The organism is Alteromonas sp. ABH4_452 (genome assembly GCF_056311825.1).
Genome location: NZ_CM149973.1, coordinates 1494044 through 1551714 on the forward strand (window position 1 = coordinate 1494044; position 57671 = coordinate 1551714).

General features: G+C 44.3%; 49 protein-coding genes (2 of these 49 running past the window's edge). 25 read left to right on the forward strand and 24 right to left on the reverse strand.

Annotated elements, in window-relative coordinates:
• Positions 1-159: the 3' portion of a uracil-DNA glycosylase gene (gene ung, locus ACYX4N_RS06395; RefSeq protein WP_474805302.1), read on the forward strand. 513 nt of this gene lie to the left of the window's left edge; the window shows 159 of its 672 coding nt (coding positions 514-672); its start codon lies off the left edge, out of view; the stop codon is at positions 157-159.
• Between the two features lie 76 nt (positions 160-235).
• On the opposite strand, the gene ACYX4N_RS06400 is transcribed toward ung, so the two are convergent.
• From ACYX4N_RS06400 to tal, 3 genes are all read right to left on the reverse strand, one after another.
• The gene (locus ACYX4N_RS06400) at positions 236-412 is read right to left on the reverse strand and encodes a DUF3545 family protein (RefSeq protein WP_081765847.1); all 177 of its coding nucleotides are present in this window, start codon (positions 410-412) and stop codon (positions 236-238) included.
• Positions 413-774: 362 nt separating this feature from the next.
• Positions 775-2424: a glucose-6-phosphate isomerase gene (gene pgi, locus ACYX4N_RS06405; protein ID WP_476055973.1), complete on the reverse strand. Its 1650-nt coding sequence runs from the start codon at positions 2422-2424 to the stop codon at positions 775-777.
• 15 nt (positions 2425-2439) lie between these two features.
• Complete coding sequence (gene tal / locus ACYX4N_RS06410) at positions 2440-3399, reverse strand: transaldolase (protein ID WP_474854903.1); 960 nt, start codon at positions 3397-3399, stop codon at positions 2440-2442.
• Positions 3400-3785: 386 nt separating this feature from the next.
• On the opposite strand from tal, the gene yaaA reads away from it, so the two are divergent.
• Both yaaA and ACYX4N_RS06420 read left to right on the forward strand, forming a co-directional pair.
• Positions 3786-4562 carry a peroxide stress protein YaaA gene (yaaA, locus tag ACYX4N_RS06415; protein ID WP_476055974.1) on the forward strand — a complete coding sequence of 259 codons (777 nt, stop codon included), beginning with the start codon at positions 3786-3788 and terminating at the stop codon, positions 4560-4562.
• 279 nt (positions 4563-4841) lie between these two features.
• A complete protein-coding gene (locus ACYX4N_RS06420) occupies positions 4842-5192 on the forward strand; it encodes an RNA recognition motif domain-containing protein (RefSeq protein WP_476055975.1) in 351 nt (116 codons plus the stop codon).
• 103 nt (positions 5193-5295) lie between these two features.
• Here ACYX4N_RS06420 and ACYX4N_RS06425 read toward each other — a convergent pair whose 3' ends face one another.
• Positions 5296-6555 (reverse strand): MFS transporter, encoded by a 1260-nt coding sequence (locus ACYX4N_RS06425; protein WP_476055976.1) that lies wholly within the window; start codon positions 6553-6555, stop codon positions 5296-5298.
• Between the two features lie 540 nt (positions 6556-7095).
• Between ACYX4N_RS06425 and ACYX4N_RS06430 the strand changes: the two genes are divergently transcribed.
• The 3 genes from ACYX4N_RS06430 to ACYX4N_RS06440 are packed head-to-tail and all read left to right on the forward strand — an operon-like array spanning position 7096 to position 8679.
• The gene (locus ACYX4N_RS06430) at positions 7096-7623 is read left to right on the forward strand and encodes a helix-turn-helix domain-containing protein (protein ID WP_476055977.1); all 528 of its coding nucleotides are present in this window, start codon (positions 7096-7098) and stop codon (positions 7621-7623) included.
• Complete coding sequence (locus ACYX4N_RS06435; RefSeq protein ID WP_476055978.1) at positions 7620-8342, forward strand: AzlC family ABC transporter permease; 723 nt, start codon at positions 7620-7622, stop codon at positions 8340-8342. Before ACYX4N_RS06430 ends, ACYX4N_RS06435 begins: the two co-directional genes overlap by 4 nt.
• Complete coding sequence (locus ACYX4N_RS06440; RefSeq protein ID WP_476055979.1) at positions 8332-8679, forward strand: AzlD domain-containing protein; 348 nt, start codon at positions 8332-8334, stop codon at positions 8677-8679. Before ACYX4N_RS06435 ends, ACYX4N_RS06440 begins: the two co-directional genes overlap by 11 nt.
• Before the next feature lie 36 nt (positions 8680-8715).
• Here the strand turns inward: ACYX4N_RS06440 and msrA are convergent, their stop codons facing one another.
• Complete coding sequence (gene msrA / locus ACYX4N_RS06445; protein ID WP_476055980.1) at positions 8716-9318, reverse strand: peptide-methionine (S)-S-oxide reductase MsrA; 603 nt, start codon at positions 9316-9318, stop codon at positions 8716-8718.
• 572 nt (positions 9319-9890) lie between these two features.
• Between msrA and ACYX4N_RS06450 the strand changes: the two genes are divergently transcribed.
• On the forward strand, positions 9891-10325 hold the full coding sequence (locus ACYX4N_RS06450) for an OsmC family protein (protein ID WP_476055981.1): 435 nt from the start codon (positions 9891-9893) through the stop codon (positions 10323-10325).
• A gap of 119 nt (positions 10326-10444) precedes the next feature.
• Here ACYX4N_RS06450 and sodC read toward each other — a convergent pair whose 3' ends face one another.
• Positions 10445-10987 (reverse strand): superoxide dismutase [Cu-Zn] SodC, encoded by a 543-nt coding sequence (gene sodC / locus ACYX4N_RS06455; RefSeq protein ID WP_476055982.1) that lies wholly within the window; start codon positions 10985-10987, stop codon positions 10445-10447.
• A gap of 354 nt (positions 10988-11341) precedes the next feature.
• Between sodC and ACYX4N_RS06460 the strand changes: the two genes are divergently transcribed.
• From ACYX4N_RS06460 to ACYX4N_RS06475, 4 genes are all read left to right on the forward strand, one after another.
• Entirely contained in the window at positions 11342-11983 is a 642-nt protein-coding gene (locus tag ACYX4N_RS06460; RefSeq protein WP_476055983.1) for a glutathione S-transferase family protein, read from the forward strand.
• 88 nt (positions 11984-12071) lie between these two features.
• Positions 12072-13916: a DUF885 domain-containing protein gene (locus ACYX4N_RS06465; RefSeq protein WP_476055984.1), complete on the forward strand. Its 1845-nt coding sequence runs from the start codon at positions 12072-12074 to the stop codon at positions 13914-13916.
• Between the two features lie 164 nt (positions 13917-14080).
• Positions 14081-14416, forward strand: a complete 336-nt coding sequence (locus tag ACYX4N_RS06470; protein WP_476055985.1) for a VOC family protein — start codon at positions 14081-14083, stop codon at positions 14414-14416.
• Between the two features lie 93 nt (positions 14417-14509).
• Entirely contained in the window at positions 14510-15667 is a 1158-nt protein-coding gene (locus ACYX4N_RS06475; RefSeq protein ID WP_476055986.1) for a tetratricopeptide repeat protein, read from the forward strand.
• Between the two features lie 29 nt (positions 15668-15696).
• Here ACYX4N_RS06475 and ACYX4N_RS06480 read toward each other — a convergent pair whose 3' ends face one another.
• The 5 genes from ACYX4N_RS06480 to ACYX4N_RS06500 all read right to left on the reverse strand — a co-directional run bounded on the left by ACYX4N_RS06480 (position 15697) and on the right by ACYX4N_RS06500 (position 20834).
• Positions 15697-17787 (reverse strand): oxidoreductase, encoded by a 2091-nt coding sequence (locus ACYX4N_RS06480; RefSeq protein WP_476055987.1) that lies wholly within the window; start codon positions 17785-17787, stop codon positions 15697-15699.
• Between the two features lie 344 nt (positions 17788-18131).
• Positions 18132-18581, reverse strand: a complete 450-nt coding sequence (locus ACYX4N_RS06485; RefSeq protein WP_476055988.1) for a DUF4426 domain-containing protein — start codon at positions 18579-18581, stop codon at positions 18132-18134.
• 111 nt (positions 18582-18692) lie between these two features.
• The gene (locus ACYX4N_RS06490) at positions 18693-19229 is read right to left on the reverse strand and encodes a YggT family protein (RefSeq protein ID WP_269916797.1); all 537 of its coding nucleotides are present in this window, start codon (positions 19227-19229) and stop codon (positions 18693-18695) included.
• A 20-nt stretch (positions 19230-19249) separates the two neighbouring features.
• On the reverse strand, positions 19250-20071 hold the full coding sequence (gene proC / locus ACYX4N_RS06495) for a pyrroline-5-carboxylate reductase (protein ID WP_476055989.1): 822 nt from the start codon (positions 20069-20071) through the stop codon (positions 19250-19252).
• A 76-nt stretch (positions 20072-20147) separates the two neighbouring features.
• Positions 20148-20834: a YggS family pyridoxal phosphate-dependent enzyme gene (locus ACYX4N_RS06500; RefSeq protein ID WP_476055990.1), complete on the reverse strand. Its 687-nt coding sequence runs from the start codon at positions 20832-20834 to the stop codon at positions 20148-20150.
• 27 nt (positions 20835-20861) lie between these two features.
• On the opposite strand from ACYX4N_RS06500, the gene ACYX4N_RS06505 reads away from it, so the two are divergent.
• The 3 genes from ACYX4N_RS06505 (at position 20862) to ACYX4N_RS06515 (ending at position 23503) form a co-directional block, all read left to right on the forward strand.
• On the forward strand, positions 20862-21905 hold the full coding sequence (locus ACYX4N_RS06505) for a type IV pilus twitching motility protein PilT (RefSeq protein WP_179984303.1): 1044 nt from the start codon (positions 20862-20864) through the stop codon (positions 21903-21905).
• Positions 21906-21913: 8 nt separating this feature from the next.
• A complete protein-coding gene (locus ACYX4N_RS06510) occupies positions 21914-23026 on the forward strand; it encodes a PilT/PilU family type 4a pilus ATPase (RefSeq protein ID WP_474805322.1) in 1113 nt (370 codons plus the stop codon).
• A gap of 159 nt (positions 23027-23185) precedes the next feature.
• On the forward strand, positions 23186-23503 hold the full coding sequence (locus ACYX4N_RS06515; RefSeq protein WP_476055991.1) for a putative signal transducing protein: 318 nt from the start codon (positions 23186-23188) through the stop codon (positions 23501-23503).
• 46 nt (positions 23504-23549) lie between these two features.
• On the opposite strand, the gene ruvX is transcribed toward ACYX4N_RS06515, so the two are convergent.
• The 4 genes from ruvX to ACYX4N_RS06535 form a co-directional block, all read right to left on the reverse strand.
• Positions 23550-23981 (reverse strand): Holliday junction resolvase RuvX, encoded by a 432-nt coding sequence (gene ruvX, locus ACYX4N_RS06520; RefSeq protein ID WP_179984300.1) that lies wholly within the window; start codon positions 23979-23981, stop codon positions 23550-23552.
• Positions 23974-24540 carry a YqgE/AlgH family protein gene (locus tag ACYX4N_RS06525; RefSeq protein ID WP_179984299.1) on the reverse strand — a complete coding sequence of 189 codons (567 nt, stop codon included), beginning with the start codon at positions 24538-24540 and terminating at the stop codon, positions 23974-23976. Before ACYX4N_RS06525 ends, ruvX begins: the two co-directional genes overlap by 8 nt.
• Before the next feature lie 139 nt (positions 24541-24679).
• The gene (gene gshB, locus ACYX4N_RS06530) at positions 24680-25633 is read right to left on the reverse strand and encodes a glutathione synthase (protein WP_474805324.1); all 954 of its coding nucleotides are present in this window, start codon (positions 25631-25633) and stop codon (positions 24680-24682) included.
• A gap of 137 nt (positions 25634-25770) precedes the next feature.
• Positions 25771-26499, reverse strand: coding sequence for a 16S rRNA (uracil(1498)-N(3))-methyltransferase (locus tag ACYX4N_RS06535; RefSeq protein ID WP_476055992.1), 729 nt, complete (start codon positions 26497-26499; stop codon positions 25771-25773).
• Between the two features lie 792 nt (positions 26500-27291).
• Between ACYX4N_RS06535 and ACYX4N_RS06540 the strand changes: the two genes are divergently transcribed.
• Positions 27292-28134 carry a mechanosensitive ion channel family protein gene (locus ACYX4N_RS06540; RefSeq protein WP_474805326.1) on the forward strand — a complete coding sequence of 281 codons (843 nt, stop codon included), beginning with the start codon at positions 27292-27294 and terminating at the stop codon, positions 28132-28134.
• Positions 28135-28243: 109 nt separating this feature from the next.
• On the opposite strand, the gene ACYX4N_RS06545 is transcribed toward ACYX4N_RS06540, so the two are convergent.
• The gene (locus ACYX4N_RS06545; RefSeq protein WP_476055993.1) at positions 28244-29041 is read right to left on the reverse strand and encodes a M48 family metallopeptidase; all 798 of its coding nucleotides are present in this window, start codon (positions 29039-29041) and stop codon (positions 28244-28246) included.
• 407 nt (positions 29042-29448) lie between these two features.
• On the opposite strand from ACYX4N_RS06545, the gene ACYX4N_RS06550 reads away from it, so the two are divergent.
• Entirely contained in the window at positions 29449-31251 is a 1803-nt protein-coding gene (locus ACYX4N_RS06550) for a choice-of-anchor I family protein (protein WP_476055994.1), read from the forward strand.
• 147 nt (positions 31252-31398) lie between these two features.
• Here ACYX4N_RS06550 and ACYX4N_RS06555 read toward each other — a convergent pair whose 3' ends face one another.
• The 4 genes from ACYX4N_RS06555 to ACYX4N_RS06570 all read right to left on the reverse strand — a co-directional run bounded on the left by ACYX4N_RS06555 (position 31399) and on the right by ACYX4N_RS06570 (position 39848).
• Positions 31399-34425 carry a TonB-dependent receptor gene (locus ACYX4N_RS06555; RefSeq protein ID WP_476055995.1) on the reverse strand — a complete coding sequence of 1009 codons (3027 nt, stop codon included), beginning with the start codon at positions 34423-34425 and terminating at the stop codon, positions 31399-31401.
• 84 nt (positions 34426-34509) lie between these two features.
• Positions 34510-37224, reverse strand: coding sequence for a poly(beta-D-mannuronate) lyase (locus ACYX4N_RS06560; protein WP_476055996.1), 2715 nt, complete (start codon positions 37222-37224; stop codon positions 34510-34512).
• Between the two features lie 380 nt (positions 37225-37604).
• Positions 37605-38918 carry an MFS transporter gene (locus ACYX4N_RS06565; protein ID WP_474854968.1) on the reverse strand — a complete coding sequence of 438 codons (1314 nt, stop codon included), beginning with the start codon at positions 38916-38918 and terminating at the stop codon, positions 37605-37607.
• 51 nt (positions 38919-38969) lie between these two features.
• Complete coding sequence (locus tag ACYX4N_RS06570) at positions 38970-39848, reverse strand: NAD(P)-dependent oxidoreductase (protein ID WP_476055997.1); 879 nt, start codon at positions 39846-39848, stop codon at positions 38970-38972.
• Positions 39849-40473: 625 nt separating this feature from the next.
• On the opposite strand from ACYX4N_RS06570, the gene ACYX4N_RS06575 reads away from it, so the two are divergent.
• From ACYX4N_RS06575 to prsR, 3 genes are all read left to right on the forward strand, one after another.
• The gene (locus ACYX4N_RS06575; RefSeq protein ID WP_476055998.1) at positions 40474-41598 is read left to right on the forward strand and encodes a beta-ketoacyl-ACP synthase III; all 1125 of its coding nucleotides are present in this window, start codon (positions 40474-40476) and stop codon (positions 41596-41598) included.
• Positions 41599-41895: 297 nt separating this feature from the next.
• Complete coding sequence (gene prsK / locus ACYX4N_RS06580) at positions 41896-43941, forward strand: XrtA/PEP-CTERM system histidine kinase PrsK (protein ID WP_474805334.1); 2046 nt, start codon at positions 41896-41898, stop codon at positions 43939-43941.
• 81 nt (positions 43942-44022) lie between these two features.
• A complete protein-coding gene (gene prsR, locus ACYX4N_RS06585) occupies positions 44023-45384 on the forward strand; it encodes a PEP-CTERM-box response regulator transcription factor (RefSeq protein ID WP_179984289.1) in 1362 nt (453 codons plus the stop codon).
• Positions 45385-45532: 148 nt separating this feature from the next.
• On the opposite strand, the gene ACYX4N_RS06590 is transcribed toward prsR, so the two are convergent.
• From ACYX4N_RS06590 to ACYX4N_RS06605, 4 genes are all read right to left on the reverse strand, one after another.
• Positions 45533-45850 (reverse strand): GFA family protein, encoded by a 318-nt coding sequence (locus tag ACYX4N_RS06590; protein ID WP_476055999.1) that lies wholly within the window; start codon positions 45848-45850, stop codon positions 45533-45535.
• Positions 45851-45868: 18 nt separating this feature from the next.
• A complete protein-coding gene (locus ACYX4N_RS06595; protein WP_476056000.1) occupies positions 45869-48001 on the reverse strand; it encodes a tetratricopeptide repeat-containing diguanylate cyclase in 2133 nt (710 codons plus the stop codon).
• 129 nt (positions 48002-48130) lie between these two features.
• On the reverse strand, positions 48131-48454 hold the full coding sequence (locus tag ACYX4N_RS06600; protein WP_476056001.1) for a replication protein RepA: 324 nt from the start codon (positions 48452-48454) through the stop codon (positions 48131-48133).
• Positions 48414-49109, reverse strand: coding sequence for an AAA family ATPase (locus ACYX4N_RS06605; RefSeq protein ID WP_474854982.1), 696 nt, complete (start codon positions 49107-49109; stop codon positions 48414-48416). Before ACYX4N_RS06605 ends, ACYX4N_RS06600 begins: the two co-directional genes overlap by 41 nt.
• A 236-nt stretch (positions 49110-49345) precedes the next feature.
• Here ACYX4N_RS06605 and ACYX4N_RS06610 point away from each other — a divergent pair, with 236 nt between their 5' ends.
• The 6 genes from ACYX4N_RS06610 to ACYX4N_RS06635 form a co-directional block, all read left to right on the forward strand.
• On the forward strand, positions 49346-50086 hold the full coding sequence (locus tag ACYX4N_RS06610) for a glutathione peroxidase (RefSeq protein ID WP_474805338.1): 741 nt from the start codon (positions 49346-49348) through the stop codon (positions 50084-50086).
• A gap of 84 nt (positions 50087-50170) precedes the next feature.
• Positions 50171-51259: an alpha/beta hydrolase gene (locus ACYX4N_RS06615; protein WP_476056002.1), complete on the forward strand. Its 1089-nt coding sequence runs from the start codon at positions 50171-50173 to the stop codon at positions 51257-51259.
• A gap of 232 nt (positions 51260-51491) precedes the next feature.
• On the forward strand, positions 51492-51962 hold the full coding sequence (locus ACYX4N_RS06620) for a hypothetical protein (protein ID WP_476056424.1): 471 nt from the start codon (positions 51492-51494) through the stop codon (positions 51960-51962).
• 314 nt (positions 51963-52276) lie between these two features.
• Positions 52277-53593, forward strand: a complete 1317-nt coding sequence (locus tag ACYX4N_RS06625; RefSeq protein WP_476056003.1) for a TolC family protein — start codon at positions 52277-52279, stop codon at positions 53591-53593.
• A 2-nt stretch (positions 53594-53595) separates the two neighbouring features.
• Positions 53596-55368, forward strand: coding sequence for an efflux RND transporter periplasmic adaptor subunit (locus tag ACYX4N_RS06630; RefSeq protein ID WP_476056004.1), 1773 nt, complete (start codon positions 53596-53598; stop codon positions 55366-55368).
• Positions 55361-57671: the 5' portion of an efflux RND transporter permease subunit gene (locus ACYX4N_RS06635; protein WP_476056005.1), read on the forward strand. 965 nt of this gene lie beyond the right edge of the window; only the first 2311 of its 3276 coding nucleotides appear in the window; the start codon lies at positions 55361-55363; its stop codon lies off the right edge, out of view. The genes ACYX4N_RS06630 and ACYX4N_RS06635 overlap by 8 nt, the downstream gene beginning before the upstream one ends.

Sequence of the window (57671 nt, forward strand, 5' to 3'; positions counted from 1 at the left end):
AAAGGTAAGCACATAGACCGTGAAAAACACCACGTCTTACATGCACCTCATCCATCTCCGCTTTCAGCGCACAGAGGCTTTTTAGGTTGTAAACACTTCAGCCAAACCAACCAATATTTGGTCGACAAAGGTAAAACGCCGATCACCTGGCAGGTATAGCGTTAGCTTTTACGCTAAGTATTTACACCATGCTAGAAAGTAAAAAGGCCGCCTGTATTACAGGCGGCCTTTTTATTTATCTTTCCAGTGTCTCTAGCTCGTACTCGAAACCACAATCGAGTTCGGCGAGTTCTTTTTCTAAAGCGTACCTATCGCGTAGTGCCTCGATTTCTCTCCACTTCCTTTTTTTGCTTTTGGTTTTTGCTGGGCTTGCTTCGATGTCTAACATGGCAAATAGATCTGATTTATCCACTGGGATCTCCTTTTTATACCACTACAACTAATACAGAGTTTTTGTTTTTAATTCCCTCTGTACGATTTTGTATCACAGCCGCCACTAAAATAAAATAGTTTAATTTACCTTTTATTAACAAATTGTGACGATATGATGACAAGGGTTAGGAAATGTCCAGTGTGTTTAAAGCGTGAACAATAACTGTATGTAATTGATCCTATTTGGTTTCTTAGTAATCAACTGTACAGTGTTACGGGCATCAAAAATGTCTGTCGTGTGCTTGATAAATACCGCAACAAAAAACGGCTAGCTTCCGAAAAAGCTAGCCGTTCAGTTTGTTATTTGCACCAAGTGGGTGACTTTAAATCACCTCGCATTCCTTATTTTGGTGCATTCGCTGCTCTGAATTTGGCAATCAATTGTTGTGTTGAAGCGTCGAAATTATCTTTGTCTGCCTCGCCTTGAATGCCAGCAAGTACTTGGTTTCCTAGTACTTTACCTAACTCAACGCCCCATTGGTCGAATGAGTTAAGGTTCCAGATAACACCCTGAACGAATACCTTATGCTCATACATTGCAACCAGCGCGCCAAGTGTTTTAGGCGTAAGGCTATCAAACAAGAAAGTATTGCTAGGCTTGTTGCCAGGCATGGTTTTATGAGCCGCCAAGCGTTTGCGTTCAGCGTCGTCTAGGCCTTTACCGTCAAGGTCTGCATAACACTCTTCAAAGGTTTTACCCTGCATCAGCGCTTGGGTTTGACCAAAGCAATTAGACGCAAGCATAGCGTGATGCGTGTCGTCTTGGTTAGGTACGTTAAGCGGCAGCATAAAGTCTGCAGGTATAACGCCAGAACCTTGGTGAATAAGCTGGTGGAAGCTATGCTGGCCGTTTGTACCTTCACTACCCCAAATAATTGGGCCAGTAGGGTAGTCCACGTTCTCGCCTTCTTGCGTCACTTCCTTACCGTTACTTTCCATATCTAACTGCTGTACGTAAGCTGGTAAGCCACGAAGATAGTGGTAATAAGGCAATAGAACATGCGACTGTGCATCGAAAAAGTTTCTGTACCAAACGCCTAACAACGCAAGCAATACAGGCATGTTTTCTTCAAGTGGCGCAGTGGTGAAATGGGTATCCATTTCAAACGCACCGTCAAGCAAGCCTTTAAAGTTTTCAAACCCAAGGGCTAGCGAGATAGGCAGGCCAATGGCTGACCACAGTGAGTAACGACCGCCTACCCAATCCCACATAGGGAAAATATTGTCGGCGCTAATACCAAACTCGGTGGCTGCTTTAACGTTTGAAGATACAGCTACAAAGTGCTTAGCGATATCTTCTTGTGTACCGCCAGACTTTAAGAACCAGTCTTTAGCCGTTAGCGTGTTCTGCAGCGTCTCTTGGGTTGAAAATGACTTCGATGACATAACCACAAGGGTTTCTTCAAAATCAACGCTAGATAGCACGTCGTGAATGTGGCAACCGTCAACGTTGGCAACGAAGTGAACCTTAACCGCCTCAACCGTATGAGGTTTTAACGCCTCGGTCATGATTTTAGGGCCAAGGAACGAACCACCAATACCAATCGCTACAATGTGCTTAATAGGTTTGCCAGTATAGCCCTTGTGTTCACCACTGTGGATTGAGGCAGTAAACGCTTCAATTTTTTCAAGGGTGGCGTGCACCTCAGGCATGACGTCTTCACCGTCTACCAATACTTTGCGGTCAGATAAGTTACGAAGCGCGGTATGCAGCACTGCGCGACCTTCTGTTGAGTTAATCTGCTCACCAGAAAACATAGCGTCACGAAGGGGTTCTAGTTTACATGCGCGTGCAAGGTCAAAAAGCCCTTTAAGTGCGTCATCATTTACACGGTTTTTCGAGTAATCAAGAAAAATGCCGCAGGCTTCAAGCTGCATATTATCTGCACGGCTTGGATCTTGTGCAAACCAGTCGCGCATATGGGCATCTTTTACCGATGAAGCGAGTTCAGATAGCTTTTTCCATTCCGGAAGAGAAGTTAAAACACTCATTGTCTAGTCAGTTCCTTATGCACTTAGTTTTTCGCGAAGTAAAGTCTCAAGCTTTTCTTGGTCAGCTGCGAAGTTGCGAATGCCTTCAGATAGTTTTTCCGTTGCCATCGCATCTTCGTTCATTGCCCAGCGGAACTCACTTTCTGTTAAACGGTCGCCTGGCGTTTTTGTCGCACCATTGTCTTTAAGCTTAACTTCTAGTTCACCCGGCTCATTTGCCAGTTCTTCAAGTAGTGCAGGGCTAATAGTTAGACGGTCGCAGCCGGCCAGTGCTTGAATTTCGCCAATGTTGCGGAAGCTCGCGCCCATTACAACTGTGTTGTAGCCGTGCTCTTTGTAGTAGTTGTAAATTTTGGTCACTGACACTACGCCTGGGTCTTCATCTGCTGCGTAAGATTCAGTGCCAGTCGCCTTTTTGTACCAGTCTAGAATACGGCCTACAAATGGAGAGATAAGGTAAACGCCTGCTTCTGCACATGCTTGCGCTTGGGCGAAACTGAATAGCAGAGTTAGGTTGCACTGAATACCTTTTTTCTCAAGTGCTTCAGCAGCTTGAATACCTTCCCACGTAGACGCAATTTTAATAAGAATGCGTGACTTATCGATACCGGCATCTTCGTATAACTGTACTAAGCGCTCTGCTTTTTCAATAGTAGCAGCAGTATCAAACGATAGGCGGGCATCAACTTCTGTTGAAATACGGCCAGGGATGGTTGCAGAAATTTCTTTACCAATGGCTACTGCTAACTTGTCAGAGGCATCAGTTAATTGCTGGTCAGCATCGTTTGACTGAAGTTTTGCCCACGCTACAGCGTCATCGATTAAGCTTGCATACTGAGGAAGACCTGCTGCTTTTAGCAGTAACGACGGGTTGGTAGTAGCGTCAACCGGCTGATATTTTTTGATGGCATCGATGTCGCCGGTATCGGCAACTACGGTAGTGATATCACGTAATGAAGCTAACTGATTGCTCATAATTCTCTCTGTACTTTATCAATAATAAATTTGGACAACTCGCTAGAAAAGCCAGTTGAATAAAACGATACGCTTGCGCGTTTTTGTAGGATATTGCGCTTGCGTTTTCTCTTTGTTTACTTAGCTTTTAAAAAACAAACTAAGCTAAGTCGAAAATAGCGCTTTGGTTTTCAAGAAGCACTCATAAGCAGTGCATCAAGGTTATTGTTTGAATATTTTTTGTAATGCTATTTATATCAAACCCGTGTGACAATTCATACATTGAATAATGACAAATTCGCTAATCGGATTTCTCTGTTAAGCCAATTTGTGTCTTTCTTATGCCATTTTGCTTTTTACTGCGTATCAGGTGGTACAATAAGTGCGTAAAAATTTAAGGAGTCGAAATGTTAGTTGTAGTATCCCCAGCAAAAAATTTAGATTTTGAAAGCGAAGTTCCTGTAAGTCAGTTTACACAACCTGACATGCTTGAAGACACTGAACGTTTGATGGAAGTGTGCCGCACTTTGTCTCCGGCTGACTTATCATCGCTAATGAAAATAAGCGATAAACTGGCAACCTTAAATGCTAACCGTTTTGCTGAGTTTTCTACACCGTTCACACCAGAGAATGCGCGTCAGGCAATGTATGCATTTAACGGTGATGTCTATACTGGGCTTGATGCTTACTCGCTAGACAGCGACAGTGTAGAATACGCACAAAAACATCTTCGTATTTTGTCTGGTCTGTATGGGCTGCTAAGACCGCTAGATTTAATGCAGGCCTATCGTCTAGAAATGGGCACTAAACTCGCGAATCCTGAAGGTAAAGACCTGTATGCGTTTTGGGATGACCGCATTACCTACGCCTTAAACAAGGCGTTAGAGGCGCAGGGTGATAATGTGTTAATTAATCTTGCGTCGAATGAATACTTTAAAGCAGTAAAGAAAAAGTCTTTAGACGGCATGATCATTACGCCCACCTTCAAAGATTACAAAAACGGTCAGTATAAAATTATCAGCTTTTTCGCGAAGAAAGCCCGCGGCTTAATGGCGCGCTACATTCTTGAAAATCGTGTTGAAGATGTAGAAGGCTTGAAAAACTTCGACGTAGACGGCTATCAATTTAGCGAAGAGCAAAGCTCATCAACAGAATTGGTATTTCTGCGTAACCAAGAAAGTTAATAGCTTTTTTGAGTAATAATGACTGATAGGTGAGCCGGGCTCAGCAGCTTCGCTCTGGATTAGCTAAAGAAACTTCGCCTTTGATACATAGCCATCGCATTTGCGCGATGGCTATTCTATATCGAGGCCCAATCACACGCTTACAATAGCTGAAGTCAAATCTTTTCCCTTCTTTGTAATAAAAGCGAATCGCCGTACTACGATAAGATTAGCTATCATACTAACTGCTGCATGCTACAATATGCATAGTACTTTTCAGCCACAAAGTAAGGCACAAACTTGAGCATATTAGTTCGTAATTTACCCAAATCATTTACTCATGAAAATCTTGAAGATTTGTTTTTTGAGTTTGGCACTATAGCGTCATGCGACCTAGTGATGGATGAGGCCTCGGGTTTATCTAAAGGCTTCGGCTTCGTTGAAATGAGTACCCAAGAAGAAACCGATAAAGCGATTAAATCGCTTAACGCCAAAGTTATCGAAGGTAAAAAGATTCGAGTTAAATGGTCAAATCAAGAGAAGAAGCAAGCAGCAATAGACGATGCTCCCGCGCCTAAAAGAGACATCCCAGAAGATGTATGGGGAAGTGTTTCTCGCAATAATTCCGAACTCGAAAACGACGACCGTTAACAGTTGAGTTAACTAAATAGCAAAACTTTGTCTTATTTTTAAACTTTTGTTTTGAAAATTAGAGCAGTGCTGACAACCTTTGTTGTCAGCACTAACAGGTAACTCAGCTAGATAATGCTGCTGCTCGCTCTCGGGTATTGCGAGCAGTCATAACAATGGCTAGCCATATTAACACGCCACCACCGGCAAGTGCTAGGCCTACCCAACCCGTTGATGTATAGCCGTAACCCGCTGACAGCGTCATTCCAGCCAACCAAGGCCCAAGTGCATTAGCGGTATTAAATGCTGCATGGTTCATGGCGCCTGCCAAAGTTTGCGCTTCGCCAGCTACGTCCATCAAGCGTGTTTGCAGTGGCACGACCATACCGCCGCCGATGCCAATAAAAAACAGTGAGGCCGCCATCAGGTATGGGTTGCCCATAGACGCGGCGTATGCGGCTGCAGATAAGCCCAATAGAACTTGAAAAACGATAGCTGATGTCAGTAATCTGCCTTCAGAATATCTACCCGCAATAATGTTGCCGAGGGTTACGCCAATGCCATAGATAAGCAAGGTTGCAGAGATTCCCCATTCAGGTGCTGAGGTCGTGTTTAAGTATGAGGCACTGAAATAAGAATACACAGAGAACATGCCCCCAAAGCCAATTGCGCCCATAAGTAGAACCAGCAGCACATCTTTATTTTTTAGCGCTTTAAGCTCAGTTAACGGGTTGGCATCCGGGTTTGGTCCGCGGTATGGTGCAGTTTTCCACACCATTAATGCGGTGACTAAGGCAAAGGCTGAAATCATAAAGAAACCGGTTCTCCACCCGAACATTTGCCCGATGCCGCTAATTGATGGAACACCTATTATATTTGCTATAGCTAAGCCTAAAATAATGTTGCTGACTGCTTGTGCACGCTTGTTCTTACCAGCAATGTCAGCGGCAAAAAGCATGGCAATACCGAAATAAGCGCCGTGTGGAAGGCCAGCAATAAAGCGAGCTATATTCATTGTCCATTCTGACCATGCTAGTGCTGTTAGCAAGTTTCCGGCAGCATAAAAGACCATCATTGAAATAAGCATGGTACGTCGGGCAAGGCGAGAAAAGAAAATAGTGATAAGCGGTGCGCCTACGACAACGCCAATGGCATAGGCACTAATCGCATGGCCCGCAACGTTTTCCGTGATACCAAAATCGTCAGCAAAGTAAGGCAGTAAACCCATTGCCGCAAATTCGCTGCAACCTATTACGAAAGTACCGAAAGCTAGCCAGAACGTAATCGTTGCCAGTGAATATTCTCCTGCCGCTGATTGCTCTTCCGAACGGGCTCCCTTATACGCTGCCTGAGTAGAAGTGATGTCGTCAGTTTGATTCGCCATAAACTATCTTTTTTCCTTCATATCGTACCATTCAGTCGCTTGCTTGCTGCTTGAGCATGGCGCACTTGCACAAGGTTAAAATACAAAAACCGGCAAACGGTATGTTTGCCGGCTTTCTATTTTTAAAAGCTATTGCTTTGGTTATTCAAATAAGGCCAAAAGCCCCAAGCTTGTGCTTTGTTCATTCATTAATAAGCTGAGATCTTAGCAGCGAATGACTATTTAGTAACGGTAGCTGATAAGATTTCTTAATCATTTCAGCGCTTTAAATGTAGTGTGTTTGTTAATGATTTGATTCACGTCATTTTTTCAGTGATACACATGAGTGCTAACTCAATACTAAAGTGATTGTTTTCTGAGCGTAAAAGTCCTCAACATCTGTCATTTTTACTCAGCTAACTATTAACATTTTATGCAGGGCTAGCTGTCATCGCTGGTTTTATCTTTTAACGATTATTCGTATAAACAACAAACTTCTTGACTTTACTGCGTTCTATATATAGAACGTTCTGTAAATGGAACAAAATAGTTTGGCGACGTGTGAATCAATCCACCTTGAATATTTTAGGTAGGCATCTGCAGAAACTTAGGCAAGATAAAGGTGTCTCTCTGTCTCAATTAGCCGCAGGTGCAGGTATTGCAAAATCTAACCTCTCTAGGCTAGAGCAGGGAAACGGCAATCCTACGTTAGATACGATTTGGCGATTGGCCAAACAACTAGACGTGCCCTTTGGTCAGCTTGTTCAGCCCCTTAGCACGAGCGTAGGAGAGAATGGGGTGGAAGTGCGTCTTATTGAACAAGGGCAGGGTGTACCTAATGTTGATGCTTACTGGATGTCGGTCGCACCTAATACATTGCGAGAAGCCGAAGCTCACGCGGCCGGAACAAAAGAAACCATTACGGTAATAAGCGGTTCGTTAGAAGCCGGGAATATGGGCAGTACTCAGCTACTGCTACCCGGCCAAATTACCGACTTTAGGGCTGATTTACCTCACGTCTACAAAACTCAAGATGACTGGGCAACCTGCCTTATCACTATCGTTTATCACAAAGAGGCAACGGAATGAGCCAAATTTCTTCAAAAAGTGGGCTTAAGCAGGGGATTATAGATGGGTTACCCTTGCTAGGAGGGTATATCCCAGTTGCTATTTCATTCGGCGTGATCGCTATTCAAGCTGGCTTTTCAACATTAGAAGCAACGCTTATCTCTGTGTTCATTTATGCTGGCGCGTCGCAGTTTCTTCTAGTTGCTATGGTGGCTTCAGGTGCACCCCTTTGGCTAGCGGTGTGTATGACGTTATTAGTTAATGTACGCCATGTGGTTTACGCGCCCAATTTAGTGCCTTACTTACCACAGAGTAAGGCGTGGCCCTATTTAATGCATGGGCTTACCGATCAAATTTTTGCGCTAGCCCATACACGTTTACCCTCTATGGAAGACGCAAAGAAAGTTGATTGGTTTAAAGGTGTTTCAATGGTGGCGTGGTTTAGTTGGATTTTAGGTACTGCGCTTGGCGGGTTAGCTGGAGATTCGCTTACACAGAAATGGCCTGTCTTAGATAGTGTAATGCCGTTTGCCTTACCAGCCTTATTTCTCGTTCTGCTAGCGCCAAAGTTTTCTAGTAAACAATGGGTTGTTACCTTATTGGTCACTATCTCTATCGCCCTTTTCATTGCACTTAGTAGTTTCAAAAATGCGGCTATTCCTTTAGCTGCACTGTTTGGTGCGCTTACATTTTATGTTCTTACCTCCCATGTCGGAAGGAAACCGTCTCATGCAAACTGATATTTGGGTAGCAATTATCGTAGCGGCTATAGGCACCTATGCATTGCGCGTTGCACCATTGTTATGGACACAGCGTCACTTCAATAAACACAAAGCCAATAATTCCGAAGCGCGCTTGCCTACCTGGTTGAGTGTATTGGGACCACTAATGATAGCCGCTATGTTGGGGGCTTCCCTTGTTCCTAAAGTGCCATCAGCGTCTAGTTGGATAGCAACAGTTGTGGCAACAGCCATAACAATAATCGTTTGGAGAAAAACCAAAACATTGGGCCTACCTGTCTTTTCGGGTGTCGCCTTTTTTGGCGTAATATATTGGTGCGCTTTACATTTTCTATAGATATAACGCAGGCTAAATGGAAAAGTTAATTGATAGTTAGCCTCCCATGGCTTTGTCACCCCAGATTTCTTTCAAGCGCTGGTCGCGACCACAGTTCCAACGGTAGAATTTGTAGCGAACAGGGCTTTTCTTATAGAAATCTTGGTGACCTATTTCATCACCTTTAATTGGATAAAAAGTAGAGGCGTCTAGTATTGGCGTCACCACGTCTTTATTCGGAAACTGGGAGATTACGTCAGCTTTTGTTTTTTCGGCGATAGCGCGTTCTTTATCGTTCGCAACAAAAATAGCGCTCAAGTAGCTGGGGCCTTTATCACAAAACTGGCCTCGGTCATCAAAAGGGTCAATATTTACCCAAAAATGATCGAGTATATCTTTATAAGAAAGCACTTCACCGTCATAAGTGATTTTAACGGCTTCGTAATGCCCTTTGTGATTGCCGTTGTAGGTAGGGTTTGGTGCACTTCCACCAGTAAACCCAGAAACTACGTCGGTTACGCCTTCTAATTTTTCAAAGTCAGATTCCATACACCAAAAGCAGCCTCCCGCTAAAATAGCTTCATCGGCTTTTGTCGATGGTGTAAATACCGCGGCACTCAAAGTTGCGCCGAACAATACTGCGGTGATTGTAGATTTCATCTTGTACCTTTTACGTTTTGACAGAGCCATATAGCTATGCGCTTTGGCTAAGTTTTCCTTTTAAGCTTTTCGACTTATAAAGTGAGGCTATGTTAGTGAACATATACGAGTATCAAATAAAGAACGGTTTAGGCTGCAATTTATTTCACTGCAATTTGAAGCATCACCTTTTCCTCGCTTACAAAAGAAAGAGCTTAGCTAGCGATTAATAGCATCGCACTAGAATCAAAAACAATTAATGCCAAAAGAGGGTAAGTAAAATTTTCATCAGACTCTGTAGTCTGCGTTCACTGATAGCAAAGTCACTGCAATTTCATTTCCCCAAACTGCTCTGTAGCCCTTCCATGACAGGGCCTTAGAATAAGAGGCTGTCGGTCGGCAGAGCACTTGCATCTCAGCAAGTACGTGTGAGTCAAAATACGCGACAACTTGTGATTTCACTTAGTGAGGTAGTTCAGCTTTGTTTAGCGCTGATCAAACACTGCTTTACTTCGTGCAGCCGGTTGTCGGTTATTCGGCTCTCTAAAAGAGCTTGGCTCAGATTTAATTAAGTCGAAAGTAAGGAAGGTAATATGTCTATAGTCAAATCAGGTAGTGCAGCTTACAAACCGTTAGGTAAAAAAGGGAAGGGCAGCATTTCTACGGAAACAGGCGCTTTGTCTAATCAACCTTATGGTTTTAATACGCGGTTTGAAGATGAAAAAGGGACAAACCCTGAAGAGTTAATTGGCGCGGCCCATGCGAGCTGCTTCACTATGGCGCTTTCTTTTGCATTATCCGATGCAGGGTATGAAGACGGTGAACTAAATACAACGGCCAAGATCAGCCTAGACAAAAACGATGATGGTTTTGAAATTACTCAGTCGGCATTGACGTTAGATGCTGAAGTTGACAGCATCACCGAAGACGAATTTGAAAAAATAGCTCAAGAAGCGAAGGAGAATTGCCCCGTTTCTCAACTACTGAATGCCAATATTACGTTAGAGTACCGACTAAATAAGAGCTAACTGTTTTAACCGAAATCGCCTGCTTGAATAGTGGGCTATTCTTTTACATTTTAAAAAATAGTGAAAAAAAAAGCGGCTTATCAAAGCCGCTTTCCTCTATCTACACGAGTAGAAGTGATTTATTTTCCAATTACACCACAAGCCACACGTTCGCCCCCGCCGCCAAGCTTTTTAGGTGAATCAGAGTAATTATCTCCGCCCGCATGAATCATCAGCGCACGACCTTCAATATCTTCCAGTTCAAGTTCTGGCGCGAAAATCGGCTGAGTAGCCTCACCTTTTTCATTCACGTAAAGTACAGGAAGGTCACCCTCATGACCACGCTCAGACCATGGAGCTCGATGTTTGTCAGTATTTTCTGGGTCAAAGTGACCGCCAGCTGCGCCACCTAGCACCTTTTTTCCATCCTTCATTGCTGAGGAGCAATCTCCATTTTGATGAACGTGGAAGCCATGGACTCCCGGCGTTAACCCTGACAGCTTAGGTGTGAATACCACGCCATCATCATCGTGACTACTCACCATAACTGTACCAATAGCATTGCCAGTTTCTAAATTTTTCATCATCACTTCTTTTCCTTCTTCGTGATGACCGGCAAAACTCCCAGCACTTAGCACTAAAGAAATTGAGCCTGCTAACGTAGTAAGTAAACGTTTCTTCATAGTATTCTCCTTCACTAAATTAATGATTCGTTTTCGAGCAACTACGAAGTTAACCAGCATAAAATAAACCAGTTCGAGCGAAGTGGCAGAAAAGGTGCTGAAGGCCTTATCACTGTGAGCCTTAGGCCATACATAGCTCTCAGATTTTGAAAAAATCCCCTACGTTGGCTGCAAGACTTATAGCGTCCCTATGAAAAAGTTACCGAATGCATTTCTACATTTTTAATGCGTTTTATGAAATGAAGGCGGGTAAGTTTGTAGTAGCGCGGTAAAACTCAGTAACAATATGGTAGTGGCACTTTTCTCCTATTCGACTTACAGTTAGCACCAATTAGGCTATCAAAGGACATAGGCATGTATACACTTTATGGTTATCCGAAAACCCGCTCGGTTCGCGTGGCATGGGCTTTGGAAGAACTAGGCTTACCTTTTGACTACAAGTTGGTTGACCTAAAGCAAGGGCAACACTTGTCAGAGGAATACAAAGCTATAAGCCCGGCTGCAAAAATTCCAGCGCTAGCGACACCCGAAGGCACCTTGACTGAGTCTGCTGCTATTGTCACCTTTTTAGCTGAAAGACACGGCATGCATGAATTTATCCCAGAGCCAGGCAGTTTTGAGCGTGCAAAATATGAAGAGGTGATGCTGTTTCTTACCAGTGAATTAGAGCAGCCCATTTGGAATTTAGCAAAACACACTTTCGCACTGCCTAAAGAGCAAAGACTTGAACAAATGCGTGAAGTGGCGGTATGGGAATTTAAGCGCGTACTGCCGGTGTTTTCTTCTATGCTGGGCGATAAAGAATTTGTATGCGGCACCATGTTTACCATGGCCGACGTGATAGCAGGTCATATTTTGGCGTGGGCAAAAGGCAGTAAACTCGATATTGTGCTTGACGGCAAAACGGACAATGTAGGGGTTTACGCGAAACGTGTATTGGGCCGTGAAGCCTATGAAAGGGCATGGCGACGAGAGATGGCTCATTTGCCTGAGTAAACCGTGCTGCGATTAGAAAACACATAACGACAGCGCTTTTTTTGCGAAATATAAGCAAAAACAGCGACGAAATAACAAGGGAATAAAAATGAAAGCATTTAAAACACTGCTCGTCAGTAGTGCAGTAACTATGGCTCTGGGCCTTAGCTCAGCTGTGGCTCATGCACACAATCACGCAGATATGCAGAGTCCATCAACAAGTGAATCAGTGACAAAAGAAGCGTCTGAGCACGAGAAGCTTTTTGGGTTATTTGCAGCCGCTGACCAGCGCAATATTGAGCTAAACCCAATTATGGCCATTTTTCGCGGCGATATGCGTTACGCAGACAGAATGGGCGACTTCTTAACAGACTCTCACGCTTTAGCGGGAAAAACAGCGACATTACTCAACTTGTCAGAACTTAAACAAATTGACCGCAGTAAGCTAAGCGATACTGACAAACTTGCCTACGATGTATTCAAATACAATCAAGAGCGCTCGCTAAAAATGTCGAGCGATGAAATTGAAGCACTGACAGCTGTGCGCCCTATAAACCACTTTAGCGGATTCCACACTTTTTACCCGACCTTTGCGAGCGGAAAAGGCGCTGCGCCATTTAAAACAGTAGAAGATTACGAAAATAATTTATCTCGCCATAAGGATTACATTGCTATTTCTGACCGCGCTATGGGCAAATTTCGCGAAGGCATGGAAAGTGGTGTGCTGGAAACTAAGTTAACCATCGACCGTGTAATCAAGCAGTTCGATACACAGCTGGCTATCCCTATCAAAGAGTCACAGTTTTGGGGGCCAATTACCATGTTCCCAGAAAGCTTCTCAGACGAAGAAAAAGCCCGTTTAACTGCTGAATATGAAAAAGCGACGCAAGAAATTTACGATGCAACCACACGCATGCGCGATTTCCTTCGCGATGAGTACTTGCCTGTGGCCCGTGAGAGCATTGGCCTTAGCGATATGAAAGGTGGTGCAAAGCTATATCAATTGATGGTGGAAGGTTCAACGACACTGCCAATGACCCCTGATGAGCTGCATAATCTTGGTTTAAAAGAAGTTAAGCGTATCAAAAATGATATGCTTGAAATTAAAGACGAAGTAAAGTTTGAAGGAACATTAAACGAGTTCTTCGACTACGTACGCACCGATCCTAAGTTCAAGCCTGAAAGCCGTGAGGCGCTAACCCAGAGCTATTATGATATTGGTCGTGAAGTGGATGAAAAAATTGACCAATACTTTTCTCTACTGCCAAAATCTGAGTTAGAAATAAAACCTTACGACCCTGCTATTGAGCAATTCAGTGCGGGTGGATCCTATCAACCAGGCACGCCAGATGGCTCTCGTCCTGGTACTTTCTATTTTAACGCCTACGATTTGCCTAGCCGCTTAACCACCGGCAACGTTACCTTGTACCTACACGAAGGTGCTCCGGGCCATCATTTCCAAGTGAGCCTTGCCCAGGAAAACGAAGCGCTGCCGTCTTTCATGCGCTTTAGCTTCCTACCAGCCTTCGGTGAAGGGTGGGCGCTATATTCAGAAACCTTGGGCTATGAAATGGGCTTTTTTGATGACCCATGGAACCGTTACGGAACGCTTCAGGATGAGCAGCTGCGCGCTATGCGTTTGGTAGTAGATACGGGGATTCACGCCAAAGGTTGGAGCCGTGAACAAGCTATCGATTTTATGCTCGAAAACTCAGGCATGACTCGCACGGAAGTCGTGGCAGAAGTAGAGCGTTATATTGCTATACCATCACAAGCGCTGTCTTACAAAGTTGGCGCGCTTAAAATTCAAGAATTGCGTGCGCGCGCAGAGAAGGCATTAGGTGATGATTTCGATATCCGTGAATTCCACGCACAAGTGTTAAACACGGGCGGCATTCCACTTGCTATTCTTGAACAGAAAATTGACCGCTGGATTGCTAGCCAACAAAGTTAGTGAAAAGCGGCAAATCAAATAGAACTTAAAACACTATAAAGCCAGTAAGTTTAAGACCTTGCTGGCTTTTTTGGTTTTTTTGCGACCAATAGCAGTGATATTGACGTATAGCTTCACTAGAGTAGTAATTGTACAATTTTTCTAAAGGTTTAAAGGAGCGCAAGGTGGAGTTAGGGTTATTTTCATTAAGTTTAACGGTCAAGGATATTAATAAATCGAAAGCCTTCTACGAAGCATTAGGTTTTGAAGCTATGCCTTCATGTGGCTCGGTGGAAGACAAATGGTTAATGATGAAAAACGGCACCACCATGATTGGCTTATTCGAAGGTATGTTTGAAGACAACATTATGACTTTTAACCCCAGCGATGTTAGAGCACTTCAGGCGAGTTTAGTTGAGCAAGACATTGCATTAGAAGTGCCGGTGAAAGGCGACAGTGGTCCAGGGCATTTTATTGTTAAAGACCCTGACGGCAACACTATTATGTTTGATCAATTTTAAGAAGAATTTCTTCTCATTGCCATTGGAAGCTAACTAGCCCACTTTTTTGAACAATTACTCTTAAACAAAAGGAAGTGAGGGAGGGAAGGCAGGTTGAAAACAAAACTGTTATTTCTAGCTATAGCATTGATGGCTAATGTGGCGTGCCAGAGCACTAAAAGCAGTGATGACCAGAAAAAGAGTGAGTTAGCTCCTTTCAATTGGCAGATTAGCGAATTCGCATTGGTCGACGTGGAAGAGTCCGAGGCACTCTTTGCGTTATCTGAGCAGCAAAAGCAGCACTTTCTTTCTTATTATAACTCGCCGACTAAAGCACATGTATCACCTAATTTTCGCCTCGCTTATTATCTGGATAACCTGGTTTCGAACTTCAGTTACGCAGGGGACACGCTCAAAGCAAGAGATGTTTTAAACAACCGTTACGGAAACTGTATGTCGCTTGCTTTACTTACTACAGCGCTTGCTAAGCTTGTTAACCTTGATGTGGTTTATCAACAAGTCCATACCCCACCACTGTATCGGCGATTTGGAAACATGCTCACTACGTCAACACATGTGAGAAGTATTATTTTAGGGCCTGAACCTGAAAAAACAGGCGACAGCATTGTTTTTAGGGGAAGAGCGATCATTGATTATTTTCCATCAAGCCGAAACGACCGGGGAGTTTACATCTCCGAGGCTGACTTCATCTCAATGTATTACCAAAATATGTCTGCTGAAGTGATGAGTGACAACCCTGATTTAGCCTACAGTTATTTGTATCGCGCAATGCAGTTAAACACAGCGAATGCATCTACGCTAAATTCTCTCGCTGTACTCTACCGTTCAAATGGCTACGAAGAAGAAGCTCGGAGACTATACGAATTCGCTATCGAGAATCATATCCAGTCGGTACATACGCTATCAAATTTCGCAGTGTTGCTTAAAAAGGTAGGCGATGTAGAAACGCTATCGCGTATTGGGGATATGTATTTAAAAACAGACGACGATAACCCTTATCGTTGGATAGATTTAGGTAATGCATTTTTAGCGAAGGGCAAGCTTTCGGAGGCAGAAATGTTTTTCAACAAAGCCATCGCTACAGGCCCTTATCTGGGAGAAAGCTACTCGGCTATGGCTAAGACTTATTTTTTACAGGGGAAGGTGCTTAAAGCTGAAAATATGATGGAAAAAGCGCTCTCCCTTTCACTGCCTTCACAGAATAGAGCGCTTTACACCGCCAAGCTAAAGGCTATCCAAAATAGCCATTAATGACTTAGTTTCCATAGCTCGCTGAGCACTTAGATTCTCGCTGCCAGTTCAGCGCCTTGGCGAATAGCACGCTTGGCATCGAGTTCTGCTGCGACGTCAGCACCGCCGATAATGTGCACGGTAAATCCTGCCTCTTCTAGAGGTTGCTGCAGAGGTTTAAAGGGCTCTTGGCCTGCACATACAATAACATTATCGACAGGCAGCACCTTAGGCGTGTCGTTAATGAGTACGTGAAGGCCTTGATCATCCACTTTCTCGTAGGAAACGCCATTTATCATTTGAACGTTGTGGTGTTTCAATGATTGCCTGTGGATCCAGCCCGTAGTTTTGCCCAGCCCTTTACCTACTTTAGAGGTCTTGCGTTGTAGTAAATACACTTCGCGTTCAGAAGGCTCTATCGCCTTTTCTTTAAGTGCCCCTGGTGCTGAGTAATTTTTGTCGATACCCCAGTGAGCTAGCCATTTTTCTTTATCTTTAGCTAAGTGTTCGTGCTCAACTAAGAACTCTGCTACGTCGAAGCCAATGCCGCCAGCGCCAACAATTGCCACTTTCTTACCTACGGGCTTGTGGTCACGCAATACGTCTAAATAACTCATCACTTTAGGGTGGTCGTGCCCTTCAATTGTAAGCGTTCGAGGATTAATACCGGTGGCTAACACCACTTCATCAAACCCCTCATCGACAAGGCTTTCTGCGTTCACTTCTGTGTTAAGGTGAATCGTAACGCCAACTCTCGCAAGTTGATTGTCAAAATAACGCAGGGTTTCATAAAACTCTTCTTTACCCGGCACTTGCTTGGCGTAATTAAATTGACCGCCAATTTCACTGGCTTTATCAAACAAATGCACGTCGTGGCCACGCTCTGCGGCATACATAGAAAACGCCAAACCCGCAGGCCCTGCACCTACTACCGCTAGTTTTTTCTTGTTTTGAGTAGGGGTAAAGGTAAGTTCGGTTTCATAGCACGCTTGTGGATTTACTAAGCAACTTGCACGCTTTTGCTCAAACGCATGGTCAAGGCAGGCCTGGTTACAGGCAATACAGGTGTTAATAAGTTTAGACTCATTGCGCATGGCCTTGGCCACAAAATGGGCGTCAGCCAAGAAAGGGCGTGCCATCGATACCATGTCAGCATGGCCTTGTGCGAGTACCGATTCTGCAACTTCAGGCGTATTAATACGGTTAGTGGTGATAAGAGGAATATTCACCTCTTTTTTCATGCGTTCGGTTATCCAGGTAAACGCTGCACGAGGTACAGAAGTGGAAATCGTAGGAACACGGGCTTCATGCCATCCAATACCAGTATTAATAAGCGTAGCACCTGCTTTTTCAATTTCTTTAGCCAAGTACACGACTTCATCCCACTTAGCGCCACCTTCAACCAAATCCAGCATAGACAGGCGATAAATAATGATGAAGTTAGCGCCCACTTTCTCGCGCACACCTTTAACTATCTCAATAGCTAAGCGGGCTCGGTTTTCTAAACTTCCGCCCCATTCATCATTTCTGTGGTTAGTACGTTCGCAAAAGAATTGATTAATGAGGTAACCTTCTGAACCCATTATTTCTACACCGTCGTAACCTGCTTGTTGGGCAAGGGCAGCACATTTAACATAGTCTTTAATGGTGCTTCTCACGCCGCGCGAGGAAAGTTCGCGAGGCTTAAAAGGAGTAATGGGCGACTTCATAGGTGAAGCTGAAACGGCAAGCGGGTGATAACCATAGCGACCCGAATGCAGTATTTGCATGCAAATTTTACCGTCTTCTTTATGCACAGCATCGGTAATAACACGGTGCTTCTTGGCATGACGAGAGCGCGTCATTCTGCCGGCGAAGGGCGCAACCCAACCTGAAATGTTAGGGCTAATACCGCCAGTCACAATTAGCCCAGCACCGCCTTTGGCCCGCTCGGCATAGAAAGCGGCCAGTTTATCAAAGCCGCCTTTTTCCTCCTCTAAACCTAAATGCATCGAGCCCATCAGGGTACGGTTACGTAGTGTAGTAAAACCTAAATCTAATGGGGCTAATAGGTTAGGGTAAAAAGGTGACTGCTGTTCTGACGTATTTACAGAATGGGCAGCGGCGGTCTGAGGTGCAGACTGTGACGAGGGCGTATTCATATTTATTCTCTATTTTTTACTATGAAGGCATCTAGCATGTTGTTTAGTAATTAAAGTACGTAGAAACTATTTTTAATTGCGCTTCAGCAGACTTCAGTAACTAATGCTTTAATCTTTACGAGCCAACTTGCCCGACCAGTTGTCTTGATTATTTACTACTGCATCAGTTTGGTAAAGGGGAGTTATCAATTTTTTAACACAATAAAAAAAGCGAGATACCGATTATCGGCAATCTCGCTTTAACAATTTTAAAATTATGTTTAGTAAAAAGAGGTTATATTTTACTCGCGTCGGCAAGGTTTGATGCGTAAACAATATTGCCTAAGAAAGTAGCCTATAGTTGCCTATTCATCCACATACATTTTTTGCTGGAATTTCAGCGTCTGTTTACTTGCACCCTTTTGCACGTCTATTTCAAACCTGAACGTTTCCTGATCGCGGAAAGGCAGTACAGCGAGGTAATAAATGGCATCGCCTTCTTCCACTTTCTTAAAGGTAAGTTTGCGAGCATTGCCTAAAAGGTTCTTTGCCGTACCTGTCACGTCTGCACGCTGCGCTTCACCTGAAACTTTGTCGAGTACGGAAATGTTGACCAGCGCGTTAAACTTGCTTCTTACAATACCGTAATTAGCCGCAACTTCAGGCGTTAAAAAAGGCGTACTTACTACCATATAGTGTACATCCCATTCACCAAGCGTTTGCTTCTGTTCAGCAAATGCGGAGAAGCTTAAGCAAGCTATAGCTATTGCAAGAAGGGCTACGTACCCTTTCTTAAGTTGTTTTATCTTACTCATGATAGACCTTACTTTGCCTTCATATTTATCTTTTACAAAACAGCGGGCTTACCCGCTGCCTGATACCGTATGACCTAAGGTTTCACCGTTAATACATGTAATAAACATTGTTTACATAGGGAAAGTGTCTTGGATCAGAAGCTGTAAAAACTGTAATGCGATGATGGCAATCAGTACCGACAAGTCAAGGCCACCTAGCGGAGGAATGACTTTGCGAATAGGCGCTAGAAAGGGTTCAGTTAGTTGATACAGCACATAGTCTACGGGAGATTGACCTTGCGATACCCAGCTTAAAATTGCACGTAACAGCAATACCCAGAACATTAGCGATAGGGTTTCTTTTACCACGCCAATTACCGATAAAATGGCTATGCCTACGGGGTTTAGCGTACCGCCAAACATAAGCCCAAGAGTAACGAGTTTAAGCGCGCATACCGCTATCGCCAATACAAAGGTAGCGGTGTCGAATCTGCCGATTGACGGGATAACACGGCGCAACGGCCCCACGATAGGGTGGGTTGCTTTTACTACAAATTGACTCATTGGGTTATAAAAGTCTGCTTGAACCATTTGTAACCAAAGGCGCAGAATAACCACCATCAAATAAAGGCTAAATAAGGTATCAACCAAAAATACCGTTGCATTCATGTTGTGTTTTTCCTAGAACGTTATAGCTGTTTTGCCATTTCTTCAGCACGCGCTACGGCTGCCCGCATCGACTTGCTGACAATATCTTTTAAGCCTTCATCAATGAAGGTATTTACGGCCTCGGCTGTGGTGCCGCCCTTTGACGTAACTTGGGCACGAAGCTCACTTAATTCAAGGTCTGGGTTGTTACAAACCATTTCAGCTGCACCCAACATAGCCTGCTGCACCATAAGGCGTGACTGGGCTTGATCAAACCCCATGTTCATGGCTTCTTCTTGCATGTTTTGTAGGAACAAGAAGAAATAGGCTGGACTGCTACCTGCTGCGGCAATAACACCGTTAATACCATCTTCTTTATCTACCCAAACGGTTTCGCCCACGCTGTTCATCACATCGTCTACGTACTGTCTGTCAGAATCAGACACTGTATCGTCGGCGTACATACCCGACATGCCTTTGCCCAACAAGCTTGGTGTATTTGGCATAATACGAACCACAGGGTATTCGCCGCCTAACATCTCTTGTAATCTGGCAACGGGTAAACCGGCTGCGATGCTCATAAACAACTTACCTGATAGGTCGTTATTTTTTTGCAGTTCGCCGCACATATCACCCATAATTTGTGGTTTTACCGCAAGCACAATGGCGTCAGCGAATTGGCAAGCTTCATCGTTAGATTGCGTGGTGTGAATACCAAACTCGGCTTTAAGGCCGTCTAACTTTGGAGTAGACGGGTTTGCCGCAAGAATATTTTCTTTCGCGTACCCAGATTTGATAAGACCACTGATGATGCTGCGGCTCATGTTACCCGCGCCAATAAATGCTAATTTTTTCTGTTGCATGTAAATCCTATTTGTTGATTGCATTTAAGTCTGTGTAGCATGGCTAATCACTAAAAGCTCAGCACTATAGGTATCACTAAGTACGTTTTCCGAAAATAGCGGTACCTATTCGAACCATGGTAGAGCCATATTGAATTGCTTCTGCCATATCACTACTCATTCCTACGGATAGGGTATCAAAATTGCTCAGTGATGTATGGTAGTGGTCAAATAATTCTTTTAGCTTAGTTAGCGTAGCGCGCTGTTGTTCTTCACTAGGATTGGCCTTGGGAATAGCCATCAAACCGCGTAAGCAAAGGCGCTCCTGTGACGTTACGAACTCAACTAAAGAAGCCAATTCGTTAAGCGCTACGCCAGACTTACTGCCTTCATCATCAATGTTCACCTGAATACATACGTTTAATGGCGGCATTGAGGCTGGGCGTTGCTCATTAAGACGGCGGGCTATTTTCTCTCTGTCTACTGACTGAACCCAGTCGAAATGTTCGGCTACTACTTTAGTTTTATTTGACTGAATAGGGCCAATCATATGCCACTCAATATTTTCAAGATTTGAAAGTTCCTGAACCTTTTCAACACCTTCCTGCACATAGTTTTCGCCAAACATTCGTTGTCCCGCTTCATACGCTTCAATGATATCTGATACGGGTTTTGTTTTGCTAACCGCTAGCAATTTAACGGTTTTTGGTGGACGATGTGCACTGGTAGCGGCTTGGTCTATTCCTTTTCGTGCGGAATCTAGTCTTTCTGCTATTGTTTGCATTATTCACCTTGTTTTGGAGAAGTGGTTGTGGATATTACCGAACTTTTGGCTTTCAGTGTTAAGAATAACGCCTCAGATTTACACTTATCAGCGGGCCTACCACCAATTATTCGTGTAGATGGAGAGATGCGTAAACTTAACGTGCCTGCCCTCGATCACAAGCAAGTTCATGGTCTTGTTTATGAGATTATGAATGACATGCAGCGCAAAGAGTACGAAGAAAACTTAGAAACCGATTTTTCATTCGAAGTAAATGGCTTGTCTCGTTTTCGTGTTAATGCCTTTGTTCAAAATCGCGGTGCCGCGGCGGTGCTGCGTACCATTCCTAGCAAGGTGTTAACCTTAGACGACCTTGGCGCGCCCGAAATTTTTAAAGACATCATCAATCAGCCTACCGGAATTGTGCTAGTCACTGGCGCTACAGGTTCGGGTAAAAGTACCACCCTAGCAGCCATGGTTGACCATATTAATACGCATAAACGTGAGCATATTCTTACCATTGAAGACCCGATTGAATTTGTTCACGACAATAAACTTAGTTTGGTAAACCAGCGTGAAGTACACCGCGATACGCATTCGTTTAATAACGCCCTGCGCTCAGCCCTTCGTGAAGATCCAGATGTCATTCTGGTTGGTGAGCTTCGTGACTTAGAAACCATTCGCCTTGCGATTTCAGCTGCAGAAACAGGCCATTTGGTGTTTGGTACCCTACACACCAATTCAGCACCGAAAACCATTGACCGTATCATAGATGTGTTCCCTGCAGAGGAAAAAGCCATGGTGCGCTCAATGTTATCGGAGTCGCTTCGCGCGGTTATATCGCAAACGTTACTTAAGAAAGTCGGTGGGGGGCGTGTGGCTGCTCACGAAATTATGGTGGGCATCCCAGCTATTAGAAACCTTATTCGTGAAGATAAAGTGCCGCAGATGTACTCGGTTATTCAAACCGGGCAAGCACATGGTATGCAAACTATGGATCAATGCTTACAGCGATTGGTGGCTATGGGTGTCATTAGCAAAGAAGATGCGGCGGCAAAGTCGGTAGATAAACAGTCTATGAACAACTTCTAGAGGCCATTATGCTAGATTCACTATTACAAAAAATGGTTGATACCAATGCCTCTGATTTGTTTATAACGGCAGAGTTTCCGGTAAGTGCCAAAATCAACGGCAAACTTACCCCAGTAACAGAAAATGCCACGTCGGTGGAAGAATCGCTCGCGCTGGTTCACGAAGCGATGACTGAAAAGCAGCGAGACGAATTTCATACATCGAAGGAGTGCAATTTCGCTATTGTGCGCGATGGCATTGGCCGTTTCCGTTGTTCTGCGTTTTGGCAACGAGACCAAGCGGGTATGGTTATCCGTCGTATTGTTACTCAAATCCCGAAAGCGGATGACTTAGGTCTTCCTCGGGTATTAAAAGAAATTATAATGTCTAAGCGCGGTCTTGTTCTATTTGTAGGTGGGACAGGTACAGGTAAGTCAACCTCGCTCGCAGCACTTATTGGGCATAGAAATGAAAACACTCATGGGCATATATTAACCATTGAAGACCCTATTGAGTTTGTGCACGAGCACAAAAACTGTGTTATCACACAGCGTGAAGTAGGCATTGATACCCAGTCTTTCGACGATGCTCTTAAAAGCTCGTTGCGTCAGGCGCCGGACGTGATTCTTATTGGTGAAATTCGCTCAATGGAAACCATGGAATATGCCATGTCGTTCGCCGATACGGGGCATTTATGTGTAGCCACACTGCATGCCAACAACGCGAACCAGGCCATTGAGCGTATCATGCATTTAGCACCTAAAGATCAACACGATAAGCTGCGTTTCGATTTAAGCTTAAACATACGCGCTATTGTGGCACAGCAACTTGTGCCTACTCCTGACGGTAAGGGCAGGGTAGCGGCAATAGAAATACTGCTTAACTCGCCGTTAGTGCGCGATCTTATTCAGCGCAACGAAATAGGCGCATTAAAAGAAGCCATGAAAAAGGGTAAAGAGCAGGGCATGCAAAGCTTTGATATGGCGCTGTATGACTTGTATAAAGCGGGTAAGATAGACATGGACCAGGCACTTCACCATGCTGACTCGCCTAACGATCTGCGCTTAATGATCAAGCTTGATACCAGTGACGGCTCTAGCTTAGGCACCTTGTCTAATGTATCTATTGATATGGATGACTAAGCACTGCTTCTTCAGTGCTGCAGTTATATTTTGAAAAAGCGGCACCTAGATAATTACGTCATTGAGTAATTCGGTCTTCTTACTTAAAAAGCAGCTAAAGGGCTGCTTTTTCGTATAAGCTTTACGCGATGTGCATTATTTTTTGCAATAGGATAGCCATTGAAAAAACTTTTCACTTCACAAGACGCTTTTGAAATGCAAGCGGTTCGCAGCGAACTCGATGCGCTGTCTATTCCCTATATGGTAAAAAACGAATTTGCTGGTGGTGCTGTAGGAGAGCTACCTTGGCAGGATGCTCAGCAGGAAGTATGGCTCGTCGACGATAGCTGGTATGCGCGAGCGTCGAAAGTTATCGAGGCCTTCGTTCACAAATCACGTAATACGAATAACAGCAGTGAAGACTGGCGATGTGACGCGTGTGGTGAGGAAAACGGCAGCGCATTCGATGTATGCTGGCAGTGCGGCGCGGAAAAATAGAAGTACAGGAACTAAAAATTAAAAGCAAAGAGTAGCGCAAAAGCGGCTACTCGTATTGGCTTTCGCTCCAGCTGGTGAAGATCACGCAAGCTGATACGCTATCAACTTTATCCTTAGTAAGCTTTTTGTAGCCACCTAACTCAAACAGCATAGCTTTAGCGTCTGTAGTAGTAAGACGCTCGTCACAGGTTTCCACTGCAACACGAAAACGACCGTGGAGTCGATTGGCGAACTTGCGAGCTCGTTGGGTCATTTCCTGCTCTGTGCCGTCCATATTTAGCGGTAAACCCACTACGACAACATGGGGTTGCCATTCTTCATAAAGCTTTTCTATCAATGCCCAATCTGGAATGCCGTCTCGTGCCTTAAGCGCTGCAAGAGGTGAAGCAGTGCCCGTAATTTCTTGGCCTACCGCTACGCCAATACTCTTGGTACCAAAGTCAAACGCAAGTACAGTACGATTTCCTATATCAGGCATGCCCGGCTCCTGGCGCTAGCTGCCATACATCAACACCGAGTTTATTTACGGTTGCTTGCCATTTTTTATGCATAGGTGTGTTAAACAAAATTTCTTCGTCCGCTTCTATGGTTAGCCAGGCGTTTTCCTGCATTTCCTTTTCAAGCTGCCCAGGTGTCCACCCGGCGTAACCTAAAGCAATAAGTACGTCTTCTGGGCCCTCATCATTGGCGATAGCTGTCAAAATGTCCTTTGATGTGGTAACCATGATTCCCGGCGCGAGCTTAAGGCTAGATGCCCAAGACTTTTGCGACGAATGCAAAACAAAGCCACGTTCTTGGTTGACCGGTCCGCCCGCAAGTACGATTTGTTCCGCCTTGTCTTCAGAAACTGTCAACTCTTTGTCAGTTTGTTCAAGAAGTTGTTTGACGTTCATAGTAGAGGGCTGATTTACCACAATGCCCATAGCGCCTTCAGCGTTGTGCTCACAAACATAAATGAGTGAACGAGAAAAGTAGGGATCGTCTAAGCTAGGCATTGCGACCAAAAAGTGATTTTGTAGGCTTTTTAATTCCGTCATAGTTTGCTTTTTACTACTATATTTTACTAACGTCTTTTACTTTAGAGGGCCTTTTAATATTAAGTATAAAAGGCCCTGTATTCACCCATGTTGAGCTTTATCTGAGCTACTCGCGCCGGTGACTAGTGCAAAGTACGTTTTATCTGTTGGCTAAGCGCTTTTCAATTGCGTCAAACAGTGCGCCCATAATGTCTACGTCGTACGCGGCTTCTATTTCTCTTACGCACGTTGGGCTGGTAATGTTTATTTCTGTAATTTTATTGCCAATGACATCAAGCCCTACAAACAAAATATTATTATCTTTAAGCGTAGGAGCTATGGCTTCAGCCAATGCGCGGTCTGAATCAGAAATTGGCTGAGGGCGGCCAGTGCCACCGGCGGCCAAGTTCCCTCTTGTTTCCCCTTTGGTTGGCAGTCGCGCTAAGCAGTATGGCATTACTTCACCATCTACAATCAATACACGCTTGTCACCGTCTTTAATCTCTGGAAGGTACTCTTGTACCATCATATAGCGGGTGCCTAGATGCGTCAGCGTTTCAATAATTACACCTAAATTATTACCGTCAGGTTTTACTCTAAATATAGAGGCCCCACCCATGCCATCCAGAGGCTTACAAATAATATCTTGATGCTTGGCATGAAACTCACGAATAAGCGCCTGATTGTTCGAAACTAGAGTATTCGGGATATGCTCTGGGAAATACGACGTAAACAATTTTTCGTTGTAGTCACGTAGGGCCTGAGGATTATTTACAACCAGTGCTCCAGCGTCTTGCGCTAGCGACAATATCTGGGTAGCGTACAGAAATTCGCTGTCAAAAGGCGGGTCTTTACGCATAAGTAAAACATCAATATCCCCTAAATGCAGGGTCGCTTCGTCTTCAATCGCATAGAAATCTGTCGCTTGGTCTTTAACCGACACGGTTTTGCCCAACCCCATAGGCTTACCATTGTCTAAATACAGGTCTTTTAGTTCGAAATAAACAACCTTTGCACCGCGGCGCTGAGCTTCAAGCATCATCGCAAAGCTTGTGTCTTTATGTGGCTTAACGCTTGCGATGGGGTCCATAATTACGCCAACGGTATATTGCATAATGTTCTCACCTTGATGTTTATAAAATGCCGGCTCATATAGCCCTGCTGATAATCTTTGTATATTGGGTCACACCCTAATACTTCAAGTTATGGGTATAGCATAGGCCTGTAAAAAAAAGGGTTTAGACTATATCCTCAAAAGTCGCCGTGTTGTGCCTGGAGAATACTTAAACTGGTAATTGCCGCCGTTTCGGTACGTAAAATACGTGGGCCTAAACTTACCGATTGATAACCGTTTTCGTTAGCTTGGTGAATTTCTGTGTCTGATAACCCGCCTTCTGGACCTATTAGTAGTCGAAACCCTTGCGTATTATAGGGTTGCCTCGCTAAGCTTTGTTCTGCACCGGGTGCTAATACCAACCGCGTAGTATTGGTCGATGAGGACAGCCACTGACTTAAATTTACCGGGGCGTTAAGCACAGGAATAATATTGCGACCACTTTGTTCACAGGCTCCAATGATAATTTTCTGCCATTGCTGAATTTTCTTTTCCCAACGCGACTCGTCAAGCTTTACTGTGCATCGTTCAGTAATAACCGGCGTTATTTCTGTTACGCCAAGTTCGACGCTTTTTTGAAGCACAGTGTCCATTCTATCGCCCTTAGAAACACCTTGACCTAAGTGAAGGTGGAGGGGGGACTCTTTTGCTAAGGAAAGGCATGCATCGGCCTCAACCGTTACTTTCTTCCTTTGAACACTTATGACTTGTGCACTGTATTCGTTGCCATCGCCATTAAATAGCACGATAGGGCGATTGGGTTTTATGCGCAGCACAGTAGCGATGTGATGACCCGCATCTTCGGTTAATTCAAATTCTTGTTCTAAAGGAATGGGGTTGGGGTAATAAACTCTTGGTATACGCATAAGGAATCAGGTGTTTGGTTTTGATGCGTATGATACGTGTCAGTATATGCAGGTTGCAATGCTGTCGACGGCATCATGTAAATAATTGGAGAAAAACTTACACAAACGGCAACACGCGACCTATCTTTAATAATCACCTGACTCGTAGGTTTACTCTATGCCGCAGAGGGCGAAGAGTTGCTCGAAGAGTTTTCCAACACTGTGGAAGATGGCTTCGATTTTTGTGCTGGGCGGTATTCCGCTCTTGCATACTTAGTGTGTTTTCCTTTATCGGTGCGAAGTGAATACAAAAATAAACACAAAACAACCGAAAATAGGGTTATGAGAAGCAACATGCGTTAATCCTTTAAGTGACATAGTTTGCTAAAGCTCGTTCACAAGAAATAAAACAAATTCATCAAAAACGATAATTTGGTTTAGTTCTTATGAGACTTTAGTCTAAAACTTTAAGGCTAAAAAATCATCAAAAAAAAAGTCTTAAAACTCGGTAACTTCCGACAAAGTTAAAAAGACAACAAAGCGCATTCAAGCTTCGGTGTAAAATAGTGCATTTGTTGAGTGACATGTGTGTGACAATTATTCAAAAAAATACTTAAACTTTGGTATATGTTTGTAACTAAGAGTAGCGTTACGTATCGCTACTTTAGGATAATGCTAACACTATCAAGGGTCTATGAAGCTTAGACTTTAGGGCGAATTTACGCTGTTTGGACCTATTGTGTATTGGTGATAATACGAATAGCTGCTACCGTATACGTGCTAATTACAACTAACCATGACAAGGACCATATTATGGAAGAGAAACTTTCGCTTTTTTCAGCAAGTGATGTTGAAAGGTACATAAACGACTACGCCATTCCGTGGGGTATCAACATTTTAATGGCAATAGCGATTTATGTAGTCGGTAAAATCGTAGTTGGATTTATTTTGTCTTTATTTAGACGCCTGATGGCTAAGTCTAAATATGATGACATGTTAGTAGATTTCCTAGAGGCAATAATCAGCGCTATTTTGATGTTATTCGTTATAGTAGCGTCACTGAATCAACTAGGTGTGGATACTACTTCTCTTGTTGCTATTTTAGGTGCGGCTGGTTTAGCTATTGGTCTGTCACTTCAAGACTCACTTAAAAACTTTGCAGCAGGCGTAATGCTACTAGTATTTAAGCCGTTCAAAGCGGGTGATTTTGTTGAAGCTGCGGGTACTGCTGGTTCAATCAAAAAGATTGGTATTTTCACAACTACAATGAATACGCCTGATAACAAAGAAATTATCGTTCCAAACGGCAATATCTATAGCGGTAACATCACTAACTACTCTGCGAAAGATACTCGCCGTGTAGATATGGTTGTAGGTATTGGTTACGACGCTGACTTGCTTAAAGCTAAGCAAGTATTGCAAGAAATGGTTGCAGCAGACGACAGAATTTTAGCTGAACCTGCTCCAACTGTAGCGGTTTCTGAACTTGCTGATAGCAGCGTTAACTTTGTAGTACGCCCTTGGGTAAATGCTGCAGATTTCTGGGCAGTTAAGTTCGATTTTACAGAGCAAGTTAAACTTCGCTTTGATAAAGAAGGTATATCAATTCCATTCCCACAAATGGATGTGCACCTACACAAACAAGACGGCGAGTAATCGTTATCTTGAAAACGAAAAACGCTGCTTGATGCAGCGTTTTTTTTGCCTCAAAAATAAGTGATTTATTTAGGCACTAAACAGAGTATAACCCTATAAGGCTGTGCTTTTATTTACAGTTCGGTCGATACGCCGTGGCCTGGTAGTCAGCATAGGCAGCGGGCATATTTGCCTGTAGGTTATCAATTCTTGTTTGAGGTGCAGGGTGAGTTGATAATAGTTCCATTGGGCGCTCACCACCACTAGCAGCATCCATGTTTTGCCATAAGTTCACAGATTGTCTTGGGTCAAACCCAGACTTTGCCATCAGCTGAAGGCCGATTACATCGGCTTCTGACTCATGTGTTCTACTAAACGGAAGCTGGACACCTACCTGAACACCTAAACCTATTGCCGCCATGATAGGGCCTGATTGGGGGACTTCGTTAGCGGCCAACACTTGACCTACTGCCTGACTACCTACATTAATTAACGTTGACTGAGACATACGCTCGTTACCGTGCTCTGCTATAACGTGTCCTACTTCGTGACCAATAACAGCCGCTAGCTGATGTTGATTTTCCGCTACGTTAAGTAACCCGGTATATACGCCTATTTTCCCGCCAGGTAACGCGAAAGCATTAACCTGTTCATCGTCAAACACTACTACTTCCCATTGACCACTAAAAACGCTTGCCGGAACTTGGGCAGTAATGGCGTTTGCAACGCATTCCACATAGGTATTTTGTACTGCTTTACTCGATATTTTTAGCTCTTCTTTCATACCTGAAAAAGCTTGATCGCCCATTTGTGCTAGCTGAGCTTCTGAATAAAGTAATACTTGATTTCTGCCGGTAGGAGATGTTGCACATGCAGTTAATGTGAGCGCAGCAGCAATAACCGCTGATGCAGTGAATTTCAATTTCATAGTTAATCCTTTTGATTGCTGAATACACTCATTTTCGTGACGCTGTCACAAAAAATGATATTCCATTCAGTTTATACATCTGTTTGACCGTATTAGTATCAGATAGCGGGAACAAATAAAACTAGACATTCGCGCTAAAGAGACTGCTTTGTGCTCACGGGCGTTTCTATTGAATTCAACAAGTAATAAAAGATGTTGAAATATGCTCTTACAATTGGCGTAAAGTAGGCTAGGTGCGTACTTTTTATAGAAAAATGACACGCTTTTGCCTTCTTAATATTTGTGTCATAAACTGATTTTAATTTATACATAGAAGTTGAATAAATTTTCTGGTGTACTAAGAGCAGAAATCCCAGATTTCTCGGACCTCGCAACGTACGACAAAAAACAATTAAAAAGGAAATCAAATGGCAGTGCGTAACAAGTTTAAATACGGATTAATTGCATTTTTAGTTTCAGCTGCGCTCACAGGATGCGGCCTTGATGGTGACGATGGTGCTCAGGGTGAAACAGGGGCACAAGGGCCACAGGGCGAACAGGGTGATCCAGGTACTGATGGCAGCGACGGCACCGATGCTTCTATCGGTATTGCAATGGATATCGTTGGTCGTGCCTTCTTAGGCAATCAAACGGCAGCTGAAATCGTTCAATATCATTCTGATTCCAGCACTATTTACGCCACTAACGGCGAAACAAATACAATTGCAGTTATTGATGCCTCAGGCGTTAGTACTGCAACAATGTCAGATCCAATCAATACGACCACGCTAACACCGACTACGATAGCATTACCTGCAGACATTAACGGCGTGGCCTTAGGCAGCTTAACAAGTATTGCAATAAGCGGTGACCTCATGGCCGTTGCAGTACCTGCGGATGTTAAAACTGACAATGGTTACGTGTTGTTTTACAACGGACTTGATAGCTCTGCTCCCGCGTTTTTAGACTCGGTAGAGGTAGGCGCACTACCTGATATGGTCACCTTCACCCCTGATGGCGGTAAAGTGTTAGTAGCCAACGAAGGCGAACCGTCTGATGACTATACTATTGATCCTGAAGGTTCTATCACGGTTATCAACATTCTTGCCAGTGGTGAGCCTGAAGAAACAGGCACTACCGTAGGCTTTAGCGCATTTAACGGCAGTGAAGCTGAGCTTATAGCACAAGGAATGATGTTCCCAAATCCAGCAGGACGCACAATTAATGGAACAGCTATCACCTCAACTGTAGCGAAAGACCTAGAGCCTGAATATATTACGGCGACTAACGATGTTGCCTATGTAAGCCTTCAGGAAAACAATGGCCTGGCGATATTAGATTTAGAAGAGTTAACCGTGGATGTTGTTGGTTTAGGGACTAAGTCTTGGGCTGGCCTTAACATAGATATCCAAGAAGATGATGCGGTTAGCTTTGGCCAATATACTGGCCTGTATGGTGTATATCAGCCAGATACTATCGCTAATTTTACGTGGAAAGACGCAACTTTCATCGTGACGGCGAACGAAGGTGACGCCCGTGAGTACTTCTTTGAAGCTGCTGATGAAGCTGCATGTACTGCCGCTGGTGGTGTTGATTTCGACGAAGATGATGGTTGCCTTGCCTACACAGATGAAGTGAAAGTAGAAGACCTAACGGCTGCTGCAAACTCTGAATTGGCCATGCTACAAGCAACAGGTGAGGCTGATGATTTACGTGTAACTTCAGCTATGGGTGATGCTGATGGAGACGGTGAGTACGAGGCAGCATACGCTTACGGTGCGCGCTCATTTACCATTTGGGATCAGAACGGCTTAGTGGTTTATGACTCTGGCGACGATTTTGAACGCATTACCGCTTCAGTTCACGGCGCACAGTTCAATAACGGTGACGACGAAAACGCTAGCGATTCACGTTCTGAGAACAAAGGACCAGAGCCAGAGGCATTGACCGTGGGTCAAGTTGGCGACCGTACTTATGCATTTATCGGTACAGAGCGCATGGGTGGTATTTTTGTTTACGATGTAACGAACCCTTACGATGTTCAATTTGCTGAGTATGTGATCAACCGCAATCTTACCGAAGGTTTAACCAGCGATGATGTTATTGGTGACCTTGCGCCAGAAAGTTTGGTATTTGTTAGCGCTGACGACAGCCCAAGTGGTGTGCCTCTTCTTGTTGTAGGCAATGAAGTTAGCGGTACAGTATCGGTATGGCAAATTAACCAGCTGTAATTTAAAACTAAATAGTTAAACAAAAACCCGCTTAATTAAGCGGGTTTTTTATTATCTAATAAAAAAGCCCGAGCTTGAACTCGGGCCTTTCAGAGTCGCGTAATGCCTTGCGTTTGCTAAGGCATTATCTATTGCGATTAAAAGTGCTTAGTACTTAACCGTTACACCTGCAAACAAGCGAGGACCATAGTCGTTAACTTCGCCAAGGTTACCTTGAACGTAGTAGTCTTGAGACTTAGGTGCGCTGAATAGGTTAATTGCTTCAACCTTAACACGTACGTGGTCATTAACCTTGTACGATGCACGGGCTTCCCACACGCCTACCTCGTCTACGTAACGCAAGCGCGTCCCGTTGCTGGTGTAAGGTTGGAAATACTCGCTTCTGTACTTGTAGATAAGCGCTGTATCTAGGTCGCCAATCTGGTAATAAACCTGACCGCTAAACACATGCTCAGAGAATCCAGGTACAGCGCCCGGAGGAATGATACCTTGGGTTAACTGAGTAGTATTACCGTCAAGGTCGGTAATAAATGTATCACCGTAATTACTATCCTCAAACTCGTAATCTGTGTCAGCATAGTTATAACCAAACTTAACACCAATACCGCTATCCCAACGATAAGCGATTGACGTTTCGATACCAATGATGCTGCTGCTTTCGTCTGTTGTTACGGAGTTAGTAATAGGCAAGTCATAATCATCGCCCTCAATTTCAAACGTTTCTAGCACCGTTTGCTGTTGGAAGCCACCGTTAAACTGCTTGTAGTAAACACCGAAAGCAAAAATTGAGTCTTCATTCGGGTACCATTCAATGGCAACGTCGTAGTTCCAAGACATAAGTGGCTTAGTACTCGGGTTACCAGAACCGTTTACGCCAACAATTAAGTCTGAAATAGTCGTAGGAGCCACTTCATCATCAGTTTGGAACGTACGGCTAAAGCCTAGGTCTGATGGGTCTGCGCGAGACATACCGCGATAAATACCAGCACGTAGCAAAATATCGTCGCTATAATCCATTACGAAGTTAGCGCTAGGCAGCACTTCAGTGTAGCTACCACCACCTTCGATACGCTCAACTACTGAGTCATCTTCAACAAGTGTCAGTGTACCCAGTTCACCTTCAATAACTTCAAATGAATTTCTGAAGCCAATTGAAGTAACTTCAGTGTTTACAACACGAACACCAAAGTTACCGCGAATGAATTTACCCCACATTTCTGTGTCGTAGTTCGCCATCAAATAACCGGCATAAGTACGCTCAGTGACATCTATTGTTCCCGAGTTCTCATATTCCAACTCAGGGTAAGCGAAATCATCGCCGTTAGATGCAGCTACGGCACGGGCGAAGCAGTTGTTGTCATAGGTTGCCCACGAAGAGCCAGTGCCGCTATCTACGGTATTTCCGTCTCCATCAACGTGAGTAATAATGTCACCGTCTGAAACAGAAGATAAGAAGTCACTTTCTGGGAAGTCAATTTGACAGCCTTGCATAAGTGCAATTGCTTGGGCGATCTCTTCTTCGTCAGATGAGCCTTCAGTAGGAGAGAAGGTCCATTCAGTTCTAGAACCGTTACCTTGAGAACCGCCTAGCTGAACGAATGTCATTTCAGAGGCACGTAAGCCACCTTCGATGCTTACAAAAACGTTGTGGTCAAGAATATAGCTAAAATCTACTCTAGCCGACTTAACTTCGTTTTCGCGCGTATTTTCTCTGTCTGCACGGGTACGTAAGCTATCGTAGAAGTTAGTGATATCAGTCACGTCAAAGTTCTGTACCGTGAAATGAGGAATATCATCACCCATATCCCACGAGAAGAATTGTCTGTCTTCGGTGCGGGCACGGTTTGAAATTTGTAGCTCTTCACGCTCGGTTTTTGAGTAGGAAAGGTCGAAACTTAACGTTAATGCATCAGTAGCGAAGTGCTCAACATTGATACCAAAACCGTGGTAAGTCTCGTCACGCGAGAACTGTTCACCAGAGCTTTCGATACGATCTTGGCCTTCCCAGTGTAGAATGCCGCCCACATCATTGGTTACCAACGTAGGGCCAGTCAAACCAGGTATCGCACGCTTTTGTAGGAAGATTAAGTCGTGTCTTGCTTCTTGTTGCAAGCGATTCGAGTACTGGAAGTCAGTGTTAATATCCCAGGCGTCATTAGGCTGAAACTGTAGTGCTAAGAAGAATGCATCTCGCTCATCAGATGTTTCGTTTTGACGATAGCTACGAGAACTACCTGTCCACGCATAAGGTGAACCTCCACTGATTGCCTCACCAGTTTCTGGGTCGATTTCTGTGTTGTAGCCTTGGTTTGAGCTACCGCTAACCTGGTCTTCACAGTCGCCAGCGCTGCTGCGGAAAAAACCTTCATTAGTGTTGGTAGGATCGTTCAAACACGCCCATAGTGAAGAGCCCGTTGGGCTAGAGCTTCTGTACTCGGCCTCAGGTTGAGTTATATCCTGGCGCTGGGCACCGATAGAGATACCTAACGCAGAGCCGTTATTGAACTCAAACTGGTCAACATAGCTTATCGTTCCACGATAGCCTAAGTCACTATGCAGTGAGTTATCTACATTGCCTTCGTCAGGGTTATAGTTGCCTTTAACTTCACCCTGAATACGCTGTTTGCCGTAATCAAGAGGTGCAACAGTTTCTAAGGCGATAACACCAGCCACACCACCTTCAATCATAGAGGCGTCTTGGGTTTTATAGATAGCAATTTTCTTAACCAGTTCGCTTGGGAACTGTGAGAAGTTAACCGAACGGTCACCGCTACCATTAGTCGCTTCACGGCCGTTAATGTGCGTCGCACTTAAGAACGGACCTAGACCACGAATAGTAATTTCTGTAGCACCACCATTTTCACGGTGTGACGCTGCGCCCGTAATTGATTCTAGTGCTTCACCAATAGAAAGCGCAGGTAGATCACCAATGTCTTCGGCCGATAAGCCGTCAACAACAGTAGTAGATTCGCGCTTGATTGAAATTTGGTCTTGTATAGTACGACGTGAGCCAACAACGTCGATAACTTCTACGTCCTCCGCCGCGGTCTGCTCTTGCGTTTCTTGCGCTTGTACTGAAAAAGCGGCAGTGCTGGCTACACCAGCGATGAATGCGGCTCTTACCCAACGCGCAGTTGGGTTTAGGGTAAAGGGTGTGCTTCTTTTCAACGACATTACAATTTCTCCGTTGTGTTATCGATGCACTAACGCCCCGAAGGGCGCAGTGACTTAATGTGTAGGGTATTTGTGTTTTATGTATTAATTATCTGCCGTCCATGTAGAGCCAGCACCTACATCAGTAGACTGAATGTAGTAAAGCCCTTTAGCTCCAGCGACTGCTTGTGCACCGTTCGGGTCGGTTTCAATTAGACCGTTGGTAGCGGTAACAAACTCTGGCACTTCCTTGCCATTGTCTGCGGGGTTTTGGTCGATAGCGCCGTCGGTATCAAATTCGCCGTTGCCGTTAAGGTTGCGAATGTCTACCCAAGACTCATCTTCAACATCGCCCGATGCATAGCTATCGGTAAAGCCGAAGTTGTTGGAAAGTAGTGATTCTTCGTGGTTAATTAGATCACAGTCGTATTCAAAAGCGTGGTCACTACTAATCGCTTCAGAATCAAATGCTAGCCCAAGCGTGCTTTCTTTATCTGCTTCGTTAAAGCCATTTGCAATTGCATTCGCATCGAAGTCGATTACAAAGAAGTTTTTGGTAAGACCATAAAGAACTGGCGCGTTATCTGCGGTTAGTTCGTCACAGTCACCCACTGGTGCTCTACTGCCAATTTCTGTGCTGAACACGATTGGTTGAAGTGAGTTTAGAACGGTATTCTTGGTAACAGTTAGCGTTAGGTCACCGCTGCCGTCTAGCACTGCTTGGTTACCTGCGTTAGGTACACCGCCGTCAGCTTGAGAAAATGGGTTAGCCGTGAACACTAAGCCGCCAGCTTCTTTATTGCCTGAACGAATACCTGCAATGTAGTTATTCGTTACCGTATGACCGAGCGGTGTCATCAATACACCACTTGGGCGTTCGTCTGAACCAGAAATATCAGTGGTTCTAATGATGATATTGTCAGCAACGGTGTTAAACCCACCGTCTTCTAACGAAATACCGCCTTTCGGGTCAATAATCGTGTTACCTTGAATAGTAGCGCCAGACGTTTGAACTCGCATTAGGCGACGGCCTGAAGTGAAGTTATCAATACGGTTGTACTGAACAACAAAGTTAGCGTCTTCTGCCGCATCTGCTCCCGTAGTGCTTCCAACGTTAAGAAGCAGCAGGCTTGATTGGTTGAAGTTCGGGTTAACCGCATTTTCAAACAAATTGTACTGGATTGTATGGTTTAGGCCCGAAGAAGAGAGCTTGATTACCGAGCCTTTAACCGCGTTGTTTCTATTGCGGAAGGTATTACGCTCAATCATGGCGCCTTCACCATTAACAACAAGCCAATGATGAGTTTCTTCATTCAATGTGGTCTGGTCGCCGTCCATTGTATTTTCAGCAAAAGTGAAGTTATCGCCTTCTGAATAAATAACTGCGGCTGCTTCGCTTTCACAGTAAGAATCTAATGCCGTATCAATGCTTTCAAAACGCATGCCCTTTATTGCTGCACCGTCTACAGTACTAGCAACATTTATACATGCTTCACCAGATATGACCGGCGTTTCGCCTTCTACTGCAGTCATGGTTACAGCACTGGTTAATAAAATTGGTGCTAGGTCAGCATAAACGTTGGTGTTTAGACCTAAGACATCGCCGTCGGCAAGGCCGCTATTAAGTGCACTTTCAAGACCGGCTTTATCGTTAACTACAGTAGTATAAACAATGGTATCAACAGCATCTGATGCTGAACCTTCAAAACCGTCATTATCGGTGTAAGAGGCTTCTACAGAAATGATTGCGCCAGCGTTAGCACTGGGTGTGAAAGTGCTGCTGTTGCTATCAGCAATGGCTACGCCATCAGCAAACCATGTGTATTCAACGCTTGCTTCGTCAAACCCATTATTGTCTGTCAGTGTTGCCGTTAATACACCGTCTACCAAATAAGGCACAGTGCCAGTTATTTCTATCGTTCCAGCTTCGTCCACGGCCTCTTCATTAACCGGTATAGTAGGTTCTGAGGTAATAACTTCTTCAAAACCATTATCATCAGTATAAGACGCTTCTACCGTAATGACCTGGCCTACAAGGCTTGCGTCAACGACGTAACTGCTTTGAGTAGCACCTGAGATGGCAACGTCATCGCCATACCATTGGTATGTCACTTCACCGGTAGCGCCATCTTCATCGCTAATTTCTGTAGAAAGGGTGTTGCCAACAGTAGGCGTGCCTACAATAACGATTGCACCTTCTGAATTTACGCGACCTACAGGGTCTGTTGGTTCAGACATAGGGGCTTCATCGAAGCCGCGGTTATCAGTAAAAGCCGCTGATACGGTAATAACCTTACCAAACTCATTTTCTGTAAGCGTGATTGTAGATGTAACTTCATTCTCAATAGCAACATCATCTGCATACCACGTATAAACAATGCTTTCTGGTTCTACACCGTTTTCATCTGAAACTGTGGCAGTAAGCATACCGCCTACTACAACATCGCCAGAGATGGCAATACTTGACTCAAACGCTATTGCCATTACATCACTTGTTGGTTCACTCACGTGAGATTCGTTAATACCACCATCGTCAGTATAAGAGCCTTGCACCGTAATAGCCGAACCAATTTGATCGTCAGTAAGAGTAAAACTTGCACCGCTTGCGTCAGCAATAAGTTGATTGTCAGCGTACCAAAAGTAGTTTACGTCTGATGAAATACCATCTGGGTCGCTGACTGAGGCAGTTAGCGTTTCGCCAGAAGTTGGCGTACCAGATAGCGTGATACTACCTAGGGTATTAGGGTTGTTGTCAGAATCTACATCACATCCCGTAATGGCTGCGGCTATGGCGCAAAGTGCAAATGCTTTAATCTTCATGATGGCATCGTGCTCCAAGTTTAATTATAGGGTGGTAAAGTTTTTATTGTGTTTTGGTGTTACCAATATGTGTATTTGTTTTTACCAAATTGGTAATAAGGCTAATAAAAACACAATTTATTAACATTTACTAGCAAATTTACTAAATTTCTTAAAAATTAAGACGTTTAAAATGAGCTTGATAAAAGGGATTAGCGGAATTGGTCAGATAGGTCTGGGGTCAGAGTACTTTTTAGGCTCGAAGTCAGAGTACTTTTCACTGTGACATCCAAATGAGTTTTAGGTTAGGGGCAGGTTATAGACACCTGTTAATTGCGTTTACGTTATGGGTAAAAAATGCGCTACCAGACACCTAATAATTCTGATAGCGCACCAATTTACTAACTCTTAGGCTTAAGCATTTCTATTTTTGGGATAAGAAGCCAAATGGCTGCAATTGCAATGATAGCTAACGACGCTCCGATGACGAAGGCTGGCGTATAATTTCCATCTGCAGTAAGCCATGGAACCAAAGATGTTAAGCCCACCGCACCCAGCTTCGCCGCCATACCTGAAAAACCAGATAGCGTACCCACAGCTTTTTTACCAAATAAATCGCTCGGAAGGGTTTGAACGTTACCTATTGCTGTTTGGAAACCGAAAAGGATAACCGCCATAATAAGCACCGCTACCGTTGGCGCGCCAGGGTCTGACATTGCGATAAGAGCAGGGAGCATTATTAGACAACCCAAGGTGATAACTAGCTTCCTTGTCTTGTTCGGCGTCCAGCCAGCCGCTATACGATTTTGCGCCAACAAACCGCCAAACCATGCGCCAAGCATTGCGCCCACATAGGGCACCCAGCCGTATATACCTATCTCGGTAACGTTCATGCCATACACTTCGTTAAGGTAGATAGGGATCCAGAATACAAATAACCACCAAATAGGGTCGATTGCCGCCGAAGCGATAATTACGCCCCAGCTTTCTTTGCGAGAAAGCAGTTCACCTGTTGAAGGGCTGTATTCCTCCATTTCCTTGGCATTACCATTTTCATCTTTATCTTCGCTCATGGTGCGCTGACCAGAAAGAATATAGTGCTTTTCTTCCTCGGTAATCCAAGCGTGCATCGCTGGTGGAGCTTTAACTATAATAACCCAAGGCAATAGCCATAAAAGACCGATGGCACCTACGATAATAAATACCGCCTGCCAGCTAAAATGCAGAGTTAAAAAGCCAATAATTGGAAAGGCTATGATGCCACCAATAGCCGCACCAGAGTTAAAGATGCCTTGGGCTAGCGCACGCTCTTTCGTAGGAAACCATTCGGCGTTACCTTTGGTTGCACCAGGCCAGTTACCAGCTTCGGCAATACCTAAAATCGATCTAAAGATACTGAAGCTCAACATGCCTTGCGCAAATGCATGAGCAATAGTGGCGAGTGACCAAACACCGATAGAAAGAACGAAGCCAATTCGCGTTCCAATCCAGTCGAAAATCTTACCGAAAATCGCCTGACCAAACGCGTAAGAGAAAACAAACACGATGGAGATATTAGCGTAAATCTGTTTCCTTTCTAACGCTGATTCATCTGGAAACAAGTCTTCTACAATAGCAGGCCATAATACGCTTAAAGCTTGTCTATCGATGTAATTTATAATTGTTGCGAGAGCAATAAGTGTAATTACCCACCAACGTAGACCTTGAATTTTCACGGCATCACTTCTCTTTTAGGTTGTGTATAGTTTCGCCAGAGCGTTCGTTTACTACTTATCTAATTTGACAAAATAGTCGTAGATTTCAGGAACGTTGCCGTTACCCAAGCCGGCGTCAAAGGCTGCTTGTAAATTAGCTGATGAACCTTCAGCAATTTTCGACTCAGTACCTAAGTCTTCTACCATCTTCAAGAAATAGCCTAAATCCTTGTTGGCATTAGCAATAGAAAAGCCTAAGTCACTATTATTATCCACTGCATAGTTTTTGCAGAATTGCATAAATGGCGAGTTAGATGGACCTGCAGACATGATGTCGAAAAGCTGTTGGCGGTCAACGCCAGCGCGCTCTGCTACAGCAAAAGCTTGTGACATTGCACATACGGTGGTCATACCCATGAAGTTATTAATCAGTTTTGTAGTGTGACCTGCACCAAGCTGACCGAGGTAAAAGACATTTTCACCTTGTTCATCAAGAACTGGTTTCACTTTTTCAAACGTTTCTTTGTCGCCAGACGCCATAATATTAAGTAGGCCATCTTTCGCATGTGCAGGAGTTCGACCTAGTGGTGCATCTACCATACCTACGCCTTTGGCTGCTAAGTCTGCGCCAATTTTTCTTGTTGAAGAAGGAATAGAAGTTCCAAAATCAATAACCACGGCACCTTCTTTTAGCCCCGCCATAATGCCGTCTTCAGCATACATTACTGATTCGACAATATTCGATGTCGTTAAGCAAAGCATGACGATATCCGCGGTTTCAGCTAATTCCTTACCTGTTTTTGCAACCTTTGCGCCGCGTTCGGTGCACTTAGCCACTGCATCAGGGTTTAAGTCCATAACTGTGGTTGGAAAACCTTTGTTTAAAAGGTTTTCAACCATGTTGCCGCCCATTAGACCAAGTCCGATGAAACCAATTGATGGTTTAGACATTATCTTTTCCTCATAAGTAAAATTTCGAAGGTTAGATACAACCTCGTCACCTTTGGTATCACCTAGTCTTAAACAGATTATTGCCGAAAAGACGGCACTGAATAATCGAGAGACTATTGTTATTACCAATTTAATGTTTAAACCCTATTTCTATCTTGCCAATTTGTCAACCAATATCGCGTTGAAGGTCATTATTTTGTAAATAAATTGTAGAGGTGCGAGGGCGTCTATTTGCTAGTCACTTTAATTTACGTTCGTTTTAAATCTCTAACTCTCTAATATTTTGAGGTTTTTGTTTGCTTACTTAAGCTGTGGATGTGAAAGGGAAAGAAGTTGATTTTGTTTCTTTGAATAAACAATTCTTTTTGGAGTGGCTCAATGGATGCTGTTTTATTGGTCAAGTCAATTCTATTTCAGCAGCGATTTAGGTGTTTGAGTGGGAACGGTGGCTTTCACCATAGTTACAGTGACCACGGATTAAGGTAAGCTATAGCTCATAAAACGCAGTCGTATTGCTAACAAAAGGTACGATTAGGCTTAATTGCACTGGCACCGTAGCGTGAAGGACACGAAGTAACGCGACGTTTTAAAAGCCAGAAGTGTTAACAGATAATAGAGAATGCTTATGTCTCAACAAATAGTGATTAGCGGTGTGGGTGTTTGGCACCCAAAAGATAGTATTACCAATGAAGAACTAGTAGAAAGCTATAACGCATACGCCGACGCGTTTAACGCTGAAAACAAAACTAAAATTGAAGCAGGTGAACTAGCCGCCGTGCCTTACTCAAGTGCAGAGTTTATTGAAAAGGCGTCGGGAATTAAAAGTCGCTATATTTATCAAAAAGAGGGCGCGCTAGACATCACTCGCATGAAGCCAAAAATTGCGCCGCGAGCAGATGATGAACTTTCTCATCAGGCAGAAATTGCCGTTGAAGCAGCTAAGTTAGCTATGGCTTCAGCGAGCGTGAGTTCGGATGAAATTGATGCCGTCATTGTATCGTGTGCCTATACACAACGCGCCTATCCCGCTATCGCTATTGAAGTGCAAGAAGCACTTAGTATCGAGGGCTTTGGCTTTGATATGTTAGTCGCCTGCTCAGCAGCAACTTTCGGCATGCATCGCGCTTATGAGATGCTAAGCGCTAGAAATGCTACCCGCGTACTCGTTATCAACCCCGAGTTAGTGTCTCCTCAAATTAACTACGCAGACCGAGACAGCCACTTTATCTTTGGTGACGTAGCAACAGCGACTGTGTTAGAACTCGCTGAAACGGCTAAAAGTGAACACGTCTATGACGTGCTTAGCACTAAGGCACTGACAAAGTATTCAAATAATATTCGTTCGAATTTTGGTTATATGACCCGTGCGGAAGATGTCGATCCTTACGGTCCTGACAAGCTTTTCCACCAGGCTGGGCGCAAAGTATTTAAAGAGGTTTGCCCGATGGCTGCGGCTCATATTGAAGCGCACCTAGCAAGCCATGACATCACACCAGAAGGCGTGAAGCGTTGGTGGCTGCACCAAGCTAATATTAATATGAATACCTTAATTTGTAAGCGCTTATTAGGGCGCGATGCAGACAGAACAGAAGCGCCTATCGTACTCGATGAATACGCAAACACTGCTTCTGCCGGTTCTGTCATTGCTTTTGGTTTGAATCATGAAGACTTAGTCTCTGGCGATATCGGTGTGCTTTGCTCATTTGGCGCGGGCTATTCAATTGGTTCCTTGGTAATTCAAAAACGATAAAGGTTTAATCGGTAAAATCTCAGAGCGCAGGCTCGGCCTGCGCATCACAAAGGGCGTAAGTTAACTATTTATTTTGTGAGCCCGTTTTACCAACTCGTTGCTTTATCTAATGCGGCAATAGGACTAGGTTAACAGCTTAAATGCGGTTCTTGCTGCTACTTAGGAGTTATACAAAAAACGAGATGGAGTTTTGCAGCATCTAACATGGTCGGTATATATCGAGTGTTATCAATGTAATGATCTGCTAGCACGCAGATCTATGCCTCCTAATAATGATAATAAAGGTGAGATAAAAGGATGATTTCAGATGTAGGCTACGGGCTAAATAGTCTCGCGCACCTAGCCCTTTTATTGTTATTGCTAACAGTAAGAAAGCCAGGCGTTGCCAAGCACCTGCTTGTCGTTGCGACCGCTGCCACTTTTTTATGGTCGACAAGTTTAATTACCTCGCTGTTCGGCCCCATTTCCCTTAGCTGGCTGTTAAGCGTTGACGTTGTAAAGCAATTGGCTTGGCTTCTGTTTTTGTCTGCTTGTATTCAAACTAACTTCAGTAATATAGCTGCTGTATTAAAACGCCCCATTACGCTGATTATTGTCGCCCCAGCGCTTATCGCGCTTCTTGCACCCTATTTATTGGCAATTAACCCTGCGTGGAGCTTTCTCGTTTTAATCGTACTTTCTTTAGAAGTTCTTGTACTTTTAGAGGTTGTTTATCGGCAAGCAGGAAGAGAGCAGTGGGCCTTCAAACCTCTTATTATCTATCTTGGCGCAACAAATTTGTTCGAATTTGTAACCTACGCTAATGCGACCATGGTTAACCAAGTGGAAATTGGTTATATCGCTGCACGGGGTTATATCTACTTCTTGCTCATGCCTTTACTCGTAATATCAATTCGCCGTATTCATCACTGGGGGATAGATATATTTATATCCCGCGATGTGGTTTTACATAGCTCATTATTGCTTGTGGCGGGTGGTTACCTATTTGTCATGGCTGTGGTTGGCTATGCCATCAACTATGTCGGGGGTAACTGGGGCGCTACCGTACAAATTATCCTAGTGGTGATGTCATTCGCGTTGTTAGCCACAGTATTTTTATCGAATGCCTTTCGCACAAAAATCAAAGTTTTTATAACGAAGCATTTCTTTGCTAATCAGTTCGACTATCGCGTCGAATGGGTGAAGTTAACCCAGTGGCTAACTAGGGCCGGGGATTCGTCATCAGATGTTTATCACGCTGGGCTAACGGGCATGCTGAACGCTATTCAGTATGAATCGGGCCTGCTCTATAGGGTGAATGCAAATGGTTATGAACGTGTGGCCGAAGCATCGCCTATTACAGATATAGCCAGTGAAGCGAAAGGCAGTGCCACCTACACTACGTTAGAAACGTTAGCGCAATATAGTGATAAAAACGGTTGGATTATTGATACAGATGCTTATCTGGTGAAGCCTTTTGATTACGAAGGGTTAAAACTAGACCGCAATGCTTTAAAAGAGTGGGGCTACCAGCTCTTTGTACCTTTCTTAAAAGACGGAGGGTTATGGGGATTTGCCTTACTTGCCCCTGGAGACAAAGAAAAAATTAGTCTCAATTGGGAAGTTAAAGACTATCTTACTGCGGTCTCTGAGCAGGTAGGTACCTATATGCAGCATCATGAGGCGGCACAAGTAGTTGCTGAAAATGCACAGTTTGCTGCGTTTAACAGAATGTCTGCATTCGTACTGCACGATTTAAAAAATGTACTAGCGCAAGTGGACCTTATTTTGGCGAACGCGCAACAACATAAGCACAATCCCGAGTTTATCGACGATACATTTGAAACTTTAGAACATACTAAAGCTAGAATGGAGAAAATGTTAAAGCAACTCACAGACAAAAAGGCGGTACAGGAAGGGGTTGACGCTGAACTTTTACTCTCGGAAGTTGCCAAGGATGTGGTAAGTAGTCGTTGCTCAGGTTTAAACCCTATACCGAAAGTGCATGTGCTTAAAGAAACGGCTGTTATGGTTGATAAAGAAAAAGTAGCCAATGTCTTTTACCATTTAATCAGTAACGCGCAACAAGCAACAGGTGATGACGGTGAAGTTGATGTAGTGATAACTGCCAATTCCGACAGCAATATCCAGCTTGTCATGATAGAAGATACTGGCGTGGGGATGGAAAAAAGCTTTATTGAAGAACGTTTATTTAAACCCTTTGATACCACAAAAGGGAATGCAGGTATGGGAATAGGCGCTTACGATGCGAAAACCTATATCGAGTCTATCGGTGGTAAACTAACGGTCCAAAGTGAACCGGGACGCGGTAGCTGTTTTACGCTGCATTTTCCGATAGGATAGACAAATAATTAGAAAGTGGATCAGTACGCGACAAAAATCCACATTCCTCGGATGGATGAAGTAGATTAATAGGATGATGAAATGACCGATACCATTTTGGTAGTAGATGATGATTTAGGCATTCAAAAGCAGCTTAAATGGAGCCTTACGGATTACAATGTTGTTTTTGCTGACGATCATACTTCTGCCATTGCTCAGCTGCGTCGTTTTGAACCTAAAGTGGTTACGCTAGATTTAGGGCTTCCACCAGACCCTGCCAACGCTTCTGAGGGCTTACGAATCCTTCACGACATTATTAAGCTGGCGCCAAGAACAAAAGTCATCGTGGTCACAGGTAACAGCGATAAGCAAAATGCGCTTAAAGCCATTGATTTCGGGGCGTACGATTTTTATCAAAAGCCTATCGACTCAGACACTATTAAATTATTGGTCAATCGCGCGTTAAACCTGTCGAAACTAGAACATGAGAACAGCATTTTAGCGCGCACTCGTTCAGGTATGTCGAGGATAGTTGGCAATAGTGAAGCTATTCAAAAAGTGGTTCGTCGCGCCGAGAAAATTGCCAATACCGATATCAGTACGCTATTGCTTGGTGAAAGTGGCACCGGTAAAGAAGTGTTTGCACGCAGCATTCATGAACATAGCCCAAGAAAAGATAAACCCTTTGTGGCGATAAACTGTGCTTCTATTCCAGAAAACCTGCTTGAAAGTGAGCTGTTCGGGTATGAAAAAGGGGCATTTACAGGCGCTAATAAAACCACAGTAGGTAAGATTGAAACGGCACAGGGCGGTACGCTATTTTTAGATGAAATTGGCGATATGCCTATTGGTTTGCAAGCTAAGATGCTGCGTTTCTTGCAAGAGAGAGTGATCGAACGGGTTGGTGGGCGCAATGAAATTCCCGTTGATATACGCGTGATTTGTGCGACTCACCGAGATTTGCAAGCCATGGTCGCGCAAGAAACCTTTAGAGAAGATTTATATTATCGAGTGGGCGAAATGCCCATTATGATCCCGCCGCTACGGGAGAGGGATCAAGACATTATTCTGCTTGCTCGTACCTTCTTGAACATTTACCGCGAAGAGTTTAAAGCCAAAGCCAAGAGTTTTTCAGAAACGGCAGTCAATGCCATGTTAGCCCATAAATGGCCGGGCAACATTCGTGAGATGCAAAACAAGCTCAAGTCAGCGGTGATCATGGCTGAAGGGACGGTAATACAGCCTGATGACCTAGGGTTAATGCCAGTTGACGCCCACGATGAGCCTGAAACATTAAACTTGCGTGAAGTGCGAGAAATAGCCGAAAGTCGTGCGATACGAAGAGCATATCAAAAAGCGGACAAAAACATGTCGAAAACTGCCGAGCTGCTTGGCGTTACCCGACCAACACTTTATTCGTTAATTGATAAGTACCACATGGAAGATATTAAAAACAGTGACTAAAACGTTGTCATCATAGCTTTAGGTACTAACGCGAAAAGGATGAGATGCTTCTCACCCTTTTCATTCGCGTTATTAAACAGTCAATAGGCTTTGCTGTATATCGCTTGTTCTTATTTAACTGAGCTGAGCTAAACCGACTAGAACTGCTTTAAAAAATAAATTGGCGGTGAGGCTCAGCTAAAGCGTCGTGACCGCTAAACACGACGTCAAGTAGCACTTTATTCGGGCTCACCTCTATACATATTACGCTTCCACACACGTTACATACATGGTGCGTTTCACCGTCTGCTTGATGTAACTCGGCTAACGCGGAAGGCGCGCAGTCAATGACAAGCCTTTCTTTTTCAACTGCCATACGCAGTTTACTGGTGTCTGTCTGAGTGAGTGTCTCATCGTCGGCTTCGAACTCATCAATATGTCCAATTTCATATTGAATGGCTTGGCAACTGCAACTTCCTCTATACATATCTCATTTCCTCTACTGCTATTTATCGAGGGTGTCTGGCCATTGAATACTGGCTACGTTATTAAAAGACGTGGCAATTCTAGAACCAGGAAAGTTGAACTTAGTATCTAACAAAGTTGGGTGCGCTCTCGGTGTTTCAAGAGTTTCTATAACACCCACCCAGCCGTTTCTACCGGACAGCTTAGTTGCGTACAGCGCATAATCTACAACGGCAAACGTGCGCTTCCATGCGGTATCAAAGTCATCTTCTTTATCTGGGGGAAGGAGAGAGAAACCAATGCTACAGGTAATGTAGATAGGCTTTTCTAAACCAATATCAAAAGAAGTGCGAGCCACCATTTCCCGGCAGCGCTCTGCCAGCTCCGGTAACTCTTCTCTGTTTGATTGTCGACACACTACTAAGAATTCTTCGCCGCCCCATCGAATAATGAGATCGGTTTGCCGGAATACCTCTTTTAGGACGCCGGCAAATGCTGACAACACCTTGTCTCCCGCTATATGCCCATAGTCGTCGTTGATCCGCTTGAAGTGATCAATGTCAATAAGAAGGCAGAGTAAGTCTTGTTTAGACTTATTGGCATTTGGGTTTTGTCTTGCTGAAAATTGACTACGCCTAATTTCGCCCGGAAGCTGTGACTCCAGATAATGCCTGTTGTACAATCCGGTTAAAGGGTCACGCAAACTTACTTCCTCTAGGGTTTTGTAAGCGCGTTCTAATTCTTGGTTTTTTTCTTGTAGTGTTAAGGTTTGCTGTCTAACTTCGCGACGTAGAATAATAGTTTGTTGGCGCTGTTTGTATCGACTCCAAACTAAAAATGTGAGCAGAAGTGCAGCTAGAGATACACTCCAAAACAAGGTGGTTTGTAAGTTTTCACGCTCAGCTTGGGCAAGCACAAGTTGCTTCGACTCTTCCAGTTTTTCTAGTGTACGGGACTGACGCACAAGCTCAATTTCAGCCTGAAGCCCCTCAATGGCTGACTTGTTTTCTGAGTCGAGCAAAACTTCGCGCAACTGTTGAATGACAGATTGAATATCCAAGGCTTTTTTAAATTCACCTAAAGATACAAAAGCACTAAGCTGCAATGAAAGGAAGCTCAACTGCCCACGAATATCTCTGTTTGTACGCGCATCGATAGTACCTGTTCTCGCTTCTGTAAGTGCCAGTTCGAAATTTTGTTCTTTCATATAGGCTTGAGCGAGGGCGAGTCGGCCTTCTTTCATTAATTTTGTCTGGCCCGATGAACTTGCGAACTGTATGGCTTCTTGCAGAAGTGTTCTACCTTTAGCAACCTCGCCATTTTCAACGAATGCTTTACCCATTAGCATTTTTGCTTGTGCAATGCCACCGACGTCGTTAGTAGAAAGCAGAAGAGTAAGGCCCTCATTTATGGTTTGTATGGCTTGCTTAATGGCGCCGGACTTTAGTGACAGCTCGCCCATACGTGTTTTGATTGAGCCAAGAAGTTTAGGCGACCCCGTGCTTTGAATGCTATCGAATGCATCTTGATAGTAGGTGTGGGCCAACGTGGACTGATTAAGTAAACTATAAATTTCGCCAATGCGAAGTAGGGAATGGCTCATTTCGTTAGCCATGTTATTTTCCCGAAAGTAACGTAGCGCGTTTTTCAGTGGCTCTAACGCCGCTTCTATTTCACCTTGCTCTTGTTGGATTATGCCTAGCTCGAGATTTAATCGGGCTTTTAAAAGTTCATCGCGCTCAATTTGTGCGATAGACATAGCGCGCCTGACATAGGTTACGGCATTCGTATAATTAGACAGGTGTCGCTCTGAGGTGGCGAGCTGTAAAAGCGTTGACGCCATTTTATTGAGACGGCCTTCAAGGGTGTAACGCTCTAACGCAGCATTAAAAATGGCTTTTGATACCTCAAAGCGAGATGCGTTTTGCAGTAGCTCACCTAGTGATGAAAAGGTATCTGCAGGCATCTGCTTTTGTTGCAACGCTTGTTCTAAAAGCAAGAGCGCTGTGCTGTCCGCTTCGGCATATTTTTTAGTGTTAAGCAGGTTTTCAATCTGCCTGATTTCTGTATGAAACAGTTCGAACGCTTTTACTGACTTGCTTGATGTAAGATATACAGCAATCATCAGGGCACACACCAGCACGCGCGCTGTGTTTAATCCTCCACGGCCCATTCTATTGTATCTCCTATACGCTGTCAGAATACGCTTAATACTAAGTATCTCAATAGGCCTTTGGCCTAGCAACTTTATTATTTTGAAGGATAAAACGAATCTTATACGTATTTGGATTTATACTTTAGTTTAATATTTGCTATTTTCTTCAATCCACTCGCGAATAAGCGCTGACTTTGCTTTTCCTGTTCTATGAGCAATATCTGCAAGCTTTTCAATACACTGCGGCGTTAAGGTAAAGGTAGCGTGACGCATACCTTCCGTTTTCGCCGGTTTTCTTATTGGTGCAACGCCCTGGCTGTTTACGGTTTTAACGCAACCTTTTCTTCCTTGTTCTTCTTGTTTATCAAGTTTGCCTTGCGCATAAAGCAGCGCATCATCAATAAAATCTTCTATCGAACGAAGATTGGGCTTAGCTAACGGCTTCGACTTTTTGAGGTTGAGCAAACTCATAAGCATCCTCCAATTTGCCAGCTAATAGCTCTTCAAACAGGGTTCGTATTTCCGTGGCGGCTTTGCCCTCAGGTTCACTCTCAATCACCGATTGTCCTGATTCTTCAGAATCGTCATACATGTTTCTACTGAAGGTGACAGAGTTTAAAACAGGGATGCCGAATGAACGACACACTTCTTTTGCCTCTAAAATGCGGTTAGCGAGACTAGGAAGTGAAGGACATTGTGTAATCACAAAAGCTGCGTTCATTTTCGGGTTGACCATTTTACAAGTCGACAAAATATCTTCCATGTGAGGCACGGTTTTGAGGTCACGACGCTTAGGTCTAAGTGGGATCAGTATATGGTCAGCAACCGCCATTGATGAGCGCAATGCAAGATTGTCTTGTCCACCACAGTCGATCACTACGTAATCGTAATACTGTCGCAGACTGAGCAATTCGTTACGTATTTTGCCATATAATTGAACACAGTTAATTTCAGCAAGACGAGGGTTTGCTTTACGCTCTTGGATCCAGTCTGAGGTCGTTCGCTGCGGGTCACAATCCACCATCAATACCTTGGCACCTTTTTCAGTGCGAAGATACACTGCAATGTTCTGTGCCAAGCAGCTTTTTCCGCTACCGCCTTTTTCTCCACCAACTAAAATAATCATGGTGATAACCCTCGAATATCGCTTACGTTAAAATGTTGAGCGTTGCGGGAACCTTCATAGATAACATGACTCTCCCCGACCTCGACTAAAAGCATAGGCAGGCTAGAAGCGAGCTTCAGCATCAAAATCGATATTAACGAATGTAAGATAATACCTATTGATTTGTGACTGGACTCATTCTAGTCTTCTACTCTTAAATGAATATTTACAGTAGAAATTACCGATAAGAGGTTGTTATGTCAGAAAGTCGTTTCACTTCCAAAGAAGGCCAAAAAGTACCAAGCGTGTCGTTTCCATGTCGAGAAGGGGATGCATGGGTAACGAAAACGACCGATGAATTATTTTCTGGCAAAAATGTCGTGGTGTTCTCACTTCCAGGTGCTTTTACACCAACTTGCTCGTCCACGCATCTACCTCGTTATAACGCATTAGCAAAGAAGTTTGCGAAGCACGGTATCGACAACATAGTGTGTATCTCAGTAAACGACACTTTCGTTATGAACGCATGGGCAGCTGACCAAGAAGCCGCAAACATAACGGTGATCCCAGATGGCAACGGTGAATTTACTCACGGCATGGGCATGTTAGTAGATAAAGCGGAGCTAGGCTTTGGAAAAAGAAGCTGGCGTTACTCTATGCTTGTGAAAGATGGCGTTGTGGACAAGATGTTTATTGAGCCAGATGTTCCTGGAGACCCGTTTGAAGTGTCAGATGCAGATACTATGTTGGCTTACATTGCGCCAGAAGAGCAAACTAATGCTCCTGTGTCTATTATCACAAAACCAGGCTGCCCTTTCTGCGCTAAAGCTAAACAGTTGCTAGATGAAAAGGGTTATGAATACGAAGAAGTTGTGTTGGGCAAAGATGCCTCTCTAACAAGCTTAACGGCGATTAGTGGTCGCGAAACCGTGCCGCAAGTTTTCATTGGCGGTAAGCACATTGGTGGGTCAGACGATCTAGAGGCGTACTTTAGTTAATACTTTGTAGGTTTTAATCGGTACAAAAAACGGGAGCATGGTAAACTGCTCCCGTTTTTTATTAATTATCCGTAGCGGAGAATAATGGTGTCATCGAAGTTTTTTGTAAAAATGCTTGTAGGTATTGTTGCGCTTTTAGGTGCAAATATGGCTATAGCCGCTAATTTATCTATACCCGATACTAGCGAAATGAAAAGCAGAGGTTTTTCAGATCTGCAAAATCAGTTCAAAGCATTTTATGAAAAAGAGTGGGGGCAAACCCAGCCGTGTAGAGAAACAGCACTCAATCGCTTTTCTGTTTGCAGCAACGTATTGCGTAATGAAGGCAATGCCCCTTTCATGCTGACTAACAAATCAAGCAGCAAGGTGGCAGTGCTTATCCACGGCCTAAGTGATTCGCCATTCTTCATGCGTGAAATTGCCAATCTATTATTTGAACAGGGTTTTACCGTAGTCGTGCCGCTTCTACCTGGGCATGGTAAACGCGACGCCGGTGATGACATGTCTGACTGGGATTTAGCTGAACGCTGGCAGTCACATGTAGATGAAGTTGTCAGTTTGGCCGATAATATGGGCGATACCTTGCTTGTTGGTGGCTTTTCTACAGGTGGGGCATTAGCGGTTGAGCACTATCTTGATGAAGCTAGTAATGATGTAAACAACATCGACGGATTAATGTTATTTTCTGGTGCGCTAGCCCTGTCTGATAACGCGGAAAGCATGTCTCGAATATGGGGAATTAAGCTTTTAGCGCGAGTGATTGATGGTAGTTATCAAACCCATGGGCCTAACCCTTACAAATATCCTAACGTGGCGGGTTTAGCTGGGTTGGAATTGATGGACTTAATTAACACCATTCGCGACAAAGTCGAGGAAGGGCAGCAAATTGAAGTGCCATTATTTGCCGCTCATTCTCAAGCTGATGTCACTACGCCAATTCACGGCATAGAGCAGTTAATGGAAGCAAGTAAAGGTCCGAACACTTTTTTCGTTATCGATGAATCCTACGGGTTGTGCCACGCAGATCTAGTCGTGAATACAAGCTTGCTCAATAAAATGAATTTTAACGCAAACATGGTGAATCAGCAGGAAGAATGTGCGGTACCTAAAGCAAACCCACTGTTCTCGACAATGGGCTTGATGTTGAAAGATTATTTGTCGCAGTTTAAATAAATTACTGGGACCTGTTGACCTTTGGTGTACAACTAAGGTCAACCGGCCCTAGATTAACGATATTACCGACTGGCTTTACTGGTCGGTGACATCACGCTATTATTTCGTTGCATTGTGTGAATATATAGCACTTTTCTGAGTACAGTCTTTGAGAAAGTTTCGGTTTGGTTTAGCGCTTAAACGGTATAAATCGACGAACGCAAGTTCGTGGGTTCTTACACTGTTTTTAATGATGTCCCTTGTGTCGTCAGGTAGCGCTGTATCTATTGAACATTCATACGAACATGCCCATTCAATGTCGGTGATGACACCGCAGTCGGATTCACCTCATGCTTATCATCAAGTTCAATCACCTGAGTCTGCTAATACACATTGTCAGCAACATGAGTTGTCATCACAACATGCGGATTTAAGTGCTAAACTCAACATGAGCGAGCCTGCCCAAGTCAATGGCGTCCACGTCAGCGGTGCAGGCGTGAATACCGTAAAAGCAACGCAGATGAGCGACATGTCTTGCTGCAAAGACGAATGTAATTGCCCAACCGATCATTGTTTTAATATTAGCGCTAGTGCGCTTATCCAGCCTACAGTCGAGACCGAAATATCGGTAGCAAGAATGGCTGCCATTGCGCCTATTCTAGGGCAGAGTACACCTCCTCACTTCGGGCAGTTTCGCCCACCTAAATCACTTTTCACAGCATAGATCTATCTCGCGGATTTGCTTTGCCGCAGAGACGTTTTTGATTCAACGAGGTGTCTTTTCGTTTTGAGATATCTCTGATCTTTTATCTATGTAACGCGTGGTAAGCCTTTTTGCTAATTCTCTTTGTCAAATTTAGCGAAGAGCGGGGCAACGTCAACACGCCTTACACCTAAAAAGTGATGTTATACATGAGCAACTATTCGGTACCTAAAAAAGTGGGCACTGCCAGGCTTAATAAAATAAGGGCCTTGTTCGGTCTGTTTTTTGTCCTTTCTTCTTGTTTGATGACTAATAAACCTGCTAAGGCGCAGACTTTGAGCCTAGAACAAGCGCTGCAGCTAGCTATTGACCATGACCCTTTACTCAAAGGGAATGCACATCGAAAGGATCGCTTTAATGCAGAAGCTGAAGCGTCATCATATTGGGCAAATCCTCAGGTTTCAGCGTCTGTGCAAAACTTGCCTACCGACAGCTTCGCATTTGACCAAGAGCCAATGACGCAATTTAAAGTGGGTTTGAAGCAGCAATTACCGCGAGGCGATGAAAATTTTTACAGCCAGCAAAAGTATCAAGTTATGGCTGATCAAATGTCGGTACAGAGCCAAGCGAGAAAGGCGTGGCTTAAACGTGAAGTTACCCTTACCTGGTTAAACTGGGTCTATGCAACACGTCGCATTGGATTATTGGACAAAGAGAAATCATTGCTTACTCAGCTACTCGATTTTACTGACTCCAGATACAGTCAAGGCGTTGGTGCAGCGGCGCAGCAAGATATACTGCAAGTGCGCTTGGCATTGTTGTCTTTAGACGATAAATACGTGCAGGCATACCAACAAAGAAATGAAGCGAAATCTGCACTTTCAAAATGGTTCGGCGCACCGCTAGATGCGTCTGTAATCACGCCGCTAGATGAATCGGTAAGCGCACCGCTGGCTCAATCAACGCAAGAATCAACGCCTTCTTATCCAAAGCGTATCGAGCTCGATGCTATCTTAAACGACAGCAACCTCAACCTTTCTTCGTTCTTAACGGTTATTGAGAGCAGTGAGCCTTTTTCAATACTACAGCATCACCCCGAGGCAACATTATTTAAGATTCAAACCCAGATAGAGGCGCAAAATCTAAATATAGCGCGAGAACAAACTAAGTCTCAGTGGGCATTTGAAGCAAGCTATGGATACAGACAAGACGCGCAAAATGGCGCAAGCCGGGCTGACTTTGTGTCATTGGGTGTTCAAGTAGACCTTCCGTTTTTCAATAAGTCTCGTCAAGACGCTTCAATAGCCGCCGCGGCTTCCAAAATGAGTGCGTCTGAAACGGACTTCCGCTTGAAAGTGAACGAGCTTGCCGCGAATGCAGAGGTGCTTAAATCACGCTTGTCAGCGCTAAGTGAGCGCAAAGCGCTTTATGAAACGGCGTTAATTGGTGAAACACAGCAACTTTCTGAAGCAGAACTGACAGCTTACACCACAGACACCGGTGATATTAGTGATGTTGTCAATGCTAACCTCAAGCAAGTACAGGTGCAGGATGATTTACTCAAAATCGACATCGAGCACGCCAGAACACTGGCGTCACTTGCTTATTTGTATCTGCCATCCAACGCCCATCTTTCTCAGAGAGAGCAGTAAATATGACGTCTCTATCAAACTCTAACACTCGAACGAAAAACGCAGCTTTCAAAAGTACGCTTGTAAAAGGTTTGATTATAGGCCTACTAATTGGCGGCCTATTTACTTTTGGTCTAGTCACACTATTTACGCCTGACACATCATTTTTATCTAAGCTCGGTAGTGATGAAAGTGACCAAAGCGTAAGGAAAGCCCCTTTATATTGGGTAGCGCCTATGGATGACAGCTATCGCCGTGACAAACCGGGAAAGTCACCGATGGGAATGGACTTAGTGCCGGTATACGCCAATGACGACGCAACATCTGCGAAAAGTAATGAGCGTTCGCCTGGTACCGTAATGATTCCGCCAAATGTTCAGCACAATATGGGGGTTAAAGTCGCGCCTGTTACCATTGGAACACTTCAACAGACCGTAACGGCGGTGGGCAACGTGGCCTACGATGAAGAGAGTATTATGCACATCCACCCTAGAGTATCAGGTTGGGTCGACAGGCTTTTCATTAAATCCCAAGGTGAGCAAGTTGAAAAAGGACAGGCACTTTATACCCTGTATTCGCCAGAATTAGTTAGCGCCCAAGAAGAATTCGTTTTAGCCCTTAAGCGAAGAGACTCACGTTTAATTGAGGGCGCAGCCGAGCGCCTAAAAACTCTGGGGCTATCGAAGGGCGTTATTGATGCATTGCAAAAAACTAGACGAGTAACACAAACCGTCACATTTAACGCGCCGCAAAGCGGTGTGGTAGAAGCGCTGAATATCAGGGAAGGATTTTACGTTCAGCCCGGGACAACCTTGATGAGCATCGCGCAGCTAGATACGGTGTGGGTGATTGCTGAGGTGCCTGAAAAATACGCGCAAATCATTGCGCCTCATAATAGCGCTGTGGTTACCCTTGATGAAATGACCCATGGGTCAGGTGCTAAATGGGAAAGTCACATAGAGTATATTTATCCGTCTTTGTCAGAAACAACGCGAACCCTGAAAGTGCGCATACCGCTAAACAATAGCAACCACACGTTAAAGCCCAATATGTTTGCCCACGTTGGAATAAAGCCTACTCAACGCAAGGCGGCGTTACTGGTTCCTCGTAGTGCCGTTATTCGCACGGCTGAGGGCGCAAAAGTGGTACTCAGTGATGGCGATGGCAACTTTAAGTCAGTACGCGTAGCACTGGGGCAAAGCGATAGTACACATTTTGAAGTCGTCGAAGGCTTGTTGCCAGAGGATGATGTGGTGGTATCAGCGCAATTTTTGATTGATTCAGAGTCGTCGAAAAGCAGTGACTTTGAGCGAATGAAAGCGCCTGATGACCAGGCCACGACAACAGGTATTATTGAGGCAATTGACTTGCCGGCTGACGCCGAAACGAATGGCGCTTCGAATAACGCAAAGTTAGTGATCGCTCGCGGACCGATTGAAAAATGGGGACGGGGACCTGCGACAATGTCATTTGCGGTATCAAAGCATATTGACTTATCTCAGTTCAAAGAAGGTGACAACATCATGTTCACCTTTGTGACTGGCGAAGATTTCACGGTTATTGATATGCGAAAGCGCAGTGAACATGCAATGGGCAATGACATGGTGCATGACTCAGGTCACAGCAATCATAAACATGATGCAGGCAATCTGAAGGGCGACGGAGAGCAAAGCGATGCTTATGAGTCCACAGTTCATAAGTCAATGGCTCATAAATCTATGGAGCATAAATCAATAGAGCATAAGTCGGCAGAACAAAAATCGATAAATCATAAGGAGCATATGCACCATGATTGAATCGGTTATTCGCTGGTCGGTAAACAATAGAATACTGGTATTGCTGAGCGCTATTATGCTCAGTATTGCGGGTGTCTGGGCGGTGAAAAATACCCCCGTTGATGCTATCCCTGATTTATCTGATGTCCAAGTTATAGTGAAAGTAAGCTATCCCGGTCAGTCGCCACAAGTGGTGGAAGATCAGGTGACCTTTCCACTTACATCTGCGCTAATGTCAGTGCCTGGCGCACAGACGGTGCGAGGGTATTCATTCTTCGGCGATGCCTACGTATATATTATCTTTGATGATAATACAGACATGTATTGGGCTCGAAGTCGCGTTCTGGAATACCTAAGTCAGGCGTCTTCGCAACTTCCAGAAGGCGTGACACCTCAGTTAGGTCCAGATGCGACAGGGGTAGGTTGGGTTTACATTTATGCGTTGGAGAACGATGCTAGTCAGCCAAATGCGCTAGATGCTGGTGAGTTAAGGGCGTTGCAAGACTGGTTCTTGAAGTTTGAGCTACAGTCAGTTGAAGGCGTATCTGAAGTTGCGTCTGTTGGAGGGATGGTTAAACAATACCAAGTTATTGTCGACCCTGAAAAATTACGTGCCTATAACATTCAGCCATCTATGATAGAAATTGCCCTTAAACGGGGTAACCGCGCGTCAGGCGCTTCGGTTATTGAAATGGCCGAGGCAGAGTACATGGTTAGTGCGCAAAGCTACATTCAGGGCATTGACGACATACTGGCGTTGCCCACAGGTGTTATAAAAGACGGCGTTAGCATAACGATTAACGATGTAGCTCAAGTGGTAGAAAGCCCGTTGATGCGCCGCGGTATTGCTGAACTAAACGGGAATGGCGAAACCGTGGGTGGCATTATAGTGATGCGCTATGGCGAAAACGCAAAGGCCACTATCGATGCGGTTAAAGCTAAGCTGGATTCACTAAAAGCGAGCTTGCCGGAAGGGGTGAACATAGTCCCCGTTTACGACCGCTCCACCCTTATTAATAAGTCCGTCGATACCCTCACCAATAAGCTAGTAGAGGAATTGGTGGTTGTCGGTTTGGTGTGCGCTATCTTCTTGTTTCACATACGTTCATCTATGGTTGCGCTAATCAGTTTGCCTATTGGTATTCTCGCCGCCTTTATCGTAATGAAGCTGCAGGGACTTAATGCCAACATCATGTCTTTAGGTGGCATTGCTATCGCTATTGGTGCAATGGTGGATGGCGCTATTGTTGTGGTTGAAAATTTACACAAGCACATTCATCAGCATGCTGCTTTTTTAAGTCAAGGGGGCTCAGCAAGTCAGGAAGCCTCAGCGAGTCAAAGGGATTCAGCAAGTCAAAAGGGGTCAGGGAGTGCCCAGTCGCGAACATCTATACCAACCTTTGCGCCAACATCTGCAAAGCTTTCGGCTGCCAAACGTTGGGAACTGGTGATTAAGTCGACCACCGAAGTTGGCCCAGCTTTATTCTTTGCGCTCCTAATTATAACCGTATCCTTTATTCCTGTTTTTGCGTTAGAAGCGCAAGAAGGGCGTCTTTTTGCGCCTCTTGCCTTTACCAAAACCTATGCCATGGCAGCAGCTGCGGCGCTGGCAATTACTTTAGTTCCTGTGCTGGCGGGTTATTTTGTACGCGGAAAAATACGATCTGAAGCCCAGAACCCGGTAAATAGAGCTTTAGAGCGCGTATATCAACCATTGCTGACGCGGTTGCTTAACTACCCAATGCTCACTTTGGCGGGAGCATTTTGCTTGTTGCTTTCAATGTACTGGCCGTTAAGCCAACTAGGTAGCGAATTTATGCCCGAACTGGACGAAGGCGATTTGATGTATATGCCTACAACCTACCCGGGTATTTCAGTGGGTAAAGCCAGAGAGCTTTTACAGCAGACGGACAAGCTTATTGCAACCTTGCCCGAGGTTGAAACGGTATTCGGGAAAATTGGACGGGCGGATACGGCCACAGACCCTGCACCATTGACCATGATTGAAACCTTCATTCAGCTTAAACCCAAAGCACAGTGGAGGGAGGGCATGTCCACTGAAAAGCTCAAAGAAGAGCTTAACGCTCTGGTGCAATTTCCTGGGCTGACCAATGCGTGGGTCATGCCAATTAAAACCCGCATCGACATGTTGGCAACCGGGATAAAAACACCGGTTGGGATCAAGATTGCGGGGCCTGACCTTGCGGGCATTGAAGCCATCGGAAAGGATATAGAGACACTGCTTAAAGACCTGCCAAACACAGCATCAGTATATGCTGAGCGGGTGGTTGGTGGTCGTTATGTTTATATCGATATCGACAGGC

Coding starts and splice junctions, on each gene's coding strand:
- ACYX4N_RS06490 (WP_269916797.1), bottom strand. CDS start 19,229: ATGAATGCAACGGTATTTTTGGTTGATACCTTATTTAGCCTTTATTTG.
- ACYX4N_RS06610 (WP_474805338.1), top strand. CDS start 49,346: ATGTCAGAAAGTCGTTTCACTTCCAAAGAAGGCCAAAAAGTACCAAGC.
- sodC (WP_476055982.1), bottom strand. CDS start 10,987: ATGAAGAAACGTTTACTTACTACGTTAGCAGGCTCAATTTCTTTAGTG.
- tal (WP_474854903.1), bottom strand. CDS start 3,399: ATGAGCAATCAGTTAGCTTCATTACGTGATATCACTACCGTAGTTGCC.
- ACYX4N_RS06575 (WP_476055998.1), top strand. CDS start 40,474: ATGTCTCAACAAATAGTGATTAGCGGTGTGGGTGTTTGGCACCCAAAA.
- proC (WP_476055989.1), bottom strand. CDS start 20,071: ATGCAACAGAAAAAATTAGCATTTATTGGCGCGGGTAACATGAGCCGC.
- ACYX4N_RS06435 (WP_476055978.1), top strand. CDS start 7,620: ATGAGCCAAATTTCTTCAAAAAGTGGGCTTAAGCAGGGGATTATAGAT.
- ACYX4N_RS06450 (WP_476055981.1), top strand. CDS start 9,891: ATGTCTATAGTCAAATCAGGTAGTGCAGCTTACAAACCGTTAGGTAAA.
- ACYX4N_RS06485 (WP_476055988.1), bottom strand. CDS start 18,581: ATGAGTAAGATAAAACAACTTAAGAAAGGGTACGTAGCCCTTCTTGCA.
- ACYX4N_RS06595 (WP_476056000.1), bottom strand. CDS start 48,001: ATGGGCCGTGGAGGATTAAACACAGCGCGCGTGCTGGTGTGTGCCCTG.
- yaaA (WP_476055974.1), top strand. CDS start 3,786: ATGTTAGTTGTAGTATCCCCAGCAAAAAATTTAGATTTTGAAAGCGAA.
- ACYX4N_RS06590 (WP_476055999.1), bottom strand. CDS start 45,850: ATGTATAGAGGAAGTTGCAGTTGCCAAGCCATTCAATATGAAATTGGA.
- ACYX4N_RS06630 (WP_476056004.1), top strand. CDS start 53,596: ATGACGTCTCTATCAAACTCTAACACTCGAACGAAAAACGCAGCTTTC.
- ruvX (WP_179984300.1), bottom strand. CDS start 23,981: ATGCCTGATATAGGAAATCGTACTGTACTTGCGTTTGACTTTGGTACC.
- ACYX4N_RS06550 (WP_476055994.1), top strand. CDS start 29,449: ATGGCAGTGCGTAACAAGTTTAAATACGGATTAATTGCATTTTTAGTT.
- ACYX4N_RS06555 (WP_476055995.1), bottom strand. CDS start 34,425: ATGTCGTTGAAAAGAAGCACACCCTTTACCCTAAACCCAACTGCGCGT.
- ACYX4N_RS06620 (WP_476056424.1), top strand. CDS start 51,492: ATGTCCCTTGTGTCGTCAGGTAGCGCTGTATCTATTGAACATTCATAC.
- ACYX4N_RS06545 (WP_476055993.1), bottom strand. CDS start 29,041: ATGAAATTGAAATTCACTGCATCAGCGGTTATTGCTGCTGCGCTCACA.
- ACYX4N_RS06600 (WP_476056001.1), bottom strand. CDS start 48,454: ATGAGTTTGCTCAACCTCAAAAAGTCGAAGCCGTTAGCTAAGCCCAAT.
- ACYX4N_RS06500 (WP_476055990.1), bottom strand. CDS start 20,834: ATGCAAACAATAGCAGAAAGACTAGATTCCGCACGAAAAGGAATAGAC.
- ACYX4N_RS06510 (WP_474805322.1), top strand. CDS start 21,914: ATGCTAGATTCACTATTACAAAAAATGGTTGATACCAATGCCTCTGAT.
- ACYX4N_RS06425 (WP_476055976.1), bottom strand. CDS start 6,555: ATGGCGAATCAAACTGACGACATCACTTCTACTCAGGCAGCGTATAAG.
- prsR (WP_179984289.1), top strand. CDS start 44,023: ATGACCGATACCATTTTGGTAGTAGATGATGATTTAGGCATTCAAAAG.
- ACYX4N_RS06605 (WP_474854982.1), bottom strand. CDS start 49,109: ATGATTATTTTAGTTGGTGGAGAAAAAGGCGGTAGCGGAAAAAGCTGC.
- ACYX4N_RS06525 (WP_179984299.1), bottom strand. CDS start 24,540: ATGACGGAATTAAAAAGCCTACAAAATCACTTTTTGGTCGCAATGCCT.
- ACYX4N_RS06480 (WP_476055987.1), bottom strand. CDS start 17,787: ATGAATACGCCCTCGTCACAGTCTGCACCTCAGACCGCCGCTGCCCAT.
- ACYX4N_RS06615 (WP_476056002.1), top strand. CDS start 50,171: ATGGTGTCATCGAAGTTTTTTGTAAAAATGCTTGTAGGTATTGTTGCG.
- prsK (WP_474805334.1), top strand. CDS start 41,896: ATGATTTCAGATGTAGGCTACGGGCTAAATAGTCTCGCGCACCTAGCC.
- ACYX4N_RS06535 (WP_476055992.1), bottom strand. CDS start 26,499: ATGCGTATACCAAGAGTTTATTACCCCAACCCCATTCCTTTAGAACAA.
- ACYX4N_RS06460 (WP_476055983.1), top strand. CDS start 11,342: ATGTATACACTTTATGGTTATCCGAAAACCCGCTCGGTTCGCGTGGCA.
- ACYX4N_RS06465 (WP_476055984.1), top strand. CDS start 12,072: ATGAAAGCATTTAAAACACTGCTCGTCAGTAGTGCAGTAACTATGGCT.
- msrA (WP_476055980.1), bottom strand. CDS start 9,318: ATGAAATCTACAATCACCGCAGTATTGTTCGGCGCAACTTTGAGTGCC.
- ACYX4N_RS06540 (WP_474805326.1), top strand. CDS start 27,292: ATGGAAGAGAAACTTTCGCTTTTTTCAGCAAGTGATGTTGAAAGGTAC.
- ACYX4N_RS06560 (WP_476055996.1), bottom strand. CDS start 37,224: ATGAAGATTAAAGCATTTGCACTTTGCGCCATAGCCGCAGCCATTACG.
- gshB (WP_474805324.1), bottom strand. CDS start 25,633: ATGCAATATACCGTTGGCGTAATTATGGACCCCATCGCAAGCGTTAAG.
- pgi (WP_476055973.1), bottom strand. CDS start 2,424: ATGAGTGTTTTAACTTCTCTTCCGGAATGGAAAAAGCTATCTGAACTC.
- ACYX4N_RS06440 (WP_476055979.1), top strand. CDS start 8,332: ATGCAAACTGATATTTGGGTAGCAATTATCGTAGCGGCTATAGGCACC.
- ACYX4N_RS06570 (WP_476055997.1), bottom strand. CDS start 39,848: ATGTCTAAACCATCAATTGGTTTCATCGGACTTGGTCTAATGGGCGGC.